The sequence below is a fragment of the Yoonia sp. SDW83-1 genome, assembly GCF_046762885.1.
Classification (GTDB): domain Bacteria; phylum Pseudomonadota; class Alphaproteobacteria; order Rhodobacterales; family Rhodobacteraceae; genus Yoonia.
In genome coordinates this window covers 1-54267 of sequence record NZ_JBKQXO010000006.1, presented here as the reverse complement: position 1 = coordinate 54267, position 54267 = coordinate 1, and the positions used below count along the sequence as shown (strand labels likewise).

Annotated in this window: 61 protein-coding genes, 4 tRNA genes and 1 pseudogene (1 of these 66 only partly in view); 31 read left to right on the top strand and 35 right to left on the bottom strand. The window is 58.0% G+C overall.

What is annotated here, in order from left to right:
* Together ACFWW4_RS09360 and ACFWW4_RS09355 are read left to right on the top strand one after the other, a co-directional pair.
* A protein-coding gene (locus ACFWW4_RS09360) for a TadE/TadG family type IV pilus assembly protein (RefSeq protein ID WP_411890599.1) crosses the window boundary here: on the top strand, positions 1 to 143 show its 3' end. It extends 433 nt beyond the left edge of the window; 143 of the gene's 576 nt are visible here — the last part of the coding sequence; the start codon falls outside the window, past its left edge; the stop codon is at positions 141 to 143.
* Entirely contained in the window at positions 136 to 753 is a 618-nt protein-coding gene (locus ACFWW4_RS09355) for a TadE/TadG family type IV pilus assembly protein (protein WP_411890598.1), read from the top strand. The genes ACFWW4_RS09360 and ACFWW4_RS09355 overlap by 8 nt, the downstream gene beginning before the upstream one ends.
* Here the strand turns inward: ACFWW4_RS09355 and ACFWW4_RS09350 are convergent.
* Together ACFWW4_RS09350 and ACFWW4_RS09345 are read right to left on the bottom strand one after the other, a co-directional pair.
* On the bottom strand, positions 735 to 1220 hold the full coding sequence (locus ACFWW4_RS09350; protein WP_411890597.1) for a hypothetical protein: 486 nt from the start codon (positions 1218 to 1220) through the stop codon (positions 735 to 737). The genes ACFWW4_RS09355 and ACFWW4_RS09350 overlap by 19 nt on opposite strands.
* 96 nt (positions 1221 to 1316) lie before the next feature.
* Entirely contained in the window at positions 1317 to 1904 is a 588-nt protein-coding gene (locus ACFWW4_RS09345; RefSeq protein WP_411890596.1) for a TetR/AcrR family transcriptional regulator, read from the bottom strand.
* An 86-nt stretch (positions 1905 to 1990) separates the two neighbouring features.
* On the opposite strand from ACFWW4_RS09345, the gene ACFWW4_RS09340 reads away from it, so the two are divergent.
* Both ACFWW4_RS09340 and ACFWW4_RS09335 read left to right on the top strand, forming a co-directional pair.
* Positions 1991 to 2224 (top strand): hypothetical protein, encoded by a 234-nt coding sequence (locus ACFWW4_RS09340; RefSeq protein WP_411890595.1) that lies wholly within the window; start codon positions 1991 to 1993, stop codon positions 2222 to 2224.
* A 54-nt stretch (positions 2225 to 2278) separates the two neighbouring features.
* On the top strand, positions 2279 to 3565 hold the full coding sequence (locus tag ACFWW4_RS09335) for a homoserine dehydrogenase (RefSeq protein WP_411890594.1): 1287 nt from the start codon (positions 2279 to 2281) through the stop codon (positions 3563 to 3565).
* A 69-nt stretch (positions 3566 to 3634) separates the two neighbouring features.
* Here the strand turns inward: ACFWW4_RS09335 and ACFWW4_RS09330 are convergent, their stop codons facing one another.
* Positions 3635 to 4177, bottom strand: a complete 543-nt coding sequence (locus ACFWW4_RS09330; RefSeq protein ID WP_411890593.1) for a 5-formyltetrahydrofolate cyclo-ligase — start codon at positions 4175 to 4177, stop codon at positions 3635 to 3637.
* Positions 4177 to 5550 (bottom strand): magnesium transporter, encoded by a 1374-nt coding sequence (mgtE, locus tag ACFWW4_RS09325; RefSeq protein WP_411890592.1) that lies wholly within the window; start codon positions 5548 to 5550, stop codon positions 4177 to 4179. The genes ACFWW4_RS09330 and mgtE overlap by 1 nt, the downstream gene beginning before the upstream one ends.
* A 98-nt stretch (positions 5551 to 5648) precedes the next feature.
* On the opposite strand from mgtE, the gene guaD reads away from it, so the two are divergent.
* Both guaD and ACFWW4_RS09315 read left to right on the top strand, forming a co-directional pair.
* Entirely contained in the window at positions 5649 to 6953 is a 1305-nt protein-coding gene (gene guaD / locus ACFWW4_RS09320) for a guanine deaminase (RefSeq protein WP_411890591.1), read from the top strand.
* Positions 6950 to 7399, top strand: a complete 450-nt coding sequence (locus tag ACFWW4_RS09315; protein WP_411890590.1) for a Tsi3 family protein — start codon at positions 6950 to 6952, stop codon at positions 7397 to 7399. Before guaD ends, ACFWW4_RS09315 begins: the two co-directional genes overlap by 4 nt.
* An 18-nt stretch (positions 7400 to 7417) precedes the next feature.
* On the opposite strand, the gene ACFWW4_RS09310 is transcribed toward ACFWW4_RS09315, so the two are convergent.
* The 3 genes from ACFWW4_RS09310 to ACFWW4_RS09300 all read right to left on the bottom strand — a co-directional run bounded on the left by ACFWW4_RS09310 (position 7418) and on the right by ACFWW4_RS09300 (position 10001).
* Positions 7418 to 8755 (bottom strand): 8-oxoguanine deaminase, encoded by a 1338-nt coding sequence (locus ACFWW4_RS09310; protein ID WP_411890589.1) that lies wholly within the window; start codon positions 8753 to 8755, stop codon positions 7418 to 7420.
* A complete protein-coding gene (hisN, locus tag ACFWW4_RS09305; protein ID WP_411890588.1) occupies positions 8748 to 9557 on the bottom strand; it encodes a histidinol-phosphatase in 810 nt (269 codons plus the stop codon). Before hisN ends, ACFWW4_RS09310 begins: the two co-directional genes overlap by 8 nt.
* Positions 9558 to 9629: 72 nt before the next feature.
* Entirely contained in the window at positions 9630 to 10001 is a 372-nt protein-coding gene (locus tag ACFWW4_RS09300; RefSeq protein ID WP_393928284.1) for a helix-turn-helix domain-containing protein, read from the bottom strand.
* Positions 10002 to 10274: 273 nt separating this feature from the next.
* Here ACFWW4_RS09300 and ACFWW4_RS09295 point away from each other — a divergent pair, with 273 nt between their 5' ends.
* Entirely contained in the window at positions 10275 to 11234 is a 960-nt protein-coding gene (locus ACFWW4_RS09295) for an NADPH:quinone oxidoreductase family protein (protein ID WP_411890587.1), read from the top strand.
* Here the strand turns inward: ACFWW4_RS09295 and ACFWW4_RS09290 are convergent.
* Positions 11224 to 12093: a LysR family transcriptional regulator gene (locus tag ACFWW4_RS09290; protein ID WP_411890586.1), complete on the bottom strand. Its 870-nt coding sequence runs from the start codon at positions 12091 to 12093 to the stop codon at positions 11224 to 11226. The two genes, ACFWW4_RS09295 and ACFWW4_RS09290, sit on opposite strands and share 11 nt — an antisense overlap.
* A gap of 117 nt (positions 12094 to 12210) precedes the next feature.
* Here ACFWW4_RS09290 and ACFWW4_RS09285 point away from each other — a divergent pair, with 117 nt between their 5' ends.
* Both ACFWW4_RS09285 and ACFWW4_RS09280 read left to right on the top strand, forming a co-directional pair.
* On the top strand, positions 12211 to 12432 hold the full coding sequence (locus ACFWW4_RS09285) for a DUF1127 domain-containing protein (protein WP_411890585.1): 222 nt from the start codon (positions 12211 to 12213) through the stop codon (positions 12430 to 12432).
* A 151-nt stretch (positions 12433 to 12583) separates the two neighbouring features.
* Positions 12584 to 13360 (top strand): Bax inhibitor-1 family protein, encoded by a 777-nt coding sequence (locus ACFWW4_RS09280; RefSeq protein ID WP_393928288.1) that lies wholly within the window; start codon positions 12584 to 12586, stop codon positions 13358 to 13360.
* 84 nt (positions 13361 to 13444) lie between these two features.
* Here the strand turns inward: ACFWW4_RS09280 and ACFWW4_RS09275 are convergent, their stop codons facing one another.
* The 5 genes from ACFWW4_RS09275 to ACFWW4_RS09255 all read right to left on the bottom strand — a co-directional run bounded on the left by ACFWW4_RS09275 (position 13445) and on the right by ACFWW4_RS09255 (position 16266).
* A complete protein-coding gene (locus ACFWW4_RS09275) occupies positions 13445 to 13657 on the bottom strand; it encodes a hypothetical protein (RefSeq protein ID WP_411890584.1) in 213 nt (70 codons plus the stop codon).
* A 69-nt stretch (positions 13658 to 13726) separates the two neighbouring features.
* Positions 13727 to 13803 (bottom strand) — tRNA-Arg (locus ACFWW4_RS09270).
* A 50-nt stretch (positions 13804 to 13853) separates the two neighbouring features.
* Positions 13854 to 14624 (bottom strand): ion transporter, encoded by a 771-nt coding sequence (locus tag ACFWW4_RS09265; RefSeq protein WP_411890583.1) that lies wholly within the window; start codon positions 14622 to 14624, stop codon positions 13854 to 13856.
* A gap of 34 nt (positions 14625 to 14658) precedes the next feature.
* Positions 14659 to 14970, bottom strand: a complete 312-nt coding sequence (locus ACFWW4_RS09260) for an ETC complex I subunit (protein WP_393930554.1) — start codon at positions 14968 to 14970, stop codon at positions 14659 to 14661.
* Positions 14971 to 15030: 60 nt separating this feature from the next.
* Positions 15031 to 16266 carry an aminopeptidase gene (locus ACFWW4_RS09255; protein WP_411890582.1) on the bottom strand — a complete coding sequence of 412 codons (1236 nt, stop codon included), beginning with the start codon at positions 16264 to 16266 and terminating at the stop codon, positions 15031 to 15033.
* A gap of 261 nt (positions 16267 to 16527) precedes the next feature.
* Here ACFWW4_RS09255 and ACFWW4_RS09250 point away from each other — a divergent pair, with 261 nt between their 5' ends.
* On the top strand, positions 16528 to 17049 hold the full coding sequence (locus tag ACFWW4_RS09250; protein WP_411890581.1) for a DinB family protein: 522 nt from the start codon (positions 16528 to 16530) through the stop codon (positions 17047 to 17049).
* Positions 17050 to 17112: 63 nt separating this feature from the next.
* Here the strand turns inward: ACFWW4_RS09250 and ACFWW4_RS09245 are convergent, their stop codons facing one another.
* Positions 17113 to 17502, bottom strand: a complete 390-nt coding sequence (locus ACFWW4_RS09245) for a DUF2147 domain-containing protein (protein WP_411890580.1) — start codon at positions 17500 to 17502, stop codon at positions 17113 to 17115.
* Positions 17503 to 17644: 142 nt separating this feature from the next.
* On the opposite strand from ACFWW4_RS09245, the gene hisA reads away from it, so the two are divergent.
* Positions 17645 to 18364 carry a 1-(5-phosphoribosyl)-5-[(5-phosphoribosylamino)methylideneamino]imidazole-4-carboxamide isomerase gene (gene hisA, locus ACFWW4_RS09240; protein WP_411890579.1) on the top strand — a complete coding sequence of 240 codons (720 nt, stop codon included), beginning with the start codon at positions 17645 to 17647 and terminating at the stop codon, positions 18362 to 18364.
* A gap of 2 nt (positions 18365 to 18366) precedes the next feature.
* Complete coding sequence (locus tag ACFWW4_RS09235; RefSeq protein ID WP_411890578.1) at positions 18367 to 18819, top strand: DUF2867 domain-containing protein; 453 nt, start codon at positions 18367 to 18369, stop codon at positions 18817 to 18819.
* Here ACFWW4_RS09235 and ACFWW4_RS09230 read toward each other — a convergent pair.
* Positions 18816 to 19259 carry a DUF302 domain-containing protein gene (locus ACFWW4_RS09230; RefSeq protein ID WP_411890577.1) on the bottom strand — a complete coding sequence of 148 codons (444 nt, stop codon included), beginning with the start codon at positions 19257 to 19259 and terminating at the stop codon, positions 18816 to 18818. The genes ACFWW4_RS09235 and ACFWW4_RS09230 overlap by 4 nt on opposite strands.
* Before the next feature lie 79 nt (positions 19260 to 19338).
* Between ACFWW4_RS09230 and hisF the strand changes: the two genes are divergently transcribed.
* Both hisF and ACFWW4_RS09220 read left to right on the top strand, forming a co-directional pair.
* Positions 19339 to 20097, top strand: a complete 759-nt coding sequence (gene hisF / locus ACFWW4_RS09225; protein ID WP_411890576.1) for an imidazole glycerol phosphate synthase subunit HisF — start codon at positions 19339 to 19341, stop codon at positions 20095 to 20097.
* Positions 20094 to 20399 (top strand): phosphoribosyl-ATP diphosphatase, encoded by a 306-nt coding sequence (locus tag ACFWW4_RS09220; RefSeq protein WP_411890575.1) that lies wholly within the window; start codon positions 20094 to 20096, stop codon positions 20397 to 20399. The genes hisF and ACFWW4_RS09220 overlap by 4 nt, the downstream gene beginning before the upstream one ends.
* A gap of 71 nt (positions 20400 to 20470) precedes the next feature.
* On the opposite strand, the gene ACFWW4_RS09215 is transcribed toward ACFWW4_RS09220, so the two are convergent.
* The 4 genes from ACFWW4_RS09215 to rlmB form a co-directional block, all read right to left on the bottom strand.
* Complete coding sequence (locus ACFWW4_RS09215; protein ID WP_411890574.1) at positions 20471 to 20938, bottom strand: CoA-binding protein; 468 nt, start codon at positions 20936 to 20938, stop codon at positions 20471 to 20473.
* 183 nt (positions 20939 to 21121) lie between these two features.
* The gene (locus ACFWW4_RS09210; RefSeq protein WP_411890573.1) at positions 21122 to 21571 is read right to left on the bottom strand and encodes a YHS domain-containing (seleno)protein; all 450 of its coding nucleotides are present in this window, start codon (positions 21569 to 21571) and stop codon (positions 21122 to 21124) included.
* 110 nt (positions 21572 to 21681) lie between these two features.
* Positions 21682 to 21993 (bottom strand): hypothetical protein, encoded by a 312-nt coding sequence (locus ACFWW4_RS09205; protein ID WP_411890572.1) that lies wholly within the window; start codon positions 21991 to 21993, stop codon positions 21682 to 21684.
* 14 nt (positions 21994 to 22007) lie between these two features.
* Positions 22008 to 22784, bottom strand: a complete 777-nt coding sequence (rlmB, locus tag ACFWW4_RS09200; RefSeq protein ID WP_411890571.1) for a 23S rRNA (guanosine(2251)-2'-O)-methyltransferase RlmB — start codon at positions 22782 to 22784, stop codon at positions 22008 to 22010.
* A gap of 129 nt (positions 22785 to 22913) precedes the next feature.
* Between rlmB and ACFWW4_RS09195 the strand changes: the two genes are divergently transcribed.
* Positions 22914 to 22997, top strand: a tRNA-Tyr gene (locus ACFWW4_RS09195).
* Positions 22998 to 23249: 252 nt separating this feature from the next.
* Here the strand turns inward: ACFWW4_RS09195 and ACFWW4_RS09190 are convergent.
* From ACFWW4_RS09190 to ACFWW4_RS09180, 3 genes are read right to left on the bottom strand one after another with little or no spacing between them, the layout of a single operon-like run.
* On the bottom strand, positions 23250 to 23729 hold the full coding sequence (locus ACFWW4_RS09190) for a DUF2948 family protein (protein WP_411890570.1): 480 nt from the start codon (positions 23727 to 23729) through the stop codon (positions 23250 to 23252).
* Positions 23726 to 24994: a UDP-N-acetylglucosamine 1-carboxyvinyltransferase gene (gene murA / locus ACFWW4_RS09185; protein ID WP_411890569.1), complete on the bottom strand. Its 1269-nt coding sequence runs from the start codon at positions 24992 to 24994 to the stop codon at positions 23726 to 23728. Before murA ends, ACFWW4_RS09190 begins: the two co-directional genes overlap by 4 nt.
* A 6-nt stretch (positions 24995 to 25000) precedes the next feature.
* Positions 25001 to 25141 (bottom strand): hypothetical protein, encoded by a 141-nt coding sequence (locus ACFWW4_RS09180; protein WP_411890568.1) that lies wholly within the window; start codon positions 25139 to 25141, stop codon positions 25001 to 25003.
* Positions 25142 to 25228: 87 nt separating this feature from the next.
* On the opposite strand from ACFWW4_RS09180, the gene ACFWW4_RS09175 reads away from it, so the two are divergent.
* Positions 25229 to 25303 (top strand) — tRNA-Thr (locus ACFWW4_RS09175).
* 16 nt (positions 25304 to 25319) lie between these two features.
* Here ACFWW4_RS09175 and ACFWW4_RS09170 read toward each other — a convergent pair.
* Complete coding sequence (locus ACFWW4_RS09170; protein ID WP_411890567.1) at positions 25320 to 26375, bottom strand: acyltransferase family protein; 1056 nt, start codon at positions 26373 to 26375, stop codon at positions 25320 to 25322.
* Positions 26376 to 26556: 181 nt separating this feature from the next.
* Between ACFWW4_RS09170 and ACFWW4_RS09165 the strand changes: the two genes are divergently transcribed.
* The 13 genes from ACFWW4_RS09165 to ACFWW4_RS09105 all read left to right on the top strand — a co-directional run bounded on the left by ACFWW4_RS09165 (position 26557) and on the right by ACFWW4_RS09105 (position 38400).
* A complete protein-coding gene (locus ACFWW4_RS09165; protein ID WP_411890566.1) occupies positions 26557 to 28137 on the top strand; it encodes an ABC transporter substrate-binding protein in 1581 nt (526 codons plus the stop codon).
* 12 nt (positions 28138 to 28149) lie between these two features.
* Positions 28150 to 29124: an ABC transporter permease gene (locus tag ACFWW4_RS09160; RefSeq protein ID WP_411890565.1), complete on the top strand. Its 975-nt coding sequence runs from the start codon at positions 28150 to 28152 to the stop codon at positions 29122 to 29124.
* Positions 29124 to 30029 carry an ABC transporter permease gene (locus ACFWW4_RS09155; RefSeq protein WP_411890564.1) on the top strand — a complete coding sequence of 302 codons (906 nt, stop codon included), beginning with the start codon at positions 29124 to 29126 and terminating at the stop codon, positions 30027 to 30029. The genes ACFWW4_RS09160 and ACFWW4_RS09155 overlap by 1 nt, the downstream gene beginning before the upstream one ends.
* Positions 30029 to 31705 (top strand): dipeptide ABC transporter ATP-binding protein, encoded by a 1677-nt coding sequence (locus ACFWW4_RS09150; RefSeq protein ID WP_411890563.1) that lies wholly within the window; start codon positions 30029 to 30031, stop codon positions 31703 to 31705. The genes ACFWW4_RS09155 and ACFWW4_RS09150 overlap by 1 nt, the downstream gene beginning before the upstream one ends.
* A 107-nt stretch (positions 31706 to 31812) precedes the next feature.
* A complete protein-coding gene (locus tag ACFWW4_RS09145) occupies positions 31813 to 32100 on the top strand; it encodes a hypothetical protein (protein WP_411890562.1) in 288 nt (95 codons plus the stop codon).
* Positions 32097 to 32465 carry a response regulator gene (locus ACFWW4_RS09140; RefSeq protein WP_393930490.1) on the top strand — a complete coding sequence of 123 codons (369 nt, stop codon included), beginning with the start codon at positions 32097 to 32099 and terminating at the stop codon, positions 32463 to 32465. Before ACFWW4_RS09145 ends, ACFWW4_RS09140 begins: the two co-directional genes overlap by 4 nt.
* Before the next feature lies 1 nt (position 32466).
* On the top strand, positions 32467 to 34578 hold the full coding sequence (locus ACFWW4_RS09135; RefSeq protein WP_411890561.1) for a chemotaxis protein CheA: 2112 nt from the start codon (positions 32467 to 32469) through the stop codon (positions 34576 to 34578).
* Entirely contained in the window at positions 34562 to 35029 is a 468-nt protein-coding gene (locus tag ACFWW4_RS09130) for a chemotaxis protein CheW (RefSeq protein WP_411890560.1), read from the top strand. The genes ACFWW4_RS09135 and ACFWW4_RS09130 overlap by 17 nt, the downstream gene beginning before the upstream one ends.
* Complete coding sequence (locus tag ACFWW4_RS09125; protein ID WP_411890559.1) at positions 35026 to 35901, top strand: CheR family methyltransferase; 876 nt, start codon at positions 35026 to 35028, stop codon at positions 35899 to 35901. The genes ACFWW4_RS09130 and ACFWW4_RS09125 overlap by 4 nt, the downstream gene beginning before the upstream one ends.
* 37 nt (positions 35902 to 35938) lie before the next feature.
* Positions 35939 to 36325, top strand: coding sequence for a response regulator (locus ACFWW4_RS09120; protein ID WP_411890558.1), 387 nt, complete (start codon positions 35939 to 35941; stop codon positions 36323 to 36325).
* Between the two features lie 41 nt (positions 36326 to 36366).
* Entirely contained in the window at positions 36367 to 36690 is a 324-nt protein-coding gene (locus ACFWW4_RS09115; RefSeq protein ID WP_411890557.1) for a hypothetical protein, read from the top strand.
* A gap of 181 nt (positions 36691 to 36871) precedes the next feature.
* A complete protein-coding gene (locus ACFWW4_RS09110; RefSeq protein ID WP_411890556.1) occupies positions 36872 to 37864 on the top strand; it encodes a chemotaxis protein CheB in 993 nt (330 codons plus the stop codon).
* Positions 37861 to 38400: a chemotaxis protein CheD gene (locus tag ACFWW4_RS09105; RefSeq protein ID WP_411890555.1), complete on the top strand. Its 540-nt coding sequence runs from the start codon at positions 37861 to 37863 to the stop codon at positions 38398 to 38400. The genes ACFWW4_RS09110 and ACFWW4_RS09105 overlap by 4 nt, the downstream gene beginning before the upstream one ends.
* A gap of 374 nt (positions 38401 to 38774) precedes the next feature.
* Here ACFWW4_RS09105 and ACFWW4_RS09100 read toward each other — a convergent pair whose 3' ends face one another.
* From ACFWW4_RS09100 to ACFWW4_RS09080, 5 genes are all read right to left on the bottom strand, one after another.
* The gene (locus ACFWW4_RS09100; protein WP_411890554.1) at positions 38775 to 39647 is read right to left on the bottom strand and encodes an NAD(P)-dependent oxidoreductase; all 873 of its coding nucleotides are present in this window, start codon (positions 39645 to 39647) and stop codon (positions 38775 to 38777) included.
* 30 nt (positions 39648 to 39677) lie between these two features.
* Positions 39678 to 41564 carry an acyl-CoA synthetase gene (locus tag ACFWW4_RS09095; protein WP_411890553.1) on the bottom strand — a complete coding sequence of 629 codons (1887 nt, stop codon included), beginning with the start codon at positions 41562 to 41564 and terminating at the stop codon, positions 39678 to 39680.
* 112 nt (positions 41565 to 41676) lie between these two features.
* The gene (locus ACFWW4_RS09090) at positions 41677 to 43470 is read right to left on the bottom strand and encodes an ABC transporter transmembrane domain-containing protein (protein WP_411890552.1); all 1794 of its coding nucleotides are present in this window, start codon (positions 43468 to 43470) and stop codon (positions 41677 to 41679) included.
* 100 nt (positions 43471 to 43570) lie between these two features.
* Positions 43571 to 43644: transfer RNA gene (locus ACFWW4_RS09085), tRNA-Gly, on the bottom strand.
* Positions 43645 to 43891: 247 nt separating this feature from the next.
* On the bottom strand, positions 43892 to 44893 hold the full coding sequence (locus ACFWW4_RS09080; protein ID WP_411890551.1) for a hypothetical protein: 1002 nt from the start codon (positions 44891 to 44893) through the stop codon (positions 43892 to 43894).
* A 176-nt stretch (positions 44894 to 45069) separates the two neighbouring features.
* Here ACFWW4_RS09080 and ACFWW4_RS09075 point away from each other — a divergent pair.
* Positions 45070 to 45585: pseudogene (locus ACFWW4_RS09075) on the top strand (IS5 family transposase); the annotation flags it as partial.
* 338 nt (positions 45586 to 45923) lie between these two features.
* Here the strand turns inward: ACFWW4_RS09075 and ACFWW4_RS09070 are convergent.
* The 6 genes from ACFWW4_RS09070 to ACFWW4_RS09045 form a co-directional block, all read right to left on the bottom strand.
* Entirely contained in the window at positions 45924 to 46988 is a 1065-nt protein-coding gene (locus ACFWW4_RS09070; RefSeq protein WP_411890550.1) for a tartrate dehydrogenase, read from the bottom strand.
* Positions 46989 to 47021: 33 nt separating this feature from the next.
* A complete protein-coding gene (gene leuD, locus ACFWW4_RS09065) occupies positions 47022 to 47642 on the bottom strand; it encodes a 3-isopropylmalate dehydratase small subunit (RefSeq protein ID WP_411890549.1) in 621 nt (206 codons plus the stop codon).
* Positions 47639 to 49036 (bottom strand): 3-isopropylmalate dehydratase large subunit, encoded by a 1398-nt coding sequence (gene leuC, locus ACFWW4_RS09060; protein ID WP_411890548.1) that lies wholly within the window; start codon positions 49034 to 49036, stop codon positions 47639 to 47641. Before leuC ends, leuD begins: the two co-directional genes overlap by 4 nt.
* 7 nt (positions 49037 to 49043) lie before the next feature.
* Entirely contained in the window at positions 49044 to 49475 is a 432-nt protein-coding gene (locus tag ACFWW4_RS09055; RefSeq protein ID WP_411890547.1) for a tripartite tricarboxylate transporter TctB family protein, read from the bottom strand.
* Entirely contained in the window at positions 49468 to 50973 is a 1506-nt protein-coding gene (locus ACFWW4_RS09050) for a tripartite tricarboxylate transporter permease (RefSeq protein WP_411890546.1), read from the bottom strand. The genes ACFWW4_RS09055 and ACFWW4_RS09050 overlap by 8 nt, the downstream gene beginning before the upstream one ends.
* A gap of 63 nt (positions 50974 to 51036) precedes the next feature.
* Positions 51037 to 52011, bottom strand: a complete 975-nt coding sequence (locus tag ACFWW4_RS09045) for a tripartite tricarboxylate transporter substrate binding protein (RefSeq protein WP_411890545.1) — start codon at positions 52009 to 52011, stop codon at positions 51037 to 51039.
* A 143-nt stretch (positions 52012 to 52154) separates the two neighbouring features.
* Here ACFWW4_RS09045 and ACFWW4_RS09040 point away from each other — a divergent pair, with 143 nt between their 5' ends.
* Positions 52155 to 53108 carry an alpha/beta fold hydrolase gene (locus tag ACFWW4_RS09040; RefSeq protein ID WP_411890544.1) on the top strand — a complete coding sequence of 318 codons (954 nt, stop codon included), beginning with the start codon at positions 52155 to 52157 and terminating at the stop codon, positions 53106 to 53108.
* A 128-nt stretch (positions 53109 to 53236) separates the two neighbouring features.
* Here ACFWW4_RS09040 and ACFWW4_RS09035 read toward each other — a convergent pair whose 3' ends face one another.
* Positions 53237 to 54253: a DctP family TRAP transporter solute-binding subunit gene (locus ACFWW4_RS09035; RefSeq protein WP_411890543.1), complete on the bottom strand. Its 1017-nt coding sequence runs from the start codon at positions 54251 to 54253 to the stop codon at positions 53237 to 53239.
* Between the last annotated feature and the right edge of the window lie 14 nt (positions 54254 to 54267).

Genomic DNA, 54267 nt, shown 5'->3' with positions numbered 1-54267 from the left:
ACCCCGTCATGCCGACGGTGGGTATTGGTAAGGCGATTGTCGACGGTAACAGTGGATCAGCCGCAGGTGGTTCATACGCATTGGTTGCCGTCTCCGCATTTGTGGTGGAACCATATCAGAGAGATGAAGATGAAAATGGCTAATCTTTCTCAGAAACTAAGAGAATTCCGGGATGATGAAAGCGGTGTTGCCGCGATCGAACTAACCCTTTGTATCCCAATCCTGGTGTGGGCGCTGCTGTCAACGATGGTGTATTTCGACGCCTATCATCATGAAGCGATCAGTACACGCGCTGGCTTGACCATCGCGGATATGATCAGTCGTGAAAGCGGCGTCGATGGCGTTGTCACGCCTGCCTATATGAATGGCGCGCGCGAAGTCCTGCGGACATTGACTGAGACAGAGGACGACCCTGACCTGCGGGTCACGGTGTACCAGTACCGCCAAACCGAGGATGATTATCGGGTGGTTTGGTCGCGAAATCGCGGGTACGGCCAAAACTATAATAATACACGTCTCGATCTTATCCGGGCGCGGCTGCCTGATCTGGCTGATGGCGATACGGCAATTCTGGTGGAAACGCGGACCAAGTATAACGCGCCATTCTCGGTCACGATTTCACCGTTTATTGTGCCGGATCTTGATGGGATTGAGTTTAACTCTTTCACCGTGATCAGACCACGTTTTCAGGGCACTGTCTGCTGGAAGCAAGATGCCGGCGCTGCCCCGGAGTGCTATTTGCCCGCACCTTGAAGACGAAACGCGATCTGTTCAGCCATGAATTTGGCTTGGCCGGCTGATGTAACGCCGCCCACACCAACACGGCGACCCAGCCGCCACCAGAGCCCCGGTGCCCAGCCCCGGGGCTTTTTGCTGCGCAACACCAGCGTGAACCCGTTGGACGGCTTAAACGCAAAGACCCCCCGATCGACCAGCTCAATCTCGTCCATGTGTGCCAGCACGATGCCGGAACTGTCACGCACTTCGGTTTCGGTCAGCTCGATCACATTCGTGGTCGCCCGGCGCAGCATCTCGGCCCCCAAGAGTGCCGCAAGCCCCATGCCCAGCATAACAATAGTCCACAGGACCGATGGCGGCTGCACCAGCGGCAGATAGATCAGCAGCGCGCCCAGCACGAACAATACCGCATAGGCGAAAACCCGGCGTGCCGGTGATGCATGTACCCGGGCGTAAACGCCATTTTCATCCGGCTTGAACATGGGTCTTTCCTTTCGTGACGTCACCCTGCCCTACCCCAGTCAGACAGGGCTGACCAGAGCCGCCGGCATGCCCCTGAGAGCGGCCACGCCAAGACATCACACACTGACGGATTTGCGCACCAGATCCCAATAGATCGTCTCAATCGTATTCATGTCGAGCCGGCCGCCTTCGCGGTACCAATGGCTGAGACCAGTGAGCATCGCGATGAGAGCCATCGTCGCCACGCGGGTATCGGGCACCGCAAAGAGGCCCTCGGCCTCACCGGCGCAAAGAATGTCCTCAAGCTCATCCTCGTACTCGCGGCGCAGGCCTTCGATGGTGGTGAAATTCTCGGGCAACAGGTTGCGCAGTTCCATATAGGACACAAACACCTGATCAGACCGGGGCAAGTGGTACCGAATGTGAAACCGGGTGAATGCCTCAAGCCGGGTCATGGCGTCGCCGTTGATATCCTCAGCAGCCAGGGCCGACAGAAGATCGGCCATATGGTCACGCATCAGATCGAACAGCAGGCTTTGCTTGTCAGAGGTGTAATTATAGAGCGCCCCCGCCTGCACCCCCACATCCGCCGCGATCTGGCGCATGGACACGGCCGCATATCCGTGGCGCGCAATCAGCCGCAGCGCCGTATCCTGAACCCGCGGGCCGGTAATGTCGGAATGTGAACCTTGCTTGCGTGCCATGTTTTCCATGTAACTGAACAAGCGTTCATTTGAAAAGCCCTGATGCGCCGCTTGCCCTGATGCCGCTGCGCCGGATATAGCGGGGCATGCGTTTGATCATCCTGCCACTTTTGCTGTCGGCCTGTGCCAGTTTTCCCGAATTGGACGGGACGATCAGCGATACGGCACGGCAGGCACCCTACCCCCGGCTGGCGCCTTTGCCTGATATCGTTGACGGGGCCATGGACAGCAATATCGAAACAGAACTGGCCGCCCGCATCGCCGCGCTGAATGCCCGCGCTGAACGGTTGCGCCGCATAGACATCGCTGCGTTGCAGTAACCGCGCCTATTCGCTAGTACCGGATCAAAGCTCACAACGGATGGATTGCCCCACATGACCGAACCACTGCGCCTTGGAATTGCGGGGCTTGGCACCGTTGGTGTGGGGATCGTACGGATCATCCAGAAACATGCGGCCTTGCTTGAGGCGCGGTCGGGACGTCCGGTTGTGATCAGCGCCGTATCGGCCCGGTCGCGCACCAAGAACCGGGATGTGAACCTGTCGGATTATGACTGGGAAGACGACCCCGTAACGCTCGCAACACGCGAAGATATCGACGTGTTTGTCGAAGTGATGGGCGGCTCCGAAGGCCCGGCCAAAGACGCCACCGAAGCTGCAATCAGAGCAGGCAAGGACGTGGTCACTGCCAACAAGGCCCTTTTGGCAATCCACGGGCAGGCACTCGCCGAAGCGGCGGAAGTGGCAGGGCGCGTCATCCGGTTCGAGGCGGCTGTCGCTGGCGGCATCCCGGTGGTCAAGGCGCTGACAGAAGGACTGGCCGGAAACGAAATCACCCGCGTGATGGGCGTGATGAATGGCAGTTGCAATTACATCCTGACCCGGATGGAGGATGCAGGCCTGAGTTACGAGGCCGTCTTTGATGAGGCCAACCAGCTTGGCTATCTGGAGGCGGATCCGGAACTCGATGTTGGCGGGATTGATGCGGCGCACAAACTGGCGTTGCTGTCCTCCATCGCATTCGGGACGCAGGTGGATTTCGACGCGGTCGAGTTGGAAGGGATCGGGGCGATCACGATTGATGATATCCGGCAGGCGGCCGATATGGGGTTCAAGATCAAGCTTCTGGGTGTGGCCCAATTGACCGGGCGCGGGTTGGAGCAGCGCATGTCACCCTGTCTTGTCCCTGACACGTCACCTTTGGGGCAATTGCAGGGGGGAACCAATATGGTTGTGCTGGAAGGGGACGCGGTCAGCCAGATCGTACTGCGCGGCCCCGGCGCGGGCGAAGGTCCAACCGCCAGCGCTGTAATGGGCGATGTGATGGATATTGCGCGTGGGATGCGCCTGTCGACCTTTGGACAGCCCGCCAAGACCCTGCGCAAGGCCCGCGCCGCACGCGCCGCCGTGCCTGCCCCTTACTATCTGCGGATGCAACTGCTGGACAAGCCCGGCGCGCTGGCCAAGGTCGCCCATGCCTTGGGTGAGGCCGGGATTTCGATCAACCGGATGCGACAGTATGAACATGGCGACGCGACCGCACCGGTGCTGATCGTGACCCACAAGACAACACAAACCGCATTGGACGAGGCACTGGCCGATTTCAGGGCAACCGGCGTCGTCTCCGGCGATCCGGTAGCCATCCGGATCGAAGCCGTCTGAGGTGAGCGGATACAATAAATCTTCTAGAAGTTTTTTGGGACAACGATTTTTGCAAGAAAATCGTTTCGTTCACTGTAGGGAGACGACACCCTTTTCGGTCACGATCATGTCCAACACCTGATCGGTCTGTTCGAGCGGCAGGTTGTCATCCTCTTGCGCGGCATAGGCAAAACCGATGGCCAGCACAGAGCCGCGCTTGCGCAACCCCTCCAGCGTGCGATCATAAAAGCCGCCACCATAACCCAAGCGCCCCCCGCGCCTGTCAAACGCAACAAGGGGCACAATCACGATTTCCGGTGTCATCCACTCGCCGCTTTCGGGGATCATTGCACCAAATGTGCCGGGCACCATCGGGCAGTCCGGCTCCCAAATTCGAAACTGCAGGGGTTGCCCCGCACCCATGATCACGGGGACACCAACAGGTCCATGTGCCGTAGCCTCAGCCATGGCCGCCGCCGGATCGATTTCGGTTCGCATCGCCATGTAACCGGCCAACGGCACACCGCGATAGCCCGCCAGAACCTCGCTCAGATAACCCGCTGTCCCGCACCCCGCCTCATGCGCGGCCTTGCGCCGGGCAAAGGCGGCTTTGCGCGCGGCGGATTTATCCATCACAGCAGCCAAAGTGCTGCAAGGCCAAGGAAGGCAAAGAAACCAACCACATCCGTCACCGTCGTGACAAACGCGCCAGAGGCGAGCGCCGGGTCAATTCCAAACCGTTCGAGCAGAACGGGAATGACCGTCCCGGCGAGGCCCGCCACCGCCAGATTGATGACCATCGCCACCCCGATCACAACACCCAGCATCGGTGATCCAAACCAGATCACCCCGACCACGCCCATCACAACGGCAAAGAGCAGCCCATTGATCAGTCCAACCAACACCTCACGACGAATGACCCGCCATACATTTGCCGTGGTCAAATCGCGGGTTGCGATCGCACGCACAGCCACCGTCAGGGATTGTGTCCCGGCATTGCCACCCATCGACGCTACGATGGGCATCAACACCGCGAGGGCCACCAGCCCTGCAATCGTTTCCTCGAACAGCGCAATCACCATTGAGGCGAAGATCGCCGTCACCAGATTAACAGCCAGCCAGGGAAAGCGGCGGCGCGTTGTGGCAATCACCCGGTCGGACAGGCTGCCCTCACCCACACCGGCGAGGCGCAGAATATCCTCTTCCGCTTCTTCTTCCAGAAACGCCATGGCGTCGTCGATGGTGATCACACCGACGATCCGGTCGTCATCGTCAACCACCGGTGCCGTGATCATGTGATAGTGGTTGATCGCCTGCGCCACCTCTTCCACATCCTGCGCGACATGGAAGGTGCGGAATGTATCCTCCATCAGGTCACGCAACAGCATGTCGCGCGGATGGCTCAGAATCCGGCCCAGCGTGACATATCCCACCGCCTTCAGCCGCGGATCGACCAGGATGATGTGATAAAACTGATCCGGCAGAACAACGTCAGAGCGCAGGTAATCAATCGCCTCGCCCACCGTCCAGTGTTCCGGCGCGCGAACCAGCTCGGACTGCATGTGGCGGCCGGCAGATTCTTCAGGATAGGTCAGCGCCTGTTCGACAACCACCCGGTCGCCCGCATCGAGCGCGTCAAGAACCGCCTCTTGTTGGTCCTCGCCCAGATACTCGACCAGATCGACGACATCGTCGCTTTCCAGGTCGCGCACAGCCTCGGCCAGCTCAGCTGGGGCCAACTGCCCGATCACCTCTTCGCGCAGCTGCTCGTCCAGTTCGGACAGCGTGTCACCGTCCACGCCACCTTTCCAAACCGTTAGCAGGTCGCGACGACTGCGCGGATCAAGCTGCTCCAGCAGGTGGGCAATGTCGGCAGGGTGCAACGGGTCAAGCAGCGCATCGACCCATTCGGCGCCACCGGTGCGTACCGCCTCCATCACATCATTGATCAACCGATCCGTGATGCCAAAGGCTTCGTCTTCGTTGTTGTCCGATTGGTCTGTCATGCCGCCCCTCGTTGCACCTGCACCATAGCTTCTCGCGCGCCGCGCACAACGGCCATTGAGCGATTTACGCCCCCGCTGCCTCGCCATATGGTGCCGGGATGAGCAAGCATCTTCTCCTTGGCCAGACCTTAAGCTTTTCCGGCAATCCGCTGACTGAACACTGGGGTGATGTCACCGATTTTGACAGCGCTGGCGGTGTGTTGATCGATGGCGACAGAATCGCGGAGACCGGGAATGGTGCCGCCATGCAGGCGAAGTACCCGGACGCAGCCATCACCGATTATGGCGATGCTCTGATCAGCGCAGGCTTCGTCGATGCCCATATGCACTATCCGCAGACAGGGATCATCGCGAGCTGGGGCAAGCAGCTGATTGACTGGCTCAACACCTATACGTTCCCTGAAGAGGCGCGTTTCAGCGATCCGGCTTATGCCGATCAGATCGCAAACCGAACGCTGGATCTCGCTCTGGACCACGGCACGACAACCCTGACCAGTTTTTGCACCATCCATCCGACAAGTGTCGATGCGTTCTTTGGCGCGGCCGCCACCCGCAATATGGCTGTGGTGGCTGGCAAAACCTGCATGGACCGCAACGCGCCTGACGATCTGCGCGATACTGCGCAAGGCGCCTATGACGACAGCAAACGCCTGTTGAACGCCTGGCACGGCAAGGGCCGCGCGCAATACGCCATCACCCCTCGATTTTCGCCAACCTCAACGCCGGATCAACTCAATGCGCTGGGCGCGCTCTGGGCGGAATATCCTGATTGCCTGATGCAGACCCATCTCAGCGAGCAACTCCCGGAAATCGCCTGGGTGAAAGACCTGTTTCCAGACGCCCGCGATTATCTGGACACCTATGAAGCTTTCGGATTGCTTGGGGCACGGGGGCTCTACGGCCATGCCATCCATCTGGAGGACCGGGAGGTGGCGCGATTGCGTGAGGTTGGCGCGGCGGTCATCCATTGTCCGACGTCAAACACCTTCATCGGCTCGGGCCTGTTCGACTTGATGAGGCTGGCAAAGGCTGGCCTGCAGGTCGGTTTGGCGACCGATACAGGCGGTGGGTCGTCATTTTCCATGCTGCGCACGATGGCCGCCGCCTACGAAATTGGACAACTGCGCGGGACAGCATTACATCCCGCGCAACTGATGTGGCTGGCGACCGAGGGATCCGCGCGGTCGCTGCACATGAACGGCCAGATTGGCCATCTTGGCGCGGGGGCCATGGCGGATATCACGATTCTCGACCTTGCCGCGACCCCGGCCATCGCCCAACGCAGCCAGCAGGCACAGGATATCTGGGATGCACTTTTTCCCACGATCATGATGGGCGATGACCGATCCATTGCAGATGTGTGGATCGCCGGGCAGCGGTATCAGCGCGGTGAAAGCCAATGACGCGGGTAAGATCAATACTGATATCCACGCTGTTGCTGACGTGGCCTTTTGTAGTCGAAGCAGAAAGTACACGAATTGATGCTTACGGTTTCAGCATATTGCTGCCGGATGGATTTGCTGCGACGCAAAAGGATGGCGGGGTGCAGTTGGCGCAGACCGGCATGCGACGTACCGTTCAGCGGTTGGAGATTTTCACCCAGGATCAGCCATTTCAGACAGCCACGCGACAATTCACCCTGCGCGATGTGGCAGGCTTTGATCGCCCATTTCTTTTTGCAATTGAGCCGCTTGGCGCCGGGTCAGGCGGAACGGAATATAGGCTGACGGCAGTTGGAACGGACAACACAGGTCAGACCGTGGTGATGATCGCGCAGGACCAGTTGGAAATCGGCACGCCCAACTTTGCATTCGCGTGGGACGTATTGGCCAGCTATCAACCACGATAAATGCGCCAACGGCGCGACCTATTCCGCCAGCCGCGCGGCCAAGGCGTTCTGGCGGTTAATCACCTTGTCCAAATCAATTGTCTGCATTCGGCCATCGGCAACAACCTGATGGCCTTCCACAAACAAATCACGAACCTTCGCCGGACCGGCCAGAACCAGCGCGGCCGGATCCCACGACCCTGCATTCTCAACCGCCCTCGCATCCCACACCGCGATATCCGCCCGTTTGCCAACAGCAATCTGACCACAATCATCGCGCCCCAGCACAGCAGCCCCACCGCGCGTGGCGATCTCCAGTGCTTCGCGGGCGGACATGGCATCGGCCCCATTGGCAACCCGCTGTAACAACATCGCTTGCCGGGCCTCGGCCATCAGATTTCCCATATCATTGCTGGCCGATCCATCCACGCCCAGGCCGACGGACACGCCCGCATCGCGCATCTGCCGCAGCGGCGCGATGCCTGATCCAAGGCGGCAATTGGAACAGGGGCAATGGGCGACGCCTGTCTGCGTGCGGGCGAACAAATCAATCTCTTGCCCATTCAGTTTCACACAATGCGCATGCCAGACGTCATCGCCGACCCAGCCCAGATCTTCAGCATATTGTCCGGGACGGCAGCCGAATTTCTCGAGTGAATAAGCGATGTCCTCATCATTCTCGGCCAGATGTGTATGCAGCATCACACCCTTGTCACGGGCCAGAATTGCCGCATCGCGCATCAGATCACGACTGACGGAAAACGGACTGCACGGTGCCACGCCAACACGGGTCATCGCCCCGGGGCGCGGATCGTGAAACGCATCGATCACCCGAATGCAGTCTCCCAGAATGGCCCGCTCCGCTTCGACCAGACTGTCCGGCGGCAGGCCCCCGTCACTTTCGCCAATGCTCATCGCGCCGCGTGTGGCATGAAACCGCAAACCAACCTCAGCGGCGGCGGCAATCGTGTCATCCAGCCGTGCCCCATTGGGAAACAGATACAGATGATCCGAGGTCAGCGTGCAGCCGGACAGCGCCAGTTCCGCCAATCCGATCTGGGCTGACACGAACATCTCTTCCGGGCCAAACCGCGCCCAAATTGGGTAAAGACGCTGTAACCACCCAAACAACAGCGCGTCCTGCGCACCCGGCACCGCGCGGGTCAGGGTTTGATAAAGATGATGATGGGTATTGACGAGACCCGGTGTGATGATGGCCCCGGTGGCGTCAAAAACATCTGCATTTTCAGCGGGCAGATCAGCCTCAATGGCCGCGATCACGCCGTCGCTGATCAGAATGTCCGCGTTCGCCAGTTCGGATCGCGCGTCATCCATCGTCAGGATGACGGATGCATTGCGGATCAGCAGGTCAGGCATTTATCGCATCACGCAGCACCGCCAGAGCGGCGGCATGTATCTGGGCATTTGCCGCGGCCAGCGCACGACCACCTTCATGGGCCGGACCACCATCCCAATCGGTCACGACCCCGCCCGCTGCCTCTATCACGGCGATCGGGGCCTGAATATCGTAGGCATTCAACCCCGCCTCAATCACCAGATCGACCTGCCCTGCCGCCAGCAAAGCATAGCCATAGCAATCCATGCCATACCGGGTCAGTCGGGCCTGCGCAGAAACAGCCTGAAAGGCCTGCATCTCATCAGGTGTTCCAACTTCTGGAAAGGTGGTCAGCACCGTCGCATCGACCAGATCGCGAGTTGCCCGCGTCCGCAGTGGTAATAGGCCCAATGGCCCCATCATTTCCGCCAGGCCCAGCCCACCGGCAAATCGCTCACCGATATAGGGCTGATCAATCAGGCCGAAGATCGGGCCGTCCTTGTCCGCCACTGAAATCAGAACGCCCCAGGTCGGCGTACCACTGATATAGCCACGGGTCCCGTCAATCGGGTCAAGCACCCATGTCAAATCGCTGCTACCCTGAAAATGTCCGAATTCCTCGCCAAGAATGGAATCGTCCGGTCGTTCCCGGCCAAGAACATCCCGCATGGCCTGCTCGGCGGCGCGATCCGCTTCGGTCACCGGATCAAAGCCTTCGCCCAACTTGTTATCGGTCACCAGATCGGCCGTGCGAAAGTGGCGCAGAGTTTCAGGACGCGCCGCATCTGCCAGCAGATGGGCAACCCGTATCAGGTCGGCATTGAACGCTTTGTCTTTGAACACTGTGCCATTCCCATCCACACCGGCTGTCACCGTTTGCGGTAGCGCGGGGCAGATGGGATGGTCAAGCCCGTGTCAGGCTGCTTCGCTCAGCACCCGCGCCAGGTCAAAAAGGCGGCGACGCTGGTTTTCTGGAATTGCATAGTAAGACCGCAGAAGCTCCAACGCTTCCTTGTCGGTCAGGATATCACCCGGCATATCACTGTTGTTGCTGTCTGCCGGAGGTTGAGTATCGAGGCCTTCAAAGAAGAATGAGACAGGCACGTTCAACACCTTTGCGATGTCCCAAAGCCGCGATGCACTGACGCGGTTCATACCTGTTTCGTACTTCTGGATCTGCTGAAACTTGATACCAACTTTTTCCGCCAACTGCTGTTGGGTTGTGCCGCTCATCCAGCGGCGGTGACGGATGCGCTTACCTACATGTACATCTACCGGATGTTTCATTCGTTTATTTCCTTAGTTAGAAAGCACGCGGCAACATGTTGCCAGTGCCCGATGCAGCGTTTAGCGCTTGGTTGAATCTGCAAGCGCGTCCTGCTTGATGATGTGCATGACACCATTCAAGCGTAACACGCAACGGTTGCAGCAGCAGACCTGACCTTAAAGACAGGTTCATGATGACACTTTTTACGCGACCGGTCAAAGCCGGCATCCTTTCATCTGCTGCGATGATTGGGCGATAAGGGTTAATAAAGCCATACCAAGAAGGATTCGTTTATGCGCACATTTCAGGTTTCATCGTTCAATAACGCACCAGAGGTTACAAATGTTCCCGCTCCGACCGCAAAAAGGGGCGAGGTCATTTTAGATATCGAAGGGTGCGGTTTGAACTTCGCGGACCTGCTGATGGCCAATGGCACGTATCAGGACACGCCGACCCCGCCCTTCACACTCGGGATGGAGGTTTGTGGCACCGTCGTTGCACACGGCCCGGATGTGTCCACGCCGCCGATCGGAACCCGTGTGGCCGTCTTTGGGGGCAGCGGCGGCATGGCCGAACAGGGTGCGTTCCCGGCGGCGCTTTGCCGACCGGTGCCGGACAAAATGCCGTCAGAGGTCGCGGCAGGTTTCATGGTGGCTTACGGCACCTCTCACTTGGCTTTGAAACGGCGGGCGCAATTGCAGAACGGTGAAACGTTGCTGGTGCTGGGCGCAGCGGGTGGCGTCGGGCTGACCGCGGTTGAGATCGGCAAGGCGATGGGGGCCACCGTCATCGCCGTCGCGCGCGGCGCGGACAAGCTGGCCGTCGCAAAGAATGCGGGCGCGGATCACCTGATCGACAGCACAACCGACGACATCAAGGAAGCGGTCAAGGAGTTGGGCGGGGCCGATGTGGTTTACGATCCCGTCGGGGGTGACGCATTCAAGGCAGCGCTAGGGGCCTGCAACCGCGAGGCTCGGATCATCGTCATCGGATTTGCCAGCGGCAAGGTTCCTCCGATCCCGGCCAACATCATTCTGGTCAAGAACATCACGGTCATCGGGTTCTATTGGGGCGGCTACCTTGGCTTTCAGCCCAACGCGCTGATCGAGAGCTTGGGCGAATTGATGGAATGGTACGATCAGGGGCGCCTGCAGCCGCATATTAGCCATGTTTTACAATTGGATGACGCCGCTCAGGCGCTCGAACTGATGCGCAGCAGGCAGTCCACCGGCAAGGTGGTCATCACGCCGTGACCGGCACCCGCATGGTGTAAAACCCGTCCCGCACGAACTGTGACAGGTCGGCGACAACCGGCCCGTCATTGATCGATGCGCTATACATATTCACGTTAACCTCCAGCAGACGCGGCAGACTGCCACCATGATTGATCGCTTCAAAATGGTGCGACGCGGTGCCTTCCAGAATGGTGTGAACTGCCAGATCAGCGCTGACTGTGGCCTCGATTGTGCGTGTTGACTCGCTCTCGACGGCCATTTCCCAGGGGATTCCGACAGCATCCAGCCGCCGCTGCACGTATTGCCGAAATATGCAGCGCTGCTCAAAGGCAAGCCGCAAAGGGCGCTGTTTCCACGCCTGCCCGCCCGGCGCGCCAACCCAGATCAGCGGCACTTTGGCCAGTGTTTCGCCGCCAGTTCCAACGCTGTCTTCGGTCGTCAGGATGACGTCAATCTCCCCCCGATTGAATTGCTCGACAAGCTTTCTTGTAAAAGATGAAACCAGATGCACCCTGACCCTTGGATAGGCCGCCGCGAACCGGCGTAGCACCTTGGGAATGACCGGGTAAATAATGTCATGCGGCACGCCCAGCGTGACCTCGCCCTCAAACTCGATCGCGGTCAGTTTGCCATAGATTTCGTCGTTCAAGGCGAGCATCCGCCGGGCATAACTGAGCATCTGTTCACCCTGTGTTGTCAGGCCGATAGATCGTGCGGAGCGGTCGAGCAATGACACGTTCAGGGATTCTTCCAATCGTTTCAGCTGCATGGAAACAGCCGACTGCGTCAAGTTCAAAAGCCCTGCCGCCTTGGTCACACCGCCCGTGTCAGCAACGGCTACAAAAGATCGCAAAGCGGTCATATCCAGATTTCTCATTTCATCACCATAGCTGATACAAGACCCATCAAACATTCATTTTTATCATATGAGGTTCGCCGCTATATATCAAGTATTCTAATGATAACCACACAAACCATCACGAAAGGACAGGATATGATCACTGTCACGACTCAGGAATCCGTTAATGCGCGGTGCGGTGTGGCGCGGCCCGGGCTTTGGCGCCGTATTGGCCGCCTACTGGCCCTGTCCCGGCAGCGCCGCGCGCTCGCCCAGCTTGAGGACCACATGCTCAAGGACATCGGACTGACCCGTCATCAGGCTTATACAGAAGCACAAAAACGGGTTTGGGACGCCCCCGCCAGTTGGCGGGACTGATCACGAAACAAGCGGACCTGCGACATTCCCGCCCAAAACGATCAGATTTAATGATCTTGGTGCCGCGCGCCCTTGAAAACGTGCGGGTTTGTGCCAATATCACGCGCAAGGATGCCGGCTCGCGGCGCCACTGTTATATCTGGAGGTCTAAATGGCTCAATACGAGACAATGAAAACGGTCGGCGGGGTCCGCGCGGCCGCTATTGATGAGGGCTTGCGCGCTCATATGAACAAGGTCTACGGCACAATGTCCGTGGGCATGCTGATAACCGCCGTGGCGGCATGGGCAATTGCCGGTCTTGCGGTCACAAGCGATCCGACAAATGCGACTTACGCTCTGCGTGATGGCCAGTACCTGACCGGGCTTGGCGTGGCGCTTTATGCCAGCCCGCTGCGCTGGGTTATCTTCTTTGCACCTCTGGCCTTTATCCTGTTTGGCTGGGGCGCATTGCTGCAACGAGGTTCGGCGGCGGCTGTACAGCTTGGCTTCTTTGCCTTCGCTGCGGTCATCGGTGTATCGTTCAGCTCGATCTTTCTGGTCTACACGCCCTACTCGATCACGCAGACCTTCCTGGTCACCGCAATCGCCTTTGCCGGTCTCAGCCTTTATGGCTACGTGACCAAAAAGGATCTGGCGCCGATGCGGACGTTCCTGATCATGGGTGTGATCGGTCTTCTGGCTGCAATCATCGTGAACCTGTTCCTGCAGTCTGACGCGATGATGTTCGCGATCGCCTCGATCGGTATCGTGTTGTTCGCCGGATTGACCGCTGCTTACACGCAGCAGATCAAAAACACCTATGTGGAGCATGCAGCTGCCGCAGATCAGGAGTGGATGGACAAAGCCGCCTTCGACGGCGCGCTCAGCCTCTACATCTCGTTCCTGAACATGTTCCAGTTCCTGCTCTATTTCATGGGACAGGAATAACCGGACTTCCGGCGATAAGAATACGAAAGGGCGGGTCATCCCGCCCTTTTTTGTGACTATTGGAAGCATCTCAGGCCGCTGCATCTAATGGGTCTGCTGTGCCCACTGGCTCAGCATCTTGTCAAAGCCGCTCAACAGCGCGCGATGTTCCTCTTGACCATTTTCGGTATTGAGCACGTCACACCGACCCTGCGTCTCGGCAGCGGCAGCGGGACGGCTTGTGGTTTCGCCCAACCTCACATGTACCATCGAAAAAGCGGCCATTCCCAAAGCTGATTGAATCTGCGGAACTTTCATCAGACATCGCCAATTTCAGATAGGCTCAAGAGTTAACGAGCGCAAAACGCCGGTGGGTCAGCCCAGAACTGGCGATCCCGGAAGGACTCGAACCCTCAGCCTGCTGATTAGAAGTCAGCTGCTCTATCCAGTTGAGCTACGGGACCGCTCCGCGCTGGTATGGCGCGAGAGGCAAACCCATTGCAAGTGGCCAGGCTCACTTTTTCTGTAAGGCTTTCTCGATGGCCTCAAGCCGGGCGATGATCTCTGTCCGGTATTCATCAGTCGCGGCATTGCTTTCCTCGGCATGGGCGTCCTGCATCGAATTCACAATCAGACCGACCAGCAGGTTCACCACGGCAAATGTCGTGACCATGATGAAGGGGACGAAGAAACCCCAGGCGTATGGGTAAACCTCCATCACCGGGCGGACGATGCCCATGGACCAGCTTTCCAATGTCATGATCTGGAACAGCGTATAGGCTGATTGCCCCAGGCTGCCGAACCATTCAGGAAAGGACGCACCGAACAGTTTGGTCGCCATCACCGCCCCGATATAGAAGATGATCGCCATCAGCACGAACACCGATCCCATACCGGGCAAAGCAGTGACAAAACCTTCAACAACCCGGCGCAAGCGCGGGGCGACAGAGACAAGGCGCAACACCCGCAAGATGCGCAACGCGCGCAGAACCGAAAAACCGGCGGATGCTGGTACAAGTGAAATGCCCACAATCGCCAGATCGAACAGGTTCCAGCCATTCCGGAAAAACCGGGTGCCATAGGCAAAGAGCTTCAACAGTATTTCGACAACAAAAAACGCTAAACAGGCGGTATCGAGCGCCAGGATTAATGGACCAGCCTCGGCCATCAGTGTCTCGGACGTTTCCATCCCCAGAATACCGGCATTGAAAAGAATGACGCCAATGATCAGCCCGCCAACCGTGGGATGCTCAACAAAAGCAGCGGTGCGCGCGCGCAAAGACATCAATGGCTCTCAGAAATGGCAGCTGCCGGGTGGCTCAATGTGTCCAGGCGCCGCGTCGGTTGGTGGCAAAGTTCTCGCCATACCCGCCGGGGCGAATATTGGCTTTGCGGGGCTTGGGTTCCTGAACGATGAAATCAATGCCCTTTTCGCGGGCGTAATCAATCGCATCTTCCTTGCTGTCAAATGTCAGCTTGACCTGCGCCTGTGTATCGGCGGATGAGGTCCAGCCCATCAACGGATCAACCTCGCGCGCTGTTTCGGCCACATGTTCCAGCACCCAATGCTTGGTCTTGGCCGTGCCCGAGGACATGGCGGTCTTGGCTGGTTTGTAGATTCGTGCACGCATCATCGTCTCCGTTCCGCTGGCTCCTATATGTGCAAAAGGTGAAGGTTTCGCAAGCACCGCTTACGCCCATTCACCCCCGCGCATGACCGGCACCCGGTCGCCAGTTTTGGTGATCCCATCAATATCCACCGCATCCGATCCCATCATCCAATCCACATGGATGATGCTTTGGTTGCCACCTTTCTGTTTCAATTCTTCCGGTGACAGGACCGATCCACCCTCAATCGCATCGGCATAACACTGGCCCAGTGCGATATGGCAGGATGCGTTTTCATCAAAGAGCGTGTTGTAGAACAAAGTGCCCGACTGGCTGATCGGGCTGGAATGCGGTACCAGTGCCACCTCGCCAATGCGGCTGGACCCATCATCGGTCTTCAACAGTTCGCGCAACACATCCTGTCCCTTGCTGGCCGTCGCCTCTACAATCCGGCCCGCCTCGAAACGGACAGCGATATCTTCGATCACACTGCCCTGATGGGCCAGCGGTTTCGTGGCTGCGACCGTACCCTCGACCTTATAGGCATGGGGGCAGGTAAACACTTCTTCGGTGGGTATGTTCGGCTGACACACCACACCGTTCAGCGCAGGCGACGCCCCGCCTTTCCAGATATGACCCTCCGCCAGACCCAGATGCAGGTCTGTGCCGGGGCCGGTATAGTGCAATGCGCTGAAACTCTGGGCGTTCAGCCAATCGACGCGTTCCTTCAGCCGCGCCGTATGGGCCTCCCAATTGGCAACCGGATCATCCCCATCCAGCCGGGAGGCGGCATAGATGGCGTCCATCAGCTTGCCCTGCGCTTCCTCGACAGGCAGGTCGGGATAGACCTGCGCGGCCCAGCCCGGGGTTGGATAGGCCACGATGTTCCAGTTCACCTCGAACCCTACAATCGGGTCCATCGCCGGTTTCCGGGCAATTGCAGTTGCTTTGCTGACGCGGGCCACCTTGTGAGGGTCCGCGCCGGCCAGCAGCATCGGGTCCTCTCCGGTGATTGCCATGCGGGCCGCCCCTTCCTTGAAGGCCTGGCCGAGACCTTCAAAAAACCAACCCGGCGCACGATCAAAACTCGCATCATCACCATGTTCGAACCGGGCGAGGGTCACCGCATCATCAGTCAAAAACGGCAAAACCTGCCCGGCACCAGCCTTGTAGGCATGCGCAGCAATGCGGCGCACCAGCGGCAAGGTATCCACAGGCGCCGTGATAATCAAATCCTGCCCGCGTTTCAGATTGACACCAATCCGCACGGCAACTTCAGCGAGACGGTCAAGTTTTTCTGGATCAATATGGTCCGACATCGGGGCACCTCATTCATTGGATTGGCCCGAACCTATGGGTTACAGGGCCAAGGTCAACCAACGCCGTATTTCGGCCGATCCGAACTCAAAGCGGTTCGGGGACGGGCAGTCTTCAACAAAAAGGTTTACCGGCCGCCGAAGAGGCATCTACTATGAAGATACCCGACGGCATTCCGCCTCGTCCGGGATCGTGCAACTTGCCGGTATCAAGGCAAGGCGCAGACCCTCTCATATCTCCCCACAACTCTGAGGCCATGAAAAATGATTTCAGCCGAATACTGCCGCCTGTCTGCGCGCTACAACAGCTGGCAAAACAACGCGCTCATCACCGCAGCTGATGGATTGACCCATGCCGCCCGCTGGATAGATCGCGGTGCATTTTTCAGATCCATTGCAGCGACCCTGAACCACCTCTATTGGGCCGATGCCCTTATGCTTGAGCGCATCAAGGGCAATGAACGCCCACAGAACACGATCACACATTCGCTCAGCAGCCCATCCGACTGGGCCGAATTCAAAGAGTTGCGCGGCAGGCGAGATGCAGAAATCGAAAAATGGGCAACGCGCCTTACCAATACAGACCTGCATGGTCGCGCCGCTTGGTATCCGCTTGACGGTTCAGAACGGGTTCAAATGACCAAGGCGATCTGTGTCATACAGTTGTTCAATCACCAAACGCACCATCGGGGGCAGATACATGCCATGCTCGCTGCGGCGGGGGCCACCACCGACCCAACGGACATTCTGGCGATGCCGCAAGAAATAGACATCCGCGCGCGCTGACGAGCGTCCAAATGAAAAGGCCCACCCAAACCGGGTGAGCCCCAAATCACGCGGTGCAAACCGCTACTGAACGCGGGTCCAGGTGCCGCCGTCCCGGCAGATGCCAAACACACAACCGGACACGGCGAGGGAGTTCCCGCTCAGTTGCAGACGCGAATTGTAGGTCTTGTCACGATCCGGCGAATACACCTTGCCGCGGTACTCGCCACCACCACGGGCAACGGTCTCCGAGATAATCGTGCTCCCGGTCAGGTCTGATGAAACCTCGCTTCCGGAGGAATCAAACGACCGCACGAGGGTTCCGCACAACGTAGGCCCACAAGGGGCCACCTGAATATGTCCGAAATTGCCATTGTCATCGCGCGACGTCTGCCAGACGCCTTCCAGCGGATCAGCAAAGGCTGCCCCGGCGATGCTTATGGCCGCAATCGCTGTCATCAATATCTTCTTCATATGTCGTATCCCCATTGGTTTTGCAGTCAGCATGCGCGCTCAGCCTGCAACCGATCAAGTCTTACGTTAGGTCGCGGTGATGGCGTTGCATTCCCCCCGACCGCATGCATAAACACCCCAGACAGATGAAGAAGGCCTAAACATGATCCTTTATCCCGCCATTGACCTCAAAGACGGCAACGCGGTGCGGTTGGTGCATGGGGATATGGATCAGACGACCGTGTTCAACGATGATCCGGCGGCGCAGGCGCGGGACTTTGTCGATGCGGGCTGCGAGTGGTTGCATCTGGTGGACCTGAACGGCGCATTCGCCGGTGAGCCGGTGAATGCCGCCCCGGTCGAGGCCATCCTGGCCGCCTGTCCGGTCCCGGCCCAGCTTGGCGGCGGCATCCGCGACATGGCCACGATTGAACGCTGGCTGGACAAGGGCCTCGCCCGCGTGATCCTTGGCACCGTCGCCGTCGAAAACCCCGATCTGGTCCGGGAAGCGGCCAAGGCCTTTCCCGGACAGGTCGCCGTTGGGCTTGATGCGCGCAATGGCAAGGTCGCCACCCGCGGCTGGGCCGAGGAAACCGAAATCATGGTCACCGATCTGGCCAAATCGTTCGAGGACGCAGGGATCGCGGCCATCATCTATACCGACATTTTGCGTGACGGCGCCATGAAAGGCCCCAACATCAACGCCACAGCGGCCCTCGCCCGCGCCGTCACAATCCCGGTCATTGCCTCTGGCGGGGTATCGTCGCTGCACGATCTGACCGCGCTGAAAGATACCGGCGTCATATCCGGCGCGATTTCGGGCCGCGCGCTCTATGACGGGGCATTTGATCTGACCGAAGCCCTGAAGCTGCTGAAGGATTAGCCATGCCCGATGTCCGCGCCACCGATCTGCCCGAGGTCAGCGAACTGCACGCCAGGCGCGTACCGGGAGATTTTCTGGATTGCTACAGCGTCCCCTCTGATCTGAACCCACGACAAGCAGGCGAGGTCATCACCGATTTCCCCGGCTGGGCACAGTTTCTGCTGCTGATCCGGCGGATTGTGACAGCCCCTTTCGGGCTGGACAATGACGGGCCACAGGTGACCGACAAGATCGGTATCTTTCCTGTCGAAAGCGAAACGGAAACCGAGCTGATTGCCGGGTTCAACGACAAACATCTCGATTTCCGGGTCTCGGTCCTGCAGCATGACGGCCAGGTCAGCCTCGCCACATGGGTATCACCCCATAATATCGGCGGGCGGCTTTATCTCGCGGCCATCATGCCATTTCATATCGCCATCGCGCGCAACGCGCTCGCGCGGGTGGCGCGCGTCTAATTCGCGCTCATCGCCTTGTCGGTCAGCGCATTCAGCGCGCCATTCACCTTGGCCACGACTTCGGCATCCGGCGCGATATCCAGACCTGCAAACAAATCTTCTGCCGGGGTCCACGTCATCTGTGTATTGCCGTCAGCATCCTCATAGGCCAGCACCCGCAGCGGCAGGACCAGACCTGCACGCAGATCATCCTCCATCGCCAAGGTGCCCAGCGCTGGATTGCCAAAGATCAGCAGTGTCGCATCCGGGATCGACTTGCCGACGCTCTCGGCCCCGGCAGCATGATCGACACGGGCAAACACGGTGGCCCCTGCCCCGGTCACGGCCGCCTCCAATCCATCAATGGTTTCTGCCACCGACAAAGGTGAGGATTTGACCACATTTTCGGCCATGGCCGTGCTCGAAAGCCCGATCAGGGCGGTCGCAAGAAGGTTTTTCATAAAGTGCTCCCATTTCCAGTTCCAGACACCTATCACCACCCTCTTCCCATTTCGCCCCATTCCGCCTAGACCTCACAGCATGTTGAAAACACGGATCATCCCCTGTCTGGACGTGGCCGAAGGCCGGGTCGTGAAAGGCGTGAATTTCGTCGATCTGGTGGATGCGGGCGACCCCGTTGATGCAGCCATCGCCTACAACGCCGCAGGCGCGGATGAGCTGTGTTTCCTCGACATCATGGCAACCGAAGAAAACCGGGGCACCATGTTCGACCTTGCCACGCGCACGGCCGAACAGTGCTTTATGCCGCTCACAATTGGCGGCGGAGTGCGGACCCACTACGATGTGCGCGATCTGCTGTTGGCCGGAGCGGACAAGGTCAGTTTCAACTCAGCCGCTGTCGCTGATCCCAACGTGGTGACCGAGGCCGCTATGCGGTTCGGGTCGCAATGCATCGTCGTGGCCATCGATGCCAAAACGGTGGCTCCCGGCAAATGGGAGATCTTTACCCATGGCGGCAGACGCGAAACCGGCATAGACGCGGTGGAGTTCGCCAAAACCGTGGTAGAAAAAGGCGCCGGGGAAATCCTGCTCACCTCGATGGATCGGGACGGCACAAAATCCGGCTTCAACCTGCCACTGACCCGCGCCATTTCCGATGCCGTAGATGTACCTGTCATTGCCTCTGGCGGCGTTGGCACACTCGATCACCTCGTCGAAGGGGTGACCGAAGGCGGCGCATCTGCGGTCCTCGCCGCCTCAATCTTCCATTTTGGAACCTACACAATCGGCGAGGCCAAGGCCCATATGGCCGCCCACAACATCCCGGTGCGGCTATGACGCTCAACGACCTCGCCACCCTGATCGCATCCCGCAAAGGGGCCGATCCCGACAGCAGCTGGACCGCCAAGTTGCTGAGCCAAGGCCCCGAAAAATGCGCCGAAAAATTTGGGGAAGAGGCTATCGAGGCTATCATCGAAGCCGTCAAAGGCGACAAGGCCAAATTGGCATCAGAGGCCGCCGATGTGCTCTACCACCTTCTGGTCATGGTGACCGCACGTGATGTGACACTGAACGACGTCATGGCGGAACTGGAAAAACGTCAGGGCCAGTCTGGCATCGCGGAAAAAGCATCACGCTGAAACCGGACCCGTCGACTTCTTTCTTCCCAAAATACTCCGGGGTGAGGCCGCAGGCCGAGGGGCAGCGCCCCTCACAACTTCGACGAAATGATGCCGGTGTTGAACCCGCCCATGCGTAATTCACCAAACAGGCGCTGATACTCGATCTTGGGGCAGCGGTTCTGCACGACATCCACGCCACGGGCCCCGGCCATAGCCGCCGCATCCGCATTCTCCACCCCGATCTGCATCCAGACCATCTGCAAATTCGGCCATCGGGCCAATGCGGCTTCAACAATCGGTGGCACGGCTTCTGATCTCCGGAAAATATCAACCATGTCCACATCATCCGGCACATCGGCCACATCAGCATAAACCGTCTCACCCAGCAGGGTTTGCCCGGCCAGCCCCGGATTGACGGGAATAACGCGAAAGCCCTTGAGACCCAGATAGCGGGCAACGTAATAGCTGGGCCGCACCTGATTGGCTGACACACCAACCACCGCAATGGTCTTTGTGCGTCGCAGGATGGCGCGCAGGAAATTATCTGAATACGTCATAAGCCAAACGTTACCGTATCACCGGCCAATAAAAAAGCGCCCGGAAAAGACCGGGCGCAAGTTGTGGAACGAGGGACAGTGAGTTGAGATGCACGCGTTCCAACGCACATCTCCACACAATGAGATATGAACAGAAATCGCGGGAAAGAAGGGGCGTTCAGGCAAATGTGAACAGCCGTCAACTCAGCCATTCAAGACTGACGACCAGTTCTGATCGGCCATACGAATATGGGTCGCCGGATCGCTCAGCCACCGCTCTCGGGCCGCCATTGAGTGATTGAGGTAAAGGCGATCTTCGTGGATTGCCCACGCCTCTGGATCAGAAGGGGCCAGAACACCCTGAGTCAGGGCCATGGCGCAATAGCCGCCATATTGTGGGGCAAAGGCACGTGGGTTCCGCTCAAACGTATCGCGGCTCGCCGGGCTTTCAAAACACCACACAGCACCACGCCACATCACTGTCAGACCGGCATGACCGGCCACAACCTTACCCTTGCGGAAATATGCCACGGGGTCCGACCCGCCGAGCGCCAACCCATGTTGGGAAAAGACGACAGGCGTTTCGGCCAGCAGTTGAGGCGCAATAAACGGCGTAGCAAGCAATGAGCCTATGACGGCCCGGCGGGTAAGCATCTGACAGGTCCCGACAGTTGAGGGTTGCGTGGATCATACCGTCAAATGTAGGCGGAATGGTGTCCTGCAAAGCCTCCTCGCCAAGGCGTGACAAACAGTGAAATCATGTTTCAGTCGAAAATGTCTTCCAGTTCATCCCAGATTTCCTCAAAGACCTTGCGCAGCAAACCCTTGCTTTTCTTGCGCTTTCGATACTTCGCCGGGCGGGCATAATGGCCCCTTTCAGGGGCTGATCTATGGTCCGGGCGGGTGGGCGTCGCCGCAGGCGCGGTTACCCGATCCGGCTCGGATCGTAACATTTTCATCGCCCGCAGCGGGGCACCACAATTGCTGCACGCCAATTCATGACGAGATCGGCCGCGCAGCACCAGCGCCGCCCGCGTTCCGCAATAACAACATGTCGCAATCTTTGTGGCAGCCATAACCCTGTCTTTCGTCAGCCTCTGGCTGCATATAGGGCGACCGCGGCCGCATTTGAGACATTGAGCGACCCAAACGCCCCAACCGCGTCAATACGCACCAGCGCATCACAGGTCTCGCGGGTCCTTTCACGCAATCCCGGCCCTTCAGCCCCCAGCACAAGTGCGACGGCACGGTCGCGTCGGCCCTCCAAGGCGGTATCAATAGTCTGGTCGGCCTCACCATCCAGACCCAGTAAAAGATAGCCCATATCCTTTAACGCCGTCATCGTATCCGCCAGATTGCGCACCCGCAGATAAGGCTGACGCTCGAGCGCGCCACTCGCCGTCTTGGCGAGCGCGCCGGTCTCTGGCGCGGCATGGCGCTGCACAGCGATGACAGCGCGCGCGCCGAATACCTCGGCCGAACGCAAAATAGCCCCGACATTATGCGGATCCGTCACGCGATCCAGCAACACAAGGCGCGGCGGCATTGGTCCGTCGCCAAGGGCAATGTCCTCCAAAGACCCCCAATTCAAAGGCTTGACCTCCAGAGCCGCCCCCTGATGGACCGATTGCGGGTCCAGCGGCGCGGCAAACTTGCGCGGATCGGAAATCTCAGGCTCCAGACCGCTTTGGGCAACCACATCGCCCAGACGTTCCAGCGCATTGCGGGTCACCACCAGACGCAATTTCTCCCGCGCAGGGTTCTCAAGCGCATCACGGACCGCGTGCAGACCAAACAGCCACACCGTCTCATTGGCCGCGACACGCTTGGCCTGCTCCTTGGCAATGACCCATTTGGGTTTTTTCATCTTCATTCCTATCTGCACCGGTTTGCGTGGGGCGATATAGCACCGGCACCGGGCTGTGAAGAGGATGAGGCGAATCCAGCACTTTTGCTGTTGACGCACCATGGGGCCGCAGGTAATCAGCCCGTCAGTGGGCGACAGGCCGCAAGGTGTGGCAGGGGACTGTAACTCCCTCGCGGAGACGCACGCCTGGTTCGATTCCAGGGTCGCCCACCATTAATAGTACATGTCCGACGATCTTGGCATCGCGGATAAACATCGAAATCATGGCGGTTCAACCAATGCGCCCCAGATTTCCTTCTGATCAACTATATTCTCAGCCTTGTACTCACGACCCAGCTTTTCATGAACCATCCTTAGGACGCGCATGATCGGCTTCCAGGTTCAGTTCTTCGATCAAAGCCCATGATCACTGTATTGCACGGCACGGAATACTTGAGTTTCAAGCAATCCAGATTTACGCCGGTGCTATTCAGGATGCGACGGCGCCTTGCCTGATGGCGCCACATAGGGCCGTGTGACATCGCGCAGGATAGCCTCCAGCGCTTCCACCTCCAGCCCGATCACGCCGTCACCCGCGAGGGTCAGTTCGATCCGCCCAGCCCCGTCTTTACCGGGCTGGAACGCGATGGAGAGGAGCGAAAACACCATGTCGGGGTCGGATTTATCAACGCCCTGGCTTTGCACCTTCATCACATCCTCGAACGCCAGAACCGCCTGCACCCGTTCAAAGGTGCGGCGGCGCCCCGTCTGATTGGCGGCATCCTCCCACCGGAACCGGTTGAGCAGGATGGCAAAGCGGCGCGCCTTGCGATCCCAGCGCATTTCTGAGGCCGGAAAGACCGCATCCTGCACGAGAGCGGCCAGAACAGTCAGATCATCTGCGTCCAGCGCCTTGAGGCGCAGCGGCGCCTCGCGCCCGTCCTCGAACCTTGCATCTTCGGTCATGATCCCGCGATCCGTTCAATCTGTGCGCCGACAGCGCCCAGTTTTTCCTCAACATGTTCATAACCGCGATCAAGGTGATAGACACGGCTGACCACGGTTTCGCCTTCGGCCGCCAGACCGGCCAGGATCAGCGAGACAGACGCCCGCAGGTCGGTGGCCATCACGGGCGCCCCTTTCAGCCGGTCCACGCCGTGGACGGTTGCGGTGCCGCCATGCACCTCAATCTCGGCCCCCATGCGCACCAGTTCGGGGGCGTGCATGAAGCGGTTTTCAAATATCTTTTCTTCCAGAACAGACGTGCCTTCGGCGGTGCAAAGCATGGCCATCATTTGCGCCTGCAGGTCAGTGGGGAAGCCGGGGAAAACCTCGGTTGTCACATCTACCGCCCGGGCCCGCCCATTGCTGCGGCTGACCTTCAGCCCATCGGCGGTCTCTGCCACCTCAACCCCGGCGGCGTGCAGTTTTTCGACGAAGGACCCGACCAGGTCCAGCCGCCCGCCGATACATTCGACCTCGCCTCCGGCAAAGACAGGCGCCAGCATATAAGTGCCCAGTTCGATCCGGTCGGTGACAACAGGGTGCGTGGCGGCCCCTAGACGATCCACGCCTTGAATGGTGATGGTGCTTGTGCCCTCGCCGTCGATCTGCGCCCCCATGCGCCGCAGGCATTCGGCAAGGTCCACGATTTCGGGTTCGCGCGCCGCATTTTCGATTACCGTGGTCCCTTTGGCCAGGGTTGCGGCCATCAGCACGTTTTCGGTCGCCCCGACAGAGGCAAAGCGTAAGGGTACCTTGGCCCCTTTCAGCCCGCCCTTGGCAGTGGCGTGCAGATAGCCGTCTTTCAATTCGATCTCGGCCCCCATCGCCTCAAGCGCGGTGACGTGGATATCCATGGGCCGTGCCCCGATAGCGCAACCGCCGGGCAGTGAGACAACGGCCTGATGATGGCGCGCCAGAAGCGGTCCCAGCACAAGGTTCGATGCGCGCATCTTGCGCACGATATCGTAGTCGGCGGTGGTCGAGGTCATGGCATGTGACGACAGGACTTGCACCTTGCCGTCCTGCAACGCGGTCACTTCGACCCCCAGCGACTGCAACAGTTCCGTCATCGTCTTGATGTCGGACAGACGCGGCGCATTGGTCAGCGTCAGCGGTTCTTCGGAAAGCAGCGTTGCCGGCATCAGCGCCAGTGCTGCGTTCTTGGCCCCCGCAATCTGAATCTTACCCTTGAGCGGCGTGCCACCCTTGACCATGATTGAATCCATGCCTGCCTACTCTTTCTCTTTTTTATTGGCCTCGGCGGCCCGCGCGCGGGTCTGCGCCTTGCGTTTGGCCATATTGGCCTTGAGCGCCGCCTTCAACCGCTCCTCGCGGCTGGTGGCGGTCTTTGCTTTCTTGTTCTTGTCGTTCATGGCGTCCCTGTTAGCAACAAGGGCAAAAACCGTCCAGAGAGGGCTTGCACCAATTGGCGTTTGGGTCTAATTCCCCGCCTCACGGATGCTGTGGTAGCTCAGTGGCAGAGCACACCCTTGGTAAGGGTGAGGTCGAGAGTTCAATCCTCTCTCACAGCACCATCCCTTCCCCTTGAAATCAGATGGCGGATTTGTGTGTCAGGTCTTTGCGTCGCCGCATCTGTCCGGTCATCCATGTCCGGAAACGTTGTTCAACGAACGTGTAACTCAGCCACGATGCAGCGTATGTCAGCCCGCACATTGCCAGCACCAGCCACAGGTCATTGCTGCGCGAGATGTCCATATGTGCGCCGACCGCAACCAGCACGGGGACGTGGAACAGATACGTGCTGTATGACAGATCCCCCAGATGCACCACAAAGCGCCCCAGCCCACGTGACAGCAGGGCAAAGACATCCTCGGCCACGACGAAACCCAACACCAGAGCCACCGAGACAATCATGTCGTAGCCGTGAAACCGCAGTTTCATGGCGGCAAGGGCCGTGATCGCGCAGAGTGTGGCCAGCCCATAGCGCAAGACAAACCCTTTCTCGGGCAGGCGCAGGAATTGGACCCCGACCAAATAGATCAGCAGTCCAAAGGCGAATTCATAGAGCAGAAAACTGTTCGGGATGGCCCCCAGATGGAAGACCGCCCGGCTGAAAAGCGGCAAGGCAAAGACCAACACCACCGTGATCAGCACCGCCCGGCGGTTATTGATCAACAGCCCGATGGCCAGAAGCAGATAAAAGAACATCTCGAAATTCAAGGTCCAGCCGACAGTCAGGACAGGGAACACCCCCAGCCCGGACACATGCTGGTGGGGGATGAACAGGAAGGAATAGAGCAGATCACGCCAGCTTGTTCCCTGCAGAAACGCGATGCCGCCCCAGTTGTACTGCGACAACACGATCAACAGGACAATAGTCGCCAGCCAATAGGCCGGCACGATCCGGGTGATCCGATCGAGGACAAAGCGTGCGGCCGTGTTTTGGCGCCGCGTCATGGAAAACGCCATGATAAACCCGCTGAGCACAAAAAAGATGTCCACGCCGAGGCTGCCGTAATAGGCGAAGACCTTTTCTGCGGCATTTTCGGGTTGGAAGTCGCGAAAGACCTGAACGTAGTGGTGGAACACCAGCATCCATGCAGCAAGGGCACGCAAATACTGAAGCGAATAAAATCGGTTGGTCATATCAAAATGCTTAATAAAAATCTAACATTAGCATTTTTTTTACTGAAATGCCACTCTGCACGATCCGAGAACGCGATCGCCCTGCTGTCTGGCCGTATCACGACTTACCCGGCCTTGGTTGACGACGCTGAAACCGGTCGCCACAGTGCCGGAAACAACATCTCAGTGGGGAGAGATCATCATGCGATCCAGAAACTTGATGTGGTCGGCTGCTTTGGCCGCCGTAGTGGCGACTGCAGGCAGCGCTGCCATGGCCGAAACCTTTCGATGGGCGGCGACGACGGACCCGCAAACGATGGACCCGCACGCGGTGAATGCCGCCCCCGTTCTGTCGTTTCTCAACAATGTCTATGAGGGGCTCGTCCGCCGTGGTCGCGATATGTCGATTGAACCTTCGCTGGCGACCTCGTGGACCCCGCTGGAGGGGGAGAATGGCTGGCGTTTCACATTGCGCGAGGGTGTGACGTTTCATGATGGTGCGGCGTTTACCGCCGAGGACGTGCTGTTTTCCTATCAGCGCGCGTCAGACGAGGCGTCAGACGTCCGGTCGTGGTTTGCTCCGGTCGCCGATGTGCGGGTTGTTGATGAATTCACCATTGAATTCGTCACAAATGCCCCGAACCCACTGTTTCCTGACAGTATCGCGAACTTCATGATCCTTGATAGTGGCTGGGCGGAAGCCAATGATGCCGCCCTGCCCGCCCGCGACGCAGAGAATTATGCGACCCGCAACACCAACGGCACCGGCCCATTCACGGTGGCCAGCCGTGACCCTGGGGTTGAGACCCGGTTGGTGCCGCATGACGGCTGGTGGGATACGGATCGGGGCAATGTGACAGAGGCGGTGCTGACACCGATCGGCAATGCCGCAACCGGGCTGGCCGCGCTTTTGTCGGGTGAGATTGATTTTATCGAGCCTGTTCCGTTGCAGGATGTGGCCCAAGTGGAAGGCCGGGACGGTTTCAAGGTCATCGAGGGCGAGGAAACCCGCGTGATCATGTTCGGCTTTGGTCATGAACATGACACGCTGCTTTATTCGTCCGATGTCACCGACGCCAACCCGTTCACCGACCCGCGTGTGCGCCTTGCCGCTGCCCATGCTATCAATATCGATGCCATCGACCGCGTCGTGATGCGTGGCAAAATCGATGCGGCGTCGCAATTGGTGCCCGCCGGTATTTCGGGCTATTCGGAGACGAATGCCGATCGTCCCGCCTATGACCCCGATCGGGCGCGCGAATTGCTGGCCGAGGCGGGTTATCCTGACGGGTTTTCCTTTGGCCTGAAATGCACCAATGACCGCTATATCAATGATGAAGCCCTGTGTCGGGCTGCTGCATCGATGTTTGCCGCTGTGGGGATGAATGCAGAACTGACGACGGTACCCGTTCGGAACTATTGGGAGCAGCTGCGCGCGGATGATTTCGATATGTATCTGCTGGGCTGGTCGCCGGGCACGTTTGATGCCGAACATCCAATCCGGTTTTTGCTGCATTCACAGGATGATGAAAAGAAGCTGGGGTCGTGGAACTTTGGCAATTACTCCAACGCCCGCGTGGACGAGTTGCTGCCGCAGATCCAGCAGGAGCTGGTCCCCGCAACCCGTCAGAGTCTTATCGATGAGATTGTAGCGATCACGCAGGAAGAAGTCGCCTATATCCCGCTTTATGTGCAGCCGCTGATCTGGGCGATGCAGGACAATATCGACGTGACCCAACGCGCCGACAACTTCTTCATGCTCCGCTGGGTGAGTGTGAACTAAAGCCGCCGGGCGATGGTCTATTTCATCCTCAAGCGGCTCTTGCAGTCCGTCTTTGTGATGCTGGCCGTCGCCCTTTTGGCGTTTTCGCTGTTTCGCTTTGTCGGTGATCCGGTCAGTCAGATGACCGGGGTTGAGACCAGCGTCGAAGATCGCGAACGCCTGCGCGAGGAACTGGGGTTAAACGATCCGTTCATCGCGCAGTTTGCCCGGTTTACGGGTGATATGCTGCAAGGGGATTTCGGGTTTTCCTATCGCACCCGGCAGCCTGTCGCAGAAATGATCACAGACCGGATTCCCGCCACGCTGGAACTGGGCACGGTTGCGTTGATCATATCGCTGATCGTGGGCATTCCCGCGGGGGTCTACACCGCGTTGCGCCCGCGCGGGATCATCACGCAGACGATCCTGATGACCACGCTGGTTGGCGTGTCGATCCCGACATTCGTGATCGGGATCATGCTGATTTTCCTCTTCGGCGTGCAGCTGGGTTGGCTGCCGACCTTTGGCCGTGGTGGCACAGTCGAAATCGGCGGCTGGACATCATCGCTGTTTACAGTCGATGGCTGGCGCGCCCTGATCCTGCCTGCTCTGACGCTGGGGGTGTATCAGTTGACCCTGACCATGCGCCTTGTCCGGGCGGAGATGATGGAGGTGCTGCGTTCGGATTACATCCGCTTTGCCACGGCCCGTGGCATCCCCTATCGCCGCCTTCATTTCCGCCATGCGCTGGCCAATACGATGATCCCGGTGATCACGATTATCGGGCTGCAGTTCGGCGGAGTCATTGCCTTTTCCATCGTCACCGAAAGCGTCTTTCAATGGCCCGGCATGGGGCTGTTGTTTCTTGAAAGCATCCGCTTTGTCGATATCCCCGTCATGGGTGTTTATCTGGTGGTGATCGCGTTCTTTTTCGTGCTCGTGAACCTGCTGGTCGATATGCTCTATATCGCAATCGACCCGCGCCTGCGCGTGAAGGAGGCCGCGTGATGTTGGCCCGGTTCTGGGACAGCGATGCGGTCTGGGCGTTTCGCCATTCGCCAGCGGCGATTGTTGCATTCATTGTCGCCGTCCTGATCCTGGGCGGCGCCCTGTTTGCCCCCTGGCTTGCGCAATCGAACCCCTATGATCTGACGACTTTTTCACTGATCGACGGGTTGTTGCCACCAGTGTGGGAGGAAGGCTCTGACCCCCGTTTCCTGCTGGGCACCGATGATCAGGGGCGCGATATGGTGTCGGCGATCCTTTATGGCGCGCGTCTGTCTTTGTTGATCGGGCTGATGGCGATGCTGATTGCGACGGTGCTGGGTGTCGGGCTGGGGCTGGCCGCCGGATATTATGGCGGCCGGTTTGATGCCATCGTCATGCGCATCGCCGATGTGCAGCTTGCCCTGCCCGCCATTCTGACCGCGCTGCTGATTGACGGGATTGCGCGCGGGCTGTTGCCGCCGTCATCCCATGAAAACCTGCGGATTGTTGTGCTGACCCTCGCCATCGCCCTGTCGCTTTGGGTGAATTTCGCGCGCACCGCCCGCGCGTCCACATTTGTCGAACGCAACAAGGAATATGTGCAGGCCGCGATGATCATGGGCCAGCACCCGCTGCGGGTGATGTTCTGGCACATCCTGCCCAATATCCTCGGCCCGCTGCTGGTGATTATGACCGTCGATCTTGCCTCAGCTATCCTGCTGGAGGCGACACTGTCATTCCTTGGCATTGGCCTGCCCGCCGACAGCCCATCACTTGGCACGCTGATCCGGATCGGGATGCAGTTTTTGCTGTCAGGTGAATGGTGGATCCTGTGGGTGCCAACCCTGTTTCTGGTGGCCCTTGTGGTGTCGATCAACATCCTGGGTGATTTCCTGCGCGATGTTTTTAACCCGAGGTTGCGCTGATGCTGGATGTGCAGGGTCTGACCGTCAAATTCCCATCCCGCCACGGCGATTTCACGGCGATTGAGGATGTATCGATCCGCGTCGCCCCCGGTGAAATTCACGGGTTGGTGGGTGAAAGCGGTGCGGGCAAATCGACCATCGGCGCGGCCATTATCGGCCTTTTGCAGCCACCGGGCTACGTGGCCGCCGGGACCATGACCCTTGGCGACACCGATCTGCGCAAACTGTCCCCTGATCAGGCGCATGAAATGCGAGGCGACCGGATTTCGATGATCTTCCAGGATCCCCAAACCAGCCTGAACCCCCTGATGACCATCGAGGATCAGCTGATCGAGACCATTCAGGCGCATTCCGATGTCAGCACCTCCACTGCGCGCAAACGGGCGATTGACCTACTTGAGGAAATCGGGATCAAGGATGCCGCCAGCCGCATCGGCGCCTATCCGCATCAGTTTTCCGGCGGCATGCGCCAGCGGGTCGTGATCGCGCTGGCCCTGTGTACGGATCCCGAACTGATCATTGCCGATGAACCCACGACTGCACTGGATGTGGCGGTGCAAAGCCAGGTCCTCGACCTGATCCGCAGGCTGGCCGATACGCGCGGGATCGGCTTCATCCTGATCACACATGATATCGGCGTGATTGCCCAGATCACTGATAATGTGACCGTGTTGCGCGGCGGGCGGGTGATGGAAACCGGACCGACAGCGCAGGTTCTGGGTGCGCCCGACCATCCCTATACCCGCGCACTGATGGCGGCGGTGCCCCGGCTGGATCGCAAGCTGGACCGTTTTCTGGTGCCTGCGGATGACGCGCCTGTGGTCCCTGACGCGCGCGGTGTCGATGCCGAGGCATGGTTGCTGGACGGCGTGCAGGAGGGCGGCTTGGGCCTGCAGGTGCGTGACCTGACCGTGCGGTTCGCGGGCACCCGCACATCGCTGTTCCGCAAGCCCGAACCTTATGTCGCGCTGGATGATGTGTCGCTACATGTCAGACCCGGCAGCGTGATGGGGCTGGTCGGCGAAAGCGGATCGGGTAAGTCGACGCTGGCCAAGGCGATATCAGGGCTGATCAGCCCCGCATCCGGCACCATGCAACTAGGCGATACCGACCTGCCCTATGGCAAGGCGCGAGGGCGCGCGCACCCGTCGCGGCGACTGATCCAGATGGTGTTTCAGGACCCCTATTCCAGCCTGAACGCGCGCCACAGGATCGGCGATATCCTGGCTGAACCCCTCGCGCTTTATGGGTTGGAGCCGGACAGGGCCAAACGCCGCGCGCTGGCAATCGGCATGCTGGAACTGGTTGAAATGGACCCCGGCGTGATCGACCGCTATCCGCACCAGTTCTCGGGCGGACAACGGCAGCGGATCGCGGTGGCACGGGCGTTGCTCGCCCGGCCCCGGTTCCTCATCTGTGATGAACCGACATCAGCGCTTGATGTGTCGATCCAAGCGCAGGTTCTGAACCTGCTCAAGGACCTGCAGGCCAAATTCAACCTCACCATTCTTTTCATCAGCCATAATCTGGCAGTGGTCCGCCAGATGGCTGATGACGTCGCGGTGCTGCAATCAGGGGTGCTGGTCGAAACGAAGACGTCAGAGCCGTTTTTCCAGGCCCCGGACGCGGAATATTCACAGACGCTTTTGTCGCTGACCCCGGCGATGCCCTACTAGCTGGTCGGTACAGCACGCGTTTACGTCAATTTAATTGGTCACCCTCCATAAGACACATCCAGGCGGCACGCTTTGGAGCCCGACAAAATGGATGGATTGCCAGAAACATGACAACGGACAGTGCGACCTTTGATCTTCCTCCGGTGATGACGCTTGAGGATTGCCAGGACCTTCATGCCTTTTTGCAACAATCGCGGGGCATACCAATCGCATTGAATTGTGCAGCCGTGACGCGCGTTACCGGACCGGCAGCGCAGATGATGCAGTTTGCGGCGCAGGTTTGGGAACGCGAAGATGTCGGGTTCACACTGGCCGATCCCAGCGAAGGATGTGTGCAGACCCTTGAAACACTCGGCATGGCTTCGTTGCTTGATCAAGAAGGGGTGAACGCATGACCACACATATTCTGGCCATTGACGATTCGCGCACCATTCGCAGCCTGCTGACCATGACGCTGGAAGATGCCGGTTTTTCGGTCACGACCGCTGTCGATGGCGTGGATGGGATCAATAAATTCAAGGAAACTGACGCAGATCTGGTGATTACTGATGTCAACATGCCGAACAAGGATGGGTTCGGCGTGATCGAAGATATCAGGGGCGGCGACAAGAACCGCGGCGTTCCGGTTCTGGTGCTGACCACCGAAAGCGGTGCCGCGCTCAAAGAGCGTGCGCGGAAGGCGGGTGCGACGGGCTGGATTGTCAAACCTTTTGACGACGATTCGCTGGTGTCGGTCATCCGCCGCCTGACAGGAGCCTGATATGGCACAGGAATCATCCATCCTAGATACCTTCTTTGAGGAATGCGAGGACCTGATCGTCGCGTTGACCGAAGGTCTTGAGGAAATGCGCGACGGGAACGCGGACGATGAAACCGTGAACGCGGTGTTCCGTGCCGTGCATTCGATCAAGGGGGCCGCCGGTGCGTTTGCTTTGGACGAACTTGTGGGCTTTGCCCACAAGTTCGAGACCGTGCTGGACGAGCTGCGTTCGCATAAGCTGACCGCCGATGACGGGCTTTTGCGCACCTTGCAGCGCGCCGGCGACATATTGGCCGATCTGGTGGATGACGCCCGCGATCAACGGCCAGCCAATCGCGATGTGGTTGATCCTGTTCTTGCTGAACTTCAGGGGTTTCTGGGACCCGAGGAGGAAGCTACCGCCGAAGAATTCGTTTTCGAGGCCCTGTCCCTTGGATTTGACGATGATGATGAAGAAGGCGGCTATACCGTGTGCTTTACACCTGGCGCCGAATTCTACGCCACAGGTAACGACCCAGCACTGATCATAAGCGCGTTGAAAGAGCTTGGGACAGCAAATGTGACCGTCGATACAACCGGTCTGCCCAAGGAGTTTGCCGATTTCCAGTGGGACAAGGGGTATCTGACCTGGACCGTCGAAATCACCGGGCTGACGACGGATTTGCCCATTCACGAGGTGTTTCAATTCGTCGACGACATTTGTGCGTTGTCGATCACACCGCTTGATGCGGGACCTCCAGCGATCGACCTGCCCGATATCGCGGAACCGGATCCGGCCCCGCCTGCAGAGCCGGAACCAATCGCCTCGGTCGCGCCACCGCCCGAGGCGATCGAAACCACCCCTGCACCGGCGCCGAAAAAGGAAGAGACGGAACGCCCAGCAAAGAAGGCTGCAAGCACGTTGCGTGTTGATCCCGAACGTGTCGATCGGCTGATCAACGCTGTGGGTGAGTTGATCATCAATCAATCTGTTATTTCACAGCGCTTACAAGAGGCCGCGCTTCCCAACTCATCCGAGATCTTTGCCGATCTCGACGATTACAAGCTGCTGGCGCGAGAAATTCAGGAAGGCGTGATGGCTATTCGCGCCCAACCCGTCAAACCACTGTTTCAGCGGATGATGCGGATCGCCCGCGAAGCGTCAGATGCCACCGGCAAGGATGTTGAGGTCTTGACCGAAGGCGAGGCGACAGAAGTAGACAAGACCGTTGTCGAACGGCTTGCCGATCCCCTGACCCACATGATCCGCAACGCCATTGACCACGGCATTGAAACGCCTGAACAGCGGGTCGCCGCCGGCAAATCCAGGCAAGGTACGTTGCGTTTGTCTGCCAGCCAAAGGGCGGGCAGCATTGTGATCGAAATTGCTGATGACGGGGCCGGTCTGAACCGGCCGCGCATTCGCGATATTGCCATCGAAAAAGGGCTGATCGCATCTGATGCCGTGCTGACAGATCAGGAGATCGACCACCTGCTATTCGCCCCAGGATTTTCGACTGCCGCCGAGGTGACAAATCTGTCCGGCCGTGGCGTGGGCATGGATGTCGTCAAAACAGCCATCACCGCTCTTGGCGGGCGCATCGCGATCAGTACGGTTCCGGGTGAAGGCACCACATTCTCGATCACGCTGCCTCTGACCCTTGCTGTGATGGACGGAATGATTATCACCGTGGGCGGCCAAACCATGGTTGTGCCCATATCAAGCATCCTTGAAACAGTCCGCCCGTCCCCGGGCGATCTGTCCAAACTCGGATTGAAGAGCGAACTGCTCAGAATACGCGGCGAATACGTGCCCATCATCGATCTTGCCGAACAACTCGGTCAGCCACCGAGTGATAAGACCATGGCCGAACGTGTCCTGCTGTTAATCCAGACCGAAGCGATTGCTCAATGCGCCATCGCTGTCGATGACATTTTTGACCAGCGCCAGGTCGTCGTGAAAAGCATGCACAACAACTACGGTGACATTGACGGCGTCTCGGGGGCGACAATCCTGGGGGACGGCAAGATCGCTTTGATCATTGATCCCGATGCCATTGCATCAGGCCCCGCGGTCGCACCGCAACTTACCCAATTGCCAGAGGGAGATCTGTCGCATGCCAGAGCAAGCTGACACAACGCAAAACAAGAAGTTGGAATTCGTCACTCTTGTCGCAGGAGGGCAAAACTTTTGCATTGAGATCACCCAGATTCGCGAAATCCGCCGATGGACGCCAGTAACGATCCTGCCGCATTCGCCAGATCACGTGCTTGGCGTGATCAATCTGCGCGGCGCGGTCATTCCCATCATCGACCTTGCCGCGAAACTCGGTTTCGAAAAGATCACACCGACAGAACGACATGTGATCATCATTACCGCGATTGACGAAACGATTATCGGGCTGCTTGTTGAATCTGTTTCCGAAATCCTTGGGGTGAACTCTGACATGGTGCGTGAAACCCCACGCGGGCCAGAAGACGCAACGACCCGGGCGATTTTGGGCGTCATTGCCGTCGACGACGAAATGACGAAGGTCATCAACCTGTCAACACTGATGCCAAAACAGGATCCGGTCGCCGCATGAATGTTGTCACAAATGATCTCGCCGACAGCCAATCGGAGCGGGAATACGCATTTACCGACGGCGATTTCCGGATGATTGCAGAACTGGCAAATGCGAAATTCGGGCTTTTCCTACAGGAGTCCAAAAAATCACTTGTCTATTCGCGCCTGGCCCGCCGGTTGCGCGCTCTGAATTTAGGCAGTTTTCACGACTATTGCGCATTGTTGGCGACCGAAAAAGGTGAGGCAGAACAACCCAATTTTCTATCCGCTCTCACCACCAATGTGACGCATTTCTTCCGCGAACAGCATCACTTCGATCAGCTTCGAAAGGACATCCTGCCAGAGCTGATGCCGAAGGTACGGGCCGGAGGCAATCTGCGGATCTGGTCATCCGCCTGTTCCAGCGGCCAGGAAGCCTATTGTCTGGCGGCCACGGTGTTGGATGTCTGCCCGGACGCCACCCGTCTCGACATCAAGATCCTTGCAACGGATGTGGATTCGGTTGTCATCGAAAAGGCGCGCAAGGGGCGCTACCCCATCGACCAGCTGGACGCGGTTGTGCCCCAATATCGCAGCAAGATGGTGGATGATGGAACCGCCAATGATGGGCAATTCGGGATGAGCCCCAAATTGAGAGAGCTGATCTCTTTCGCGCAACTGAACCTGATGGATGCCTGGCCAATGCGTCGGCCTTTTGATGTGATCATGTGCCGAAATGCAGCGATCTATTTTGACAAGGCGACCCAGGCGCGACTTTGGTCGAGATTTGAACAGGCGCTCAAACCCGGAGGCTACCTGATGATCGGCCATTCCGAGCGTCTGTCCGGCGCCGCCGCCGCGCATTTTCGCAGTATTGGCATCACTGCCTACCAGAAGACCAAAACAGACTAGCGCAGCCGACCGCTTCGCCAAAAAGGAAACCTGAAAGATGAGTTTAAAAGATTCTTTGCGCGTCATGGTCGTCGATGACATGGGCGTCAGCCGCGGCCTCCTGATACAGGCCATCGAGGAGATGGGCATCTGGAAAAACCAGGCGGAGAATGACGGCCGCGCGGCGCTTGCGAAACTTGTGGCAGACCCGGTCCATTTGGTGCTGTCAGACTACAACATGCCGGGGATGGACGGCCTTGAGTTGCTCAAGGCACTGCGTCAAAACAAATCCACCGCGCGGATCGGGTTCATTCTCGTCACAGGTAATCCAACACCCGATCTGGTGTCGAAAGGAAAGGCGCTCGGTCTGAACAACATTATCAAGAAACCATTTTCCACAGCCAGCATGAAACAGTGTATCGAAAGCGTCGTGGGCCGCCTATGACGGCTTTGCCTCACAGTTTTCCCGCGACGCAAGGTGATGGTTTGCTTACAGATATCGCACAGGTCTGTCGCGAAATCGGCGCGATGATTGCGCAAATTGAAACCTCGCTGATCGATGCCGCACAGGACACTGGCACCGTCGTTCTACCGCGTCAGTCCATGCAGCAGATTGATCTGGTGATGCAATCTGTCGAAGAAGTGGCGCTGCTGATGGAACGGTCAAACCAAATGATGCCGACCTGCGCGCGCGCCGATATCGAAAAGATTATTGGCCCGACCAGACTGGAATGGATCAGAAATCGTTTGTCAACGGCGCTTCCCGATAACGGCCGTGCAACCCGCACGGGTGAGGTTTCCTTGTTCTGAGACGTCAGCCAACGCATGGATCATCCCGTCTTTCCACCGATTAACCAGTTGGTATGACCTGACGAGCTACACTTTTACAAACGTCGGAAAGCAAGGGGCAAACCGTTATGGGCACCGGAAATCCGACAAGACAAAAGACGCTGCGGTTGACCCGACAAACAAAAAGGACCTGACTGACATCATGCGGATCCTGCTCGCGCATCAATCTGCCCTTGCACTGGGCCGACTTCGCAAACGGCTGGACCACCAGCCTGGTATTGAGGTGCAGCACAGCGTTTCGGACCTGTCACAGACCTATGATTTTGCCGAACACCGGCAACCCGATTGCGTTGTCATCTCAGCCGCGCTCGCCAATTGTCCGGAATTCGAGGTACTGGATGCGATGTTTCGCATGATGGGAATTGGATGCGTCGTTCTGCAGAGCGATGGACCGAGGCCCGAACACTGCCTATCCACAAAAGTAGCGCGTCATGTGATCTTTCTACAGGAAACGGCGCCAGACGACGCATTGATCACAGCACTGCAGCAATCCCGAACCACAAGGACACAAGTACCGGCCAGTGCGGCCATCGGCACGGTCAAGCAGATTTTTGACAATCGCCGCCTGATCCTAATCGGGTCATCGACCGGCGGCGTGGATGCATTGTTGAACGTTATAAAACACTTTCCGGCGGACTGTCCCCCGACGCTGATCGTGCAGCATACCGGTGGACGATTTGTGCAAAGCCTGATCAAACTGCTGGATGGCGGCACCGCGGCGCATGTACAGGGTGCCCGCCATGGCATGGCAGCCACAGCCGGCAATATCTATCTGGCACCCGACGATACGGTTCACCTGAAACTTGCCCCCGGCAGGACGCCCATAATCGCGCTGTCCGGTGAAGATCTGGTGTCGGGGCACCGGCCATCGGTTGACGCGCTTTTTCAATCGGCAGTGCATCACGCCCATTCGGTGACGGCGGCGATCCTGACGGGTATGGGTCGTGACGGGGCCGCAGGGATCAAGGCGCTGCGCCAAGCCGGGGCGCGCACAGTGGGCCAGGATCAGGCAACATCGGTTGTCTATGGCATGCCGCGTGTCGCACAGGAACTGGGCGGTATCGACCGCCAATTGCCGATCCATGACATCGGGCCTGCCCTCTTGCGTGCATCCGAGGCGAGGGCACCAGCATGAACTTGAACGTCGCGGGAACCCGGCAAAAGAAAACCATTACTGTCGTGCAAGGCGACTATGCGGTCTCGGATGATCCGGAGGCTGTGATGTCGACGGTTCTTGGGTCGTGCGTGGCGGTGTGTCTTTTCGATCCGGTGGCGCGTGTCGGTGGTATGAACCATTTTTTGCTGGCCAGCCAGGGTGATGCCAAGAGCAATGATCTGAAATACGGGGTCAATGCGATGGAATTGCTGATCAACCGGGTCCTTCGAAAAGGGGGGGTGCGGGAAAACTTGCGGGCAAAGCTGTTCGGGGGCGCGCGCATGACAGACCATTCGCGCGATATCGGGCGTTCAAACGCGGATTTTGCGCTCGAATTCCTGGAGCGTGAGGGCATTCCTTGCGTGTCGCAAAGCCTGGGCGGTGATAAGGCGCGCCGGGTGCAGTTTACCCCCACCACCGGGGCCGCCAGACAGCTCCAGATCGCCGGGCAGCCTCCGGTTGCCGAAACGCCGCGCGCGCTGCAGCCCGCAGCCGCCGATATCACCCTGTTCTGACGATAGATGCAACCGTTCTATAGGTGCCCCTCATTCGGACGCACAGCGGCCTTGTCCCGACGCGCTTTGGAACACTAGCGGCCGACAAGGTGAAATCCAAAGAACTGAAACCAGTTTTTGGCTTTCAGGGCCAGTGCAAACCATTGGTGATGCAACGGCAAAATCTGCTTTGCAGATTTTGCGGACGCGTTTTGTCCACCAATTGCGCGCACCCGGTCCGGCAGCCCGCGTTCAGCTGCCGAACCGGCAGACCGAAACCGCTGTGGGCGGTGTGGCCATGTCTTCGCAGGCGGCATCAAGGTCGTCTCCATAACATCCGGGTTCATCAGGCAGCATCAGGCCTCACCCGCATCGCAAAAAACGATCGGGCCGTACTACCCCATCGCCTGCAGACGTTTGAGCAACGATGATGTATCCCAGCGACCACCGCCCAGTTTCTGCACATCCTTGTAGAACTGGTCAACAAGGGCGGTCACTGGCAGGCTGGCCCCGTTTTCATCCGCGGCATCAAGGCAAATGCCCAAGTCCTTACGCATCCAATCCACGGCGAAACCATGGTCAAAGTGGTCATCCAGCATGGTTTCGTATCGGTTGGACATTTGCCAGCTTCCGGCAGCGCCCTGGCTGATCACCTCGATCACGGCGCGCCCATCCAGCCCGGCCTTCTGGGCGAAATGCAGTGCCTCTGACAGTCCTTGCACAAGGCCTGCAATGGCTATCTGGTTGCACATCTTGGTCATCTGGCCAGCACCACTGTCGCCGATCCGGCGGCAGATACGGGCATAGGCGGCGATCACCGCCTCGGCCTTGTCATAGCTGTCCTGCGCGCCGCCACACATAACCGACAAGGCCCCGTTTTCGGCCCCGGCCTGCCCGCCGGATACCGGCGCATCGACAAATGCGATGCCCTTATCGGCGGCGGCAGCATGCAATTCGCGCGTGACCGCAGCAGACACCGTGGTGTGATCCACAAAAATGCTGCCTGACGCCATGCTGGCAAAGGCCCCGTCATCGCCCAGACAGACCGACCGCAGATCATCGTCATTGCCAACGCAGGCCATCACCATATCCGATCCGGACGCGGCCAGGGCGGGGGTGCCCGCCATCTGGCCCTTGTGTTGGGCGACCCATGCCTCGGCCTTGGCCGCCGTCCGGTTATAGACCGTCACATCATGGCCAGCGGCCTGCAAATGACCAGCCATAGGATAGCCCATGACCCCCAAACCCAAGAAAGCCAGTTTCGCCATGATCCGCGTCCTTTGTGGTTTGCCGCCCGCCTACTCTGCCGGATCCCACGGGATTGTATAGGCCCCGAGTGCCTTTTTGATGTCATCATCTGTGGCACCACCGGTCTTGGCGATTTTGGCGACAAGGCCGCGTTTCTTATCTTCGGTCACGGAATGCACCTCGGCCTCCGTGTCGGCGAGGGCCGCGTTGTAGATCCGGGTGATGGCCCGCTTGCGCAGATCCGGTTTGAAAATCTTGCCGACTGCTGTCTTGGGCAATTCATCCAGCACCTCGAGGTATTTCGGATGTGCGGCGCGTTCGTGAATATGATCCTTGGCGTATTCACGCAGCTCCTCGGGGTCGATGCTCGCCCCGTCCACAAGCTCGACATAGGCGCAAGGCACCTCGCCTGCATGGGCATCGGGTTGACCGATTGCTCCGGCGAAGGCGACGGCCTCGTGCCCGGCCAGCGCCTCTTCAATCTCGGCCGGATCAATGTTGTGACCGCCGCGAATGATCAGGTCCTTGGCGCGGCCCGTGATCCACAGATATCCATCAGGGTCCTTGCGCCCAAGATCACCGGTCCGTAGGTATTGCGCGTCAGAGATCGTACCGGAGTAGAACAGATTTTCGTTCTTGTCCGGCTCCGTATAGGTCTTGCCGCCGTAGACGCCAGGATTGGACACACAGATTTCGCCAATCTCATCAACGCCCATTTCCTCGCCCGTGGCGACAGACATGATGCGGATGTCGGTATAGGGGAACGGCAGGCCGATGGAGCCCACGCGCTTTTCCCCATCGGGCGGGTTGATCGACACCAGACAGGTCGCCTCGGTCAGGCCATACCCTTCGCAGATGGTCACACCTGCCGCAGCCTCGAACCGCTTGTAAAGCTCAAGCGGCAGCGGAGCGGACCCGCAAAAGGCCAGCCGGAGCGTCGAGATATCCGCATCCACCTTGCGCTGCATGAGCGCTGACATGGCTGTCGGCACTGTGATCATGAATGTCACTTTGTGCTTTTCGATCAGCTTCCAGAAATTGTCGAATACGCCGTCCCCGCGATAACCCTGCGGGGTCGGGAAAACGATTTCAGCACCAGAGCCCAGCGACGCGCCAAGGCTGACGACGGTGGCGAAGACGTGGAACAAGGGCAGCGGGCACATCTGTACATCCGTCTCGGTAAACAATAGGCGGCTGCCCAGCCAGGCGTTATAGACAATGCCGGAATAGCGGTGCTGCACCACTTTGGGCATGCCTGTCGTCCCACCGGTGTGGAAATAGGCCGCCACGCGATCATGTGCGCTGTCGGCGAATGCCAGTTCCTTGGGTTGCTTGTTCAGTTCCGCGTTGAAATCAAGCACGCGGGCGTCGTGGTCGGTGGGGTTCTTGGGCCGGATCAGGGGCACGATCAGGCGCTTCAACCCGGTCAGATAGCGCAGCAGATCCACCTCGAGGATCGTTTTGACATTGGGGGCAAAGCGCACGGCCTCTGCCGCTTTCTGGGCAACATCGGTTTTCGGGAAAGCCTTGAGCGTGACCAGCACCTTGGCATTGGTTTCACGCAGAATGGCCGAGATTTGTTCGGCTTCCAGCAGCGGGTTGATCGGGTTGACGATCCCCGCAACCTGCCCGCCCAGATAGGTCAGAACGGTTTCGGTGGCGTTGGGCAGCAGGAACGCCACCACATCGTTTTCACCTACCCCAAGGGATCGAAACAGGTTGGCCGCCTGCCCTGTCTTGTCGCGCAGGTCATTCCAGCTGAGCGTTTCGCATTTCGAATTGGGGTCGGATAGCAACCGGTACGATACCGCATTGCGGGGTCCGTGCTTTTCCGCTGTCTGGCTCAGCAACGCATAGGTTGTAATTGGCAGATCGCGCGCATCCCACGGCATTTCGTTTTCGATCGCATTGCGATCATCCATATTCGCATAGACCATACCGGCCTCCTCCCCTGTTGTGCCCACCACCTTATTGTTCGGTGGTTCTCCCGTCGATATAGGGTGGGCAAACTGCGGGGAAATCGCAAGTATAACGCTACGAAAATCTTGATTATTCTGCGGCGACGCCTGCGGTGAACTGCAACCGGGCCAGCCGGGCATAAAGACCGTCCTGCGCGACAAGGCTGTCATGGGTGCCCTGGGCCACGATTTTACCCCCGTCAAAGACGACGATCCGGTCGGCCTTTTTCACCGTAGCCAGCCGGTGGGCGACGATCAGGGTTGTCCGGTTGCGCGCCAAGGCTTCAACCGCCTGTTGCACCGCACTTTCGCTTTCGGCGTCCAGCGCGCTGGTTGCTTCGTCCAGCAACAGGATCGGCGCATCGCGCAGGATGGCGCGGGCAATGGCGATCCGTTGTTTCTGGCCGCCGGACAGCATGACACCCCGTTCGCCGACATAGCTGTCATAACCATCTGGCAAGGCCATCAGAAAGTCATGGGCGGCTGCAGCCTTGGCCGCCGCCTCAACCTCTGCATCGGTCGCATCGGGTCGTCCAAAGCGGATGTTTTCGCGGGCTGTATCGGCAAAAATCACCGGGTCCTGCGGCACAAGGGCGATCTGCTTGCGGAACGCAGCGCGATCAAGGTCTTTCAGGTCCATCCCGTCCAGCCGGATCGTGCCGCTTTGCGGATCGTAAAACCGCAGCACCAACTGGATGATCGTTGTCTTGCCGGCTCCGGACGGGCCGACAAGGGCCACGGTTTCGCCAGGTGCTATCTGAAGGCTGACCTGATCCAAGGCCGAGATACTGGGCCGCGACGGATAGCTGAACGATACATCATCGAACGTGATTTCGCCTTGCAAAGCCGGGGGCATCGCCACGGCGGCAAGCGGATCAGCCACCGTATCCTCGGCCGTCAGCAGTTCGACCAGCCGTTCAGTTGCGCCCGCAGCGCGCTGCAATTCGCCCCAGATTTCAGTTAGCGCGGCCAAAGCACCAGCGACCATGATCGTATAGATCATGAACTGCACCAATTCGCCTTCAGTGATGTCACCCGCCCGCACATCCGTGGCCCCCATCCACAGGAACCCGACAATGGCGGAAAAGGCGATAAAGATGACGATTGCCGTCAGAATGGCGCGGGTGGCGATCCGTTTGCGAGCGGCAACAAAGCTCTTTTCGGTCACATTGCCGAATTTCGCGCGGCTCAGAACCTCATGTGTAAACGCCTGTACGGTCTGGGCGGACAGCAATTGTTCGGATGCATCACCGCTGGATTCGGCAATCAGGTCCTGATTTTCCTTGGACAAGATACGCACCCTGCGGCCCAGCAGGATGATCGGCAGGACAATCACCGGGATCGGCCACAGCACCGCCAGCGACATCTTGATCGAGGTGAACAGCATCAGCGCGATGCCACCAAAGAAGATCAGGATATTGCGCAATGCAACAGACACCGAACTGCCGATAACCGATAGAATAAGGGTGGTGTCGGTGGTGATCCGGCTCAGCACTTCGCCGGTCATGATCTTTTCGTAAAAGGCGGGGCTCATCCCGATCATCCGGTCGAACACCGCCTTGCGGATATCAGCCACCACCCGTTCACCCAGCCGGGTCACAAGATAATAGCGCATCGCTGTGCCGACCGCCAAAAGGGCTGCAATACCGATAGCGGCTGCAAAGTAGCTTTCCAGGATCTCGCCATTTTCGACATCGAAATTGTCGATCACACGGCGTACCGCCAGTGGCAGCACCAGCGATACCATCGCCGTCAGCACCAACGCGCCCAGCGCCGCCACGATCATGCCGCGATAGGGGGACATGAACGGCCACAACGCCTTGAGCGCGCCAATCCGTTTCGATGGGGCGCGGTCGTCCTCGCCTGCTTTGGGGGCGTCAGCCATGCTCGTCTCGTTCTTTGTTCGGCAAGGACATAAAAGCCGCATCGCAGATTAACAAGGCGACCAAATGCACATCGGCCATGCAGCGGTGAATGAGAAAGGTTGGAGCGGGCGACGGGAATCGAACCCGTATCATCAGCTTGGAAGGCTGAGGTCTTACCATTACACAACGCCCGCACAGACAAACAGTTAGGTATTGAACCCTCTCTTTGAGGTCAAGAGACAGTTTGCTATGGGCTTTAGATTATACTAATGAAGGGCCACGAGCGAATCTTCGCTGTACCTTTCGCCAATGGCAGCAGTGCGCAGAAAAGCGGACTTTGCAAAGTGTGGTGGCGGCCCAATGCCGAGATTCGAGCAGTCGAAAGTCTGATGTCGTTGCTTACCTAAAGCAGACGTTCAGACATTGCGCAGCATGCCAACCCTATTCGTCAATAAAGCTACCGTGCATCACGTTGTAGACGCAGAGTTCCTGAACGGCCCAAACGAAGTTGTGGTCGTACGGCATTGCCACGTCACCGCCCTCGGTATAGCCGATGATCAAAAGGTCTGACTCGCCCTCAACCGTCTCGCGCAATGTCTTCGCTTTAACCCAGACGCGCGCATCACAGCGCTCAACCTTCGAATACCGAATTTTCCGAAATTCGAATTGCTCAAGTTCCACGAATTCGACCATGTTTCGCATTTCGCCAGCCATCATGTTGATCGACTTTTTGGTAAGATTTGCAGCGCACCTCGCCATCCTGCCGTAATTCTTGCTCTGCCACCCTGACAGGAAGTCAAAAACTGCCTTCTCAGGACTGGTCTCGTCCAATGGCTCCCCAAACGGGCCTTGTTTTTCAAATGCCTCGAACGCCTTGATTTGCCGTTTGCCGGCCTTGGTCTTTCTGACTTGCGCCAGCGTCTCAGACAAAGAAATATTGGCCTTACACTCAGATGCCGCCTTCCGTTCTTCCTCGGAAGACTTGTCAATTGCCCAGTCCACCAACGCCATCAACAACAACCATGCCTTGGCGCAGACTGTCTTGTTGGCATAGCCAAGAGTGCGCCCTTGAATGATCTTATGCCGCTTAGGTATAGTCATTTCGTCGTTACGCGACTTGTAGGCTCCATTCTTCAATAGCCCGATCAGCGCGGGAAGCCCGGTCGCATGACCAACCACAGAGTCGAATGCAGTGAGGTCCGCGCCTTCTGCAAATGGGCTGATACCTGACACATCGGAGGCGAAGCCATCACAGGCGATTAAGATCAACGGAACAGCCGCGATGTAACGTTCTTCGAGATAGAGATTCAGCGCTTCTCTCAACTGATCATCGCGGAGCGTCGCCTGATGAAAACGTCGCGCACGGATGATCGCGTAAAGTTCGACGTTATCTTTCGTGAACCACTCAACAAGTTTGTTCGGCTTCGTCGCCTTTTCCAGCATTGTTTAGCTCCAACGCGGAATTTGTTACGTCCACGGAAAGGGCGGAGCCGACCGTGATCCAGCCAATGCTGCCGAATGCTGCGTTGAAGCGGTCAGGCAAGTCCAGGATGCTAGGGTCAGGACCCATTGATTTGCTCCGCGGGGCATGATTCACGGGTCGAAAATCGAACGGTGATATGAGCGACCTATACTGGCTGAACGACGCGCAGATGGCACGTCTGGTCCCCTACTTTCCCAAATACCATGGCAAACCTCGCGCAGATGATCGACGCGTACTCAGTGGCATTATCTTCATCAATCGCAATGGCTTACGCTGGCGCGATGCGCCGAAGGAATATGGTCTGCACAAGACCCTGTATAATCGCTGGAAGCGATGGAGTGAGAAAGGGGTCTTTGCTCAGATCGTGATGCGCCTGGCCGCTGAAAACGGTGAGGAAAAAAACTGTCATGATCGAGGCTACCTATTTGAACGCCCACCGCACCGCGACCAGCATGGGCGTTAAAAAGGGGGCGTGGACGCCTGATTGGCCGGACCAAGGGCGGCATGAATACGAAGCTTCATGCGGTCAGTGACTGCCAGGTGCGGCCCATCAGCTTCTTTGTCACCGCCGGGCAGGTCAGCGGCAAGGGCGCTACTGAGCAGCCCGCCAAACGTCGACTGGCTGCTTAGGGACCGTGGTTATGATGCAGATTTGACCAAAGCTGAAAAACCAAGCACCTGGTAGACATCAACTTGAGCCTTGAATTTGAGCGCCCAGTCAGAGATCTGCTTCATTGCTCTGGCTCGACAGTAATTTCCGCAATCCAATCGCGGATATTCTTGACAGTATACCGCACGAGACTGCAGATCCGCACAAAGCGTGGACCAGTGCGTTTTGTCACAGCCAGCTAAAGAAAGCGCTTTGAAGTACCGAACCGCTGCTCAACCTCGTCGCGGCTTAGCAAGCGGTCGATAAGCGCAGTTGTTAGACGCACCTTTACAATTTTTGATGACGACTATCGTGACTGAATTTACTAAACTGAACGCGTTCTATTGCATTCTTCTCAACACAGCCTCTGCGCAGTCTTTTGTCTTGGCTGTTCCGCCCAAGTCTGCGGTCTTGGAGCAACTGTGCAAGAGAGTATGTTGCATGGCGCCTTCAACATCGTCAGCTGCGCCTTCTTCGCCCAGATGCTGCAGCATCGTTGCCACGGTCCAGATCGCAGCGATTGGGTTCGCAATACCCTTTCCCGCGATATCGGGTGCGGATCCATGCACAGGCTCGAACATCGACGGAAACTCGCGTTCTGGATTGATGTTGGCTGACGGGGCAATACCGACCGATCCTGCAATCGCAGGGCCGAGGTCTGATAGAATGTCACCAAACAGATTGGAGGCGACGACCACATCAAACCAGTCGGGATTACGGACAAAATGGGCGGTCAGGATGTCGATGTGAAATTGATCCGTGCTGACGTCTGGATAGGCCTTTGACATCTCCGCAAAGCGTTCGTCCCAGAACGGCATGGAATGCTTGATACCGTTGGATTTGGTGGCTGATGTGACGTGTTTGCGGGCGCGTTTCTGGGCCAGCTCAAACGCGTATCGCATGATGCGGTCTGTGCCCTTGCGGGTAAACACGGCCTCTTGAAATGCCATTTCGTCAGGGGTGCCCCGGTTCATGCGTCCGCCAATGTCGGAATATTCGCCTTCCACGTTTTCCCGCACGACGACAAAATCTATATCCTCTGGTTTACGCCCGGCAAGCGGTGATGTGATGCCGTCAAGCAATCGTACATGACGCATATTGGCGTATTGGTTCATCTCTCGCCGAATAGGCAAAAGAAGACCCCACAAGGACACATGATCAGGTACGGTTGGCCACCCGACAGCACCAAGGTAAATTGCGTCAAAGGCCTTGAGCTGCGCAATGCCGTCGTCGGGCATCATCTGCCCGGTTTCAAGATATCGTTCGCACGACCAGTCAAATGGGGTCCATTCAATGGAAAAACCATGTTTCCGGGCAGCACGATCAGCCACGGCTTGCCCATAGGGCAGGACCTCTTTCCCGATCCCGTCGCCGGGTATGCTGGCAATTCTATATGTCTTGGACATGTGTTTGATCTTTCTTTGATGCGGGTTGGTCGATCACGCAGACGGACGGTTCCAAAACCACGGTCGGGTACTGTGTTGATCTTTTTCATAGGTTTGGATTTGGGGAGACATATCCAAGGTGCGTTGGATGTGGTCTGCACCGGTTAGCAGCAGTTGCTTGCGGTTCTGATTGATCTTGAACGGCATGGCCAAACCGTCTGCTTTTATCATTTCTGCTTTGAGATTGATTTCCATGGTGCAAGTGTCGCGTCCCACCGCACGGGATAAAAGAAGTGCAACGTCAGACTTTGGCAGAGTGATCGCCAACAAACCATTTTTCTCACAATTGCCAAAGAAAATGCCGGCAATCGACGGGGCGATAATGGCGCGAATGCCAAGCTGTAACAGGCCCCACACCGCGTATTCACGGCTGGAGCCGCAGCCAAAGTTATCGCCACATATCAGAAACTTCGCAGCGCGATAGGGATGCTGGTTCAGGATGAATTCAGGCCTTTCCGCGCCTGTTGCGTCAAAGCGAAGATCGTGAAACGCACCAATCGCCAAACCCTCTCGGTCGATCCGTTTGAGGAACTGTTTTGGCATGATCACATCAGTGTCGATATTGGCTGTCGGCAATGGTGCCGCAATGCCAGTGACGGTGGTGAAGGGCGTCATAAGGCGGCCTCCATGATCTCACGCACATCCGACAGTTTGCCAGTCAGGGCTGCCGCAGCGACCATTTCCGGGCTCATCAAATGGGTGCGCGCGCCGCGGCCCTGGCGCCCTTCAAAGTTGCGGTTGGTGGACGAGGCGCAGTGTTCCCCATCAAGGGCAACATCGTCATTCATCGCAAGACACATCGAACATCCTGAGCCACGCCATTCGAACCCTGCCTGTCGAAATACTTGATCCAGTCCTTCGGCCTCTGCAGCCCTGCGAACCTTTTTCGATCCGGGCACAACGATGGCCGTCACACCATCAGCGACCTTACGCCCGTCCAAGATGCGGGCCGCCTTGCGCAAATCCTCGATCCGGGCGTTGGTACATGATCCGATGAAGGCCCGGTCAATGCGGATATCTGTCAGGTTTTGGCCCGCTGACAGTCCCATATAGGCAAGCGCGCGTTCATCTGCTTCGCTCACAGGTTCAGGAATAGCCGAGGTAATCGGAACGGATTGATCAGGACTGGTCCCCCATGTGACTAACGGTGTGATATCTGCCGCGTTCAGCTGAACGACACGTGCGAACTGGGCATCAGGGTCCGATTGCAAGCTGCGCCAATGGGCCTTAGCGGCCTCCAAATCTTCCGGTTTTGGCGCATGTGGTCGATCTGCTAGGTAGTCAAATACCTGTCGATCCGGTGCTATCACAGCCGCCCGCGCGCCAGCCTCAACAGCCATGTTGCACAATGTCATGCGCGCTTCCACGCTGAGCGCGCTGACCGTTGTTCCCGTAAACTCCACCGCATAGCCAGAAGCGCCCGCCGCACCGACATCTGCCACGAAGGCCATCACGATGTCCTTGGCCGTCACGCCAAAAGGTAATACGCCATCAACCTCTACCAGCATCGGTTTCAGCGTTTTGTAGACCAGTGTCTGTGTTGCCAGGACATGTTCGATCTCGGACGTGCCGATGCCAAATGCCAATGCACCAAAGGCGCCATAGGTGGTCCTATGACTGTCGCCGCAAGCGATGACCATGCCGGGCCAGGCAAACCCGTTTTCAGGCACGACCACGTGCTCGATCCCCTGTCTGGGATCGAAAAGGTCAAACAACTGAATGCCATGGCGACTACAGTTTTGCGTCAGTGTCTCAATCTGCAGGCGTCCCCCAGCATCCGCGATTTCGTGCAGCGATCTGATGGACTGTGTCGGATTCACATGGTCGACAACGGCAAGATGCGCCTCCGGGCGTCGGACCGATCGCCCTGCGGCATGCAGCCCGGCAAAGGCTTGCGGGCTGGTGTATTCGTTCATGATATGGAAATCGACGTAAAGCAGAACATGTTCCGCGTCGATTTCGGCAACCATATGCTGGTGCACCAGCTTTTCATAAAGTGTGAGGGACATGACAGCCTTAGGGCAATGGAACGTTAAGAAGTTGACCAAAGATCATCGCCATCAGCAGCACCAGCCCCACGAGCCCCACAAACTGCAATGCCAGTGTCTTTGGCGGGACCTTGGTTTGCTGCGCGATCAACATGCACAGGCCCGCGCCGATCAGCGAGGTTGGGATGAATCCCAAAACCGGGAGCAGTACGGACCAACCAAACAGGCTCGCCAGCATCAGGATCGGACGCAGCAGCGTGCCTTTGGCAGGTGTTGTCACGGGGGCTAAGACCACGGCGCGCAGGGCCAGTGTCAGCGCACCCAATACCAGACCCCCACCTGCTAGCTGTGGAAAGATCGCGCCGAAAACTGACATTTCACGTGCTTCCCACAGGGCATAGCTGCCGAAGATGAACAGGCCGATTGCTGGGATCAGATCTCTGTGCGGAACCCTATTCATTTGGCAGGGCCACCTTTAGCGCGCGGCCCTTACGACCGGTCCACACCGGCCAAAGCAGGGTCAGCATGGTGAAAACGATGATGGCGATGGAAATCGGGCGGGTGAAGAATTCGCCCCAGATATTGCCCGCCGCATTGCCGATCAGATAGCCTTGGACAAAACCCTGCTCGGCAATCGGCCCAAGGATCAGGCCCAACACAATTGGCGATGCCTCGAACCCGTATTTTAGCGCGACCCAGGCAAAAGCGCCAAGTGCCACCATCATCACCACATGGGTGGCGTTCTGTTCCACTGCAAAAGAACCGATCATGATCAGCACACCAATGGCCGGGGCCAGCACTGCCTTGGGGATGGAGGAGATCGTCCGAAACGCCGTGCGCCCGATCAGCAGACCCACCGGGATCATCAGGATTGTCGCGAACAGCAGCCCGAAGATGAACGTATAAACTGTTGATGCCTGTTCAGCAAAAAGCTGCGGACCAACGCGGATACCCTGCACCATCAGCGCGCCCAGAATGATCGCGTCAGGGGGCGTGCCGGGGATGCCCAAAACCAATGTCGGAACAAAGCCGCCCCCGACCGTAGCGGAATTAGCGGATTCCGACGCGATTACGCCGTCAACAGCCCCTTTGCCGAATTCATCTGGTTGCTTTGATGTTCGCTGCGCCTCTGAATAGGCGACCAGACCTGCAACAGCACCTCCAGCAGCAGGCAAAATACCAACAACTGTCCCGATCACAGAGCTGCGGACGAGGTTGAACTTGGACCGCCACATCAGGCCCAAGGCCTCACCCACGCGGGCACCCCTTCCGCCTGCAGCACGCTCGATATGCGGGTCTTGCGTCGCGACCATGTTCAGCAGAACTGGCACGCAATACAGGCCAATCAGCGCAGGGATAATGTGGATGCCGCCCAGCATGACGGGATTGCCGAAGGTATAGCGGACATCACCGCCCACAACGGCTGAGCCGATGGTCGACAGGCCAAGGCCAAGGAAGCCGCCAATCAATCCCTTCAACGTCGCCCCCTTGGACAGTACCGCAATCAGCGACAACCCAAAGATCGCAAGCCAGAAATATTCGACCGGCCCAAACTTCAGCGCAATTGTCGCAAGCGGTGGAGCTACGATCAGCAGCGCAAGCGCGCCAACCAACCCGCCAAAGGCAGAAGCAAAACAAGAAATCGCTACAGCCAGATCACCATCACCCCGCTTGGCCATCGGGAAACCATCAATGGCAGTTGCAATCGCCGCTGGCGTGCCGGGGGTGTTCACAAGAATGGAGGCATAGGCTCCGCCATAAATCGCCCCGGTGTAAACTGCGCCCAAGGCAATCAGCCCTGATGCAGGGTCCATGGTGAATGTAAACGGCACCAGAACAGCCACGGCCATTGTCGCAGACAGCCCCGGCAAGGCACCGATGACTGTTCCAAGCACGACACCGATCAAGGCCAGCATCAGGTTAAAGGGCGTTGCCGCCGACAATAGGGCGTCGATCATATGAACCTCTTGGGAAACGGGTCCCCCCACACGATGCGGCTGTTCCGCGCGGGGGAATGGGCGTTATGCCGATTTCAGGCGTTCGATAGCAGGGGCGTACGCGGCCCTGCGCTCTTCAATGAAACCGGGCACGTCACCCAGAGGAACGTCAATCACTTCGTACCCGGCGGCGGTCATCTGCGCCTGGAAGTCAGGGTTCGCATTGATCTGTTGCAGGATGTCGGACAGGCGCTGCTGAATATCCTGCGGCGTTCCGGCGGGCACGGCAACGCCGCGATAGGCCCCGCCGACGTGATCGTAACCCAATTCCTTGAACGTTGGCGCATCAGGCAAAGCCGCAACCCGTTCATTCGTGGCAACCGCCAGCGTTCGCACCTGTTCACCGGCCTTGACGCCTTGGGTCGTATAGCTCATCGCGGCGGCGATTTGCCCGCCCAGCACAGCCGTCATTGCCGGGGCTGACCCGCGGAATGGAATGTAGGTTGTGATAGCGCCTGTCATATCCATAAAAATCTGTGATGCCAGATGATTGGCTGTGTTGGTGCCAGAGCCGCCGAAGGTCACAGTGCCTGGGTTAGCCGACGCATCATCAATCAGATCTTGTAGCGTCTGATAGGGGCTGTCTGCCTTCACGACAATCGCGTCGGGCGTATAGTGGAAGAAGAAGACATTGTTAATGTCAGCGGTCTGATATCCCACGTCTTTCATGGCTGGCTGCAAAACGGTGTGTGGTACGATTGTGTTCATGATCGTGTGACCATCGGGGTCAAACCCATTCAACTGCGCCCAGGCCGTTGCGCCGCCGGCACCCGGCTTGGATTGGATCACAACGCTTTGGCCGGTGATCTCTTCGAAGAACGGTTGCTGGAACCGAGCGGTCACATCGCTTTCGCCACCGGGATTGAACGGAATTATGTAATTGATCGCGCGACTTGGATAAGTATTGGCGCGCAGGATAGACGGGGCTCCAAGCGCGGCAGCCGTCAGGCCGAGCCCAATCGCACCCTTGCCAAAATGGCGTCTGGTGATGTTTTTCATGATGCTTCCTCCCTGATCGTTGCACTTTTCTAGGGCCACCAGCACCGAATAATTGAGCGGAAAGCATTTATATGTATTTCTGCATTAATCTCGAAATTGATCTCGACTATGGTTCGTCGAAACTTTCTGCAGACGAGATAGCCATGGGTTTGAACTTTACGACCGCATTATCCGAAGCACCTGTCGCCGATTGCTTCTTTGATGGATTTCGCGAAGAGTTCATTGATGTGCATGCAGGGCGCGTATTTTGCAGGATAGCTGGCAAGGGCCCTGCGGTTCTCCTGCTACACGGGTATCCACAAACCTCCGCAATTTGGCATAAGGTGGCCCCGCAATTAGCGCAGAACTACACCGTTATTTGCGCCGATCTGCGTGGTTATGGCAGGTCGCATAAACCAAAGACGGACGCAGATCATGCGCCATATTCCAAGCGGTCAACCGCCATTGACATGGTTGAGGTAATGGATGCGCTTGGCCATCCACGGTTTTTCATAGGGGCGCATGATCGAGGCGCGCGCGTCGCGCATCGACTTGCGGCCGATCATCCCGAACGGGTGATTGCGCTGGCTTCATTGGATATTGCGCCGACACGCGAAATGTACCGGGATGGCGACAGTGAATTCGCCCAGACATACTGGCACTGGTATTGGCTGACCCAGGCCTATCCGTTTCCAGAAACACTGATCCAAGGGACAAGCGACTACTATTGGCTAAAAAAATGCGGTTCAGGATCGGCGGGTCTGCAGCCTTTTGTCCGCCAAGCGCTTGATGAATATCTGACCTACTTTCGCGATCCTGCGGTTATCCACGCCTCTTGCGAGGACTATCGGGCCGCGATCACGATCGACCAGGCCCATGATGACATGGATACGAAACGTCTCAGGATGCCCGTGCTCGCATTGTGGGGGAGGCACGGGGCAATTGAAAAGCATTTCGACTGTCTGGCGCTGTGGCGCGAAAGAGCAGAAAATGTGCGCGGTTGGCCCATAGATGGTGGGCACTACCTCGCGGAAGAGAAATCCGCGGATGTCGTATCAGCATTTCAGGGGTTTTTTGCGAGCGCGCTGGACGATGAGCTTGCGGCAAGCACCGGGTAGGTATGCGAGACTCAGGCTACGCCCCAACCTGACCCTTGCGTAACACCAGATACGTGCAAGGCAAAACAGGCCCCATGAAGGGCCCGTTTCTTTGGTAGGTGAGTGGGTTGGTTTAGGTTCGGGTTTGGTTAATCGAATGGGTTGGCGTTCGCGTTGATCTCAAGCGCACGATCAACAAAACTTTCGCCAATGGCCGGTTTAAATTCATCAAAGATCGGCTCGAACGCATCGCGCCAGGCTTGCCGCTCCTCATCCGTCAGACTGATGACGATACCGTCATCCTCTATGATGTTCTGACGGCTGATCTGGTTCAGCTCAAAGGCAAATCGGTTCCGTTCGTGCGATACAAGTTTCATCGTGTCGATAAAGATATTGCGGGTCTCCGGATCAAGACTGTCGAGGAACGATGTTGTTGTGAACACGAGGTATCCCAGATAATGATGACTGGTCTCAGTGGTCGCGGCCTGGGCGGTGTAGAAACCTTTGGAGTCGATATTCGAGAAGGTGTTTTCCTGCCCCTGAACCTCGCCCGATTGAAGTCCGCCAAGTACGTCAGCAAAAGCCATCTTGCGTGGGGTGACACCCATCGTTTCTAGCATTGCCGCCATGATCGGCGATGAGGATTGGACACGGAAAGTCAATCCATCGGCATCGCGTGGCAATCGCATCGGGCGTGTGGCCGAGAAGTGGCGCATGCCGTTCGACCAGAAGGTCATGCCATAGAAACCATCATCTTCCAACTGCTCATAGATTTCCTCGGTGGCATCAGAGCTAAGGAACTCAAGCGCGTGCAGCGGGCCGTCAAATAGAAATGGAAGGTCAAACAGCGCCAGCTTGTTGGCAAACTGGGTCATCTTGGTGGGGCTGGGTGCTGCAAAATGCACTTCACCATCTAGCATCGCCTGCCACAGCTTTTCGTCATCAGCGTAAAGTTCGCTATTACCAACGACCTCAATACAGTAGCGACCATCAAGCTGTGTGTTGATCGCATCGGCATAGGCCAGTGCAGCCTCGCCCTTGGGATGGCCTTGCAGCGATGTGATAATGCTGAAGATCAGCTTTTGTTCCCCTTGATCGCATTGCGCGATGAGTTGGGCCGGAAACGCTGCAAGCGCGGCGAGTGTGAGTGTTTGTAGAAATTTCATTGTTCTGTCCTCGT

Bases quoted from the DNA above. Each gene is read 5' to 3' on its own strand.
- ACFWW4_RS09355 (WP_411890598.1), top strand. From the start codon at position 136: ATGGCTAATCTTTCTCAGAAACTAAGAGAATTCCGGGATGATGAAAGC.
- ACFWW4_RS09350 (WP_411890597.1), bottom strand. From the start codon at position 1,220: ATGTTCAAGCCGGATGAAAATGGCGTTTACGCCCGGGTACATGCATCA.
- ACFWW4_RS09345 (WP_411890596.1), bottom strand. From the start codon at position 1,904: ATGGCACGCAAGCAAGGTTCACATTCCGACATTACCGGCCCGCGGGTT.
- ACFWW4_RS09340 (WP_411890595.1), top strand. From the start codon at position 1,991: ATGCGTTTGATCATCCTGCCACTTTTGCTGTCGGCCTGTGCCAGTTTT.
- ACFWW4_RS09335 (WP_411890594.1), top strand. From the start codon at position 2,279: ATGACCGAACCACTGCGCCTTGGAATTGCGGGGCTTGGCACCGTTGGT.
- ACFWW4_RS09330 (WP_411890593.1), bottom strand. From the start codon at position 4,177: ATGGATAAATCCGCCGCGCGCAAAGCCGCCTTTGCCCGGCGCAAGGCC.
- mgtE (WP_411890592.1), bottom strand. From the start codon at position 5,550: ATGACAGACCAATCGGACAACAACGAAGACGAAGCCTTTGGCATCACG.
- guaD (WP_411890591.1), top strand. From the start codon at position 5,649: ATGAGCAAGCATCTTCTCCTTGGCCAGACCTTAAGCTTTTCCGGCAAT.
- ACFWW4_RS09315 (WP_411890590.1), top strand. From the start codon at position 6,950: ATGACGCGGGTAAGATCAATACTGATATCCACGCTGTTGCTGACGTGG.
- ACFWW4_RS09310 (WP_411890589.1), bottom strand. From the start codon at position 8,755: ATGCCTGACCTGCTGATCCGCAATGCATCCGTCATCCTGACGATGGAT.
- ACFWW4_RS09300 (WP_393928284.1), bottom strand. From the start codon at position 10,001: ATGAAACATCCGGTAGATGTACATGTAGGTAAGCGCATCCGTCACCGC.
- ACFWW4_RS09295 (WP_411890587.1), top strand. From the start codon at position 10,275: ATGCGCACATTTCAGGTTTCATCGTTCAATAACGCACCAGAGGTTACA.
- ACFWW4_RS09290 (WP_411890586.1), bottom strand. From the start codon at position 12,093: ATGAGAAATCTGGATATGACCGCTTTGCGATCTTTTGTAGCCGTTGCT.
- ACFWW4_RS09285 (WP_411890585.1), top strand. From the start codon at position 12,211: ATGATCACTGTCACGACTCAGGAATCCGTTAATGCGCGGTGCGGTGTG.
- ACFWW4_RS09280 (WP_393928288.1), top strand. From the start codon at position 12,584: ATGGCTCAATACGAGACAATGAAAACGGTCGGCGGGGTCCGCGCGGCC.
- ACFWW4_RS09275 (WP_411890584.1), bottom strand. From the start codon at position 13,657: ATGAAAGTTCCGCAGATTCAATCAGCTTTGGGAATGGCCGCTTTTTCG.
- ACFWW4_RS09265 (WP_411890583.1), bottom strand. From the start codon at position 14,624: ATGTCTTTGCGCGCGCGCACCGCTGCTTTTGTTGAGCATCCCACGGTT.
- ACFWW4_RS09260 (WP_393930554.1), bottom strand. From the start codon at position 14,970: ATGCGTGCACGAATCTACAAACCAGCCAAGACCGCCATGTCCTCGGGC.
- ACFWW4_RS09255 (WP_411890582.1), bottom strand. From the start codon at position 16,266: ATGTCGGACCATATTGATCCAGAAAAACTTGACCGTCTCGCTGAAGTT.
- ACFWW4_RS09250 (WP_411890581.1), top strand. From the start codon at position 16,528: ATGATTTCAGCCGAATACTGCCGCCTGTCTGCGCGCTACAACAGCTGG.
- ACFWW4_RS09245 (WP_411890580.1), bottom strand. From the start codon at position 17,502: ATGAAGAAGATATTGATGACAGCGATTGCGGCCATAAGCATCGCCGGG.
- hisA (WP_411890579.1), top strand. From the start codon at position 17,645: ATGATCCTTTATCCCGCCATTGACCTCAAAGACGGCAACGCGGTGCGG.
- ACFWW4_RS09235 (WP_411890578.1), top strand. From the start codon at position 18,367: ATGCCCGATGTCCGCGCCACCGATCTGCCCGAGGTCAGCGAACTGCAC.
- ACFWW4_RS09230 (WP_411890577.1), bottom strand. From the start codon at position 19,259: ATGAAAAACCTTCTTGCGACCGCCCTGATCGGGCTTTCGAGCACGGCC.
- hisF (WP_411890576.1), top strand. From the start codon at position 19,339: ATGTTGAAAACACGGATCATCCCCTGTCTGGACGTGGCCGAAGGCCGG.
- ACFWW4_RS09220 (WP_411890575.1), top strand. From the start codon at position 20,094: ATGACGCTCAACGACCTCGCCACCCTGATCGCATCCCGCAAAGGGGCC.
- ACFWW4_RS09215 (WP_411890574.1), bottom strand. From the start codon at position 20,938: ATGACGTATTCAGATAATTTCCTGCGCGCCATCCTGCGACGCACAAAG.
- ACFWW4_RS09210 (WP_411890573.1), bottom strand. From the start codon at position 21,571: ATGCTTACCCGCCGGGCCGTCATAGGCTCATTGCTTGCTACGCCGTTT.
- ACFWW4_RS09205 (WP_411890572.1), bottom strand. From the start codon at position 21,993: ATGGCTGCCACAAAGATTGCGACATGTTGTTATTGCGGAACGCGGGCG.
- rlmB (WP_411890571.1), bottom strand. From the start codon at position 22,784: ATGAAAAAACCCAAATGGGTCATTGCCAAGGAGCAGGCCAAGCGTGTC.
- ACFWW4_RS09190 (WP_411890570.1), bottom strand. From the start codon at position 23,729: ATGACCGAAGATGCAAGGTTCGAGGACGGGCGCGAGGCGCCGCTGCGC.
- murA (WP_411890569.1), bottom strand. From the start codon at position 24,994: ATGGATTCAATCATGGTCAAGGGTGGCACGCCGCTCAAGGGTAAGATT.
- ACFWW4_RS09180 (WP_411890568.1), bottom strand. From the start codon at position 25,141: ATGAACGACAAGAACAAGAAAGCAAAGACCGCCACCAGCCGCGAGGAG.
- ACFWW4_RS09170 (WP_411890567.1), bottom strand. From the start codon at position 26,375: ATGACCAACCGATTTTATTCGCTTCAGTATTTGCGTGCCCTTGCTGCA.
- ACFWW4_RS09165 (WP_411890566.1), top strand. From the start codon at position 26,557: ATGCGATCCAGAAACTTGATGTGGTCGGCTGCTTTGGCCGCCGTAGTG.
- ACFWW4_RS09160 (WP_411890565.1), top strand. From the start codon at position 28,150: ATGGTCTATTTCATCCTCAAGCGGCTCTTGCAGTCCGTCTTTGTGATG.
- ACFWW4_RS09155 (WP_411890564.1), top strand. From the start codon at position 29,124: ATGTTGGCCCGGTTCTGGGACAGCGATGCGGTCTGGGCGTTTCGCCAT.
- ACFWW4_RS09150 (WP_411890563.1), top strand. From the start codon at position 30,029: ATGCTGGATGTGCAGGGTCTGACCGTCAAATTCCCATCCCGCCACGGC.
- ACFWW4_RS09145 (WP_411890562.1), top strand. From the start codon at position 31,813: ATGACAACGGACAGTGCGACCTTTGATCTTCCTCCGGTGATGACGCTT.
- ACFWW4_RS09140 (WP_393930490.1), top strand. From the start codon at position 32,097: ATGACCACACATATTCTGGCCATTGACGATTCGCGCACCATTCGCAGC.
- ACFWW4_RS09135 (WP_411890561.1), top strand. From the start codon at position 32,467: ATGGCACAGGAATCATCCATCCTAGATACCTTCTTTGAGGAATGCGAG.
- ACFWW4_RS09130 (WP_411890560.1), top strand. From the start codon at position 34,562: ATGCCAGAGCAAGCTGACACAACGCAAAACAAGAAGTTGGAATTCGTC.
- ACFWW4_RS09125 (WP_411890559.1), top strand. From the start codon at position 35,026: ATGAATGTTGTCACAAATGATCTCGCCGACAGCCAATCGGAGCGGGAA.
- ACFWW4_RS09120 (WP_411890558.1), top strand. From the start codon at position 35,939: ATGAGTTTAAAAGATTCTTTGCGCGTCATGGTCGTCGATGACATGGGC.
- ACFWW4_RS09110 (WP_411890556.1), top strand. From the start codon at position 36,872: ATGCGGATCCTGCTCGCGCATCAATCTGCCCTTGCACTGGGCCGACTT.
- ACFWW4_RS09105 (WP_411890555.1), top strand. From the start codon at position 37,861: ATGAACTTGAACGTCGCGGGAACCCGGCAAAAGAAAACCATTACTGTC.
- ACFWW4_RS09100 (WP_411890554.1), bottom strand. From the start codon at position 39,647: ATGGCGAAACTGGCTTTCTTGGGTTTGGGGGTCATGGGCTATCCTATG.
- ACFWW4_RS09095 (WP_411890553.1), bottom strand. From the start codon at position 41,564: ATGGTCTATGCGAATATGGATGATCGCAATGCGATCGAAAACGAAATG.
- ACFWW4_RS09090 (WP_411890552.1), bottom strand. From the start codon at position 43,470: ATGGCTGACGCCCCCAAAGCAGGCGAGGACGACCGCGCCCCATCGAAA.
- ACFWW4_RS09080 (WP_411890551.1), bottom strand. From the start codon at position 44,893: ATGCTGGAAAAGGCGACGAAGCCGAACAAACTTGTTGAGTGGTTCACG.
- ACFWW4_RS09070 (WP_411890550.1), bottom strand. From the start codon at position 46,988: ATGTCCAAGACATATAGAATTGCCAGCATACCCGGCGACGGGATCGGG.
- leuD (WP_411890549.1), bottom strand. From the start codon at position 47,642: ATGACGCCCTTCACCACCGTCACTGGCATTGCGGCACCATTGCCGACA.
- leuC (WP_411890548.1), bottom strand. From the start codon at position 49,036: ATGTCCCTCACACTTTATGAAAAGCTGGTGCACCAGCATATGGTTGCC.
- ACFWW4_RS09055 (WP_411890547.1), bottom strand. From the start codon at position 49,475: ATGAATAGGGTTCCGCACAGAGATCTGATCCCAGCAATCGGCCTGTTC.
- ACFWW4_RS09050 (WP_411890546.1), bottom strand. From the start codon at position 50,973: ATGATCGACGCCCTATTGTCGGCGGCAACGCCCTTTAACCTGATGCTG.
- ACFWW4_RS09045 (WP_411890545.1), bottom strand. From the start codon at position 52,011: ATGAAAAACATCACCAGACGCCATTTTGGCAAGGGTGCGATTGGGCTC.
- ACFWW4_RS09040 (WP_411890544.1), top strand. From the start codon at position 52,155: ATGGGTTTGAACTTTACGACCGCATTATCCGAAGCACCTGTCGCCGAT.
- ACFWW4_RS09035 (WP_411890543.1), bottom strand. From the start codon at position 54,253: ATGAAATTTCTACAAACACTCACACTCGCCGCGCTTGCAGCGTTTCCG.